This window comes from Mesorhizobium sp. B3-1-6 (genome assembly GCF_006439555.1).
Lineage (GTDB): Bacteria > Pseudomonadota > Alphaproteobacteria > Rhizobiales > Rhizobiaceae > Mesorhizobium.
Map to the genome: position 1 here is coordinate 57672 of NZ_VFTM01000008.1, position 57671 is coordinate 115342.

Consider the following 57671-nt stretch of genomic DNA (forward strand, 5'->3'; position numbering starts at 1 on the left):
GTTCCGCGAGACTGCAGGGGAATGATTGCTGGCTGTTGCCGGGCTGCAGCCGTGGCCATGCTCAGAAACGCGATGATTTCGCCCTTCCGGTTACGCAACTGGTCGGAAGACTCGGCAGTCAGTGCGCCAACTGGGGCGTTGCAGCGCAGCCGGTCGCCCTCTACCCAGACCTTGATGTCCTTGACCGCGAGGTCTGCGAGAAGCTCCGGGATCTGCATCAAGTCCGCCGACATAAGGCCTCTCGAGTTGGTTGACCTCCTCGCTTATCCGCAGTGCATCGTAAGTGAATGATGGCATCGCCGACATTTCAATTCCGGACTACCACTCAATTCCGGACTGCCACGGTCCCGATGTACCCGGGTTTCGGTACGAACCTATGGACAGCCCAATCCCTTTCCTCCCAAGAAAGGGGCTGTCCTAAACCGCATCCCAAGGCCTTGGAGATAGCCTCCAGCCGGGTCCAGCGCCGGAGGAAGCCTTCCAGCCGGTCTTGCGGAGCAAGGGCGGTGTAGGACCCGTATTCGGAGGCGGAAAAGCAGAGCGCTGCGATCTCGTCCGCTTCGGGCACCGGCAGAACTGCCTCGATGTCCACCCCGACCTCCTTCCTGGTCGAGAGGGCGACGACCGCGACATCTCCGGATCGTGAGACGCTGAAGCACAAATCGCGAGCAGGCATGCGGTGCGAGAGGTGGGGTTTGCCCAGGCGTCCATATTCCAGTTCGATTTCGGACGGCGAGATTCCCAGTTTGGAGGCGAGGAGCCGTCGCAGCAGCCCACGGGTAGCTTCAAAGCGGCGGCGGTCCCGCTCCAGTCTCAACCCCTCGGCGCGCCGACGTTCCTCTTCGTTGAGGCAAACGCCTATCTCGCGGATGACGTCCTGCTCAGCATCGAGCATGAATGCCAAGACCTCCAAACCATCTTTGTCGAGAACCGGCATTATGATCCCGGGTCTCAGCCCGACTTTATCCAACGAGTTTGAGGGGGGCGGTGCCGGCTCCACAAGAGGCTGACTGACGCCGACTCTGGGTCGAATTAATCGACGTCCCGGCCGAGCCGAGACAGCGTGAAAATTCCAGCTCGCGCCAAATGCGCCATGGCGATCGTCCCCGCCCGCGCCGGAAAATTGGATAAAGTCGAGCACGGGGCAGCACTCAGAAGTCATACGTGGATCCCGATCGCTGGGAACGCTCGTTCATGCGGGTTCCCGATGAAACAATCACGTAAGAGCGAAAGCAAGGAGCAGCTGGTGGATATTTTGATGTATGAATGTGCTATAAAGACCCAGACATGCGGCTGCTCGCGAGGGGTCTTTCGGAGGCGAAACGGCCGAACTTATCTTGACATCTATCTTGACGATGAACTCGCGCCCCATTGCTCTCCTGCTCTGACGAGTAAGGCTGCTGGCCAAAGAGCAGTTTACTTGGATGCGGAATGTGTCAGATCAAAGCAATCTCCGCTTCGCTTGCGATGCCACCGTCAGTTAAGGTCCAATTCGGATTACCTCTTCTGACTGATTGATCGGCCATGGTGGCTACGTGGCCACTTGGAATCTATGGCTCCAGCGGTAGGAGTCGAACCTACAAGCCTTCCGGCGTCGCATCAACAGTGCGGTGCGTCTACCAATTCCGCCACGCTGAAACATAGATTAGACAAAATCCAACCTCTCCTTTGTCCTCGCCTGCCGAACCTGCCGATCGATGGTCCAAGAGCCTGCCTCAAAAACTTGATACAAAGTGGCAACTCCTATTTTGCTCGACACTTCAAGCCGCGGCCTGTCTCATGCGAGTGGCAATGGCCCCTAGCACCCGCTTGGCACTGCGCAGCTTTGCCTCGATGCGGCGCTCTGGACTGTCTCTGCCTATTGCGATCCACGTCAAAGGATGCTCGGCATTGGCCAGGTGTGACTTGTGCCCGGCGGCGCCTGCCAGAAAATCGTAGCCGCGCTCCCCGCGTCCGAAGCTGTCCTCAATGGCCAGCACATGGCTGACAAGCCCGGGTTTGAGCCGGCCGTCGCGCTCAAACAGAAAGCCGCTTTGATAGTTGAGAACACGGTCGTCATGCACGAAATTGTACAAGACTCCAATTGTCTGGTCCCCAGCCAGCGTCCGTGAGATGCGGACGGTCCCCGTGGGAACTCCGCGCGCAATGAGATCCTCGTGAAAACGACGGAAGCTCGGATTGGCAAAGGATCCCTTGTGTTTCCACCGCGCCTGATGAAGCTCGGCGAGCAAATCAAACGCGGCGAGCGCCTCCGATGTCGCTTCCAGCGTCCGGAACTCAATGGGGCCGCGTTCCGCATATAACCGCATGGCACGGCTTACCGCTTGGCGAGTATTGCGGCCCAATGTGGCGCGGTAATTTCCGCCTTTCTGCCGGACTTTGGCGAAATCAATCCACCGTGCCGTATCTTCCGCTTTGACCTCGGTAAGGAACCCAGCCCGACCCGCGGTGCGACAAGCGGCCAACTCGAAGTCCCGATCAATTCCGGAGAGCACCAACTGGTCGGAGTAGCGCAAGTGACATGCCAAAGCGTCGAGGCATGCCACTCTGGTGGCATTGGCCAAGGATCGCTCCGCAAGAATATTGTTGTACTCGATGAACAATCGATCGAAATGAACGTCTCCGGTTTCATTGAGCAGCCAACGCGCTCGTGCATGCGGCCCGAAACTCCACGCCCTCCGCCGGCAAATAATCGCCAGGCCGACGATCTTGCTTGACGTCCGTGCGACTAAAACGTGGGGTTGCGCCCCCGCCGGGAGATGCCGCAGCCAAGTTCCGATCCAAAGCCAGGACAGATAGAATGAGTGAGTTGCTCGCGCTTCGAGCTCCTTCCAATCGGTCTCAAGTTTTGCGATGTTCTGCAAAATCTCCACGCTAACGTCGATGACCGTATCCTGAGGCATGGCAGGTTCGTCTGAAGCAACACGATAGCGCTTCGCATCGACAACCGAGATGTCGCCAGATCCTGACATGCCCCCATCTTTCAAATACTTTGCCAATAGAATAGTTTCAGGCCAAAACATCGAAGCAAGGCCAAAAAACAAACGACTAAGGCCGTCGCTAGAGAGGGCAGCTTCGGTCTTCGACGCCGTGCCATTGGCTAAATACTTCGCCAACGCCCCACGTTATGATTCCAGCGGGATGCGCCCTGGATTACTAGCGTTGCGGCCGCCGGAGGCGAATTGCCATGTCCAGGGCAAAATCCTTCGCCAGGCATCAATTCGGACTAATCACCTGATCCGCCAGCACGCGGCCAGGCCCTACGTCGTTGAGAGTGCTCGCGGCCGGCAAGCTGTCGCCGGTCGGCGACGAGGTTGGGACCGGCGAACCGGCTGGCTCTCCTGGCTGGCTTTCGCCCACGATGATGTTGACGAGGTCACCTGGCCGCAACAGGGTCATCCCGGCGGACTCGATGCTGACCGGCCCGGCTGTCGATTGCCGCACGATTTGATAGGTCACCCTGTTCGCGTTCGTCGCGAACTGGGCCGCAAACTGGGCGCGGGTCACCGGCAACGTGTACAGGATGCCTTCGCTGGCGTTCAAATCGCGTACATTGGCCGCGATCTGGCTCTCCGTCGTCTCAAGCTCGACCTCCAGATCGTTCCTGAGGTCGGCACGGGTTTGCAACACCTCAGCCTCCAGCGAAGCGACGCGCTGCTTGGCGCTCGCGTACTGGTTGCGGGCGTCCCGCCGACGCTGTTCCGCGTCGGACAACTCGCTCTGGGCCTGGTCCATCATCGTCACGTTGAGAACTTTGCGGTCCACGAGCGTGCGCATACTGTTGACGCGCTCCTGGCGCAGCTTGACGAGTTCGTCGAGCGATTCCATGTGTCCATACGCGACGACATCCTGCTTGGCCGCCTCCAGCGCAGTCAGGGTCGCGCGTTCGCGATACTTGCGGGCCATGGCGAGGGCACTACGACGGTCGCTCTGCTCATTGACGAGGTTGGCGGCTTCGACCGCGCCGGCCAATTCCAGCAACTGGGACGGGATCTTGGGCGCCGTACCGTCGCGCTCGGCCTCTAGGACCGCCCCGCGCGCGAGCAGTTTCACCATGGCATCGATCGCCCCGCTCCGCTTCTGGGTTTCACGCACGGCTTCGATCTTCTGCCACGGCTCGCTCTGGCCCTGGTTCAGTCCGCCGGCGAGCGCGATCGCGTGTAGGATCGTCATGCCGGGCGCGTACTTGAACGAGCCTGGATTCTTGACCGGCCCCAGCACGTAAATGGGCGAGCGCTCCAGCGACACGATGTTGACCAGCCCCTTGCGGCCAAGCAGTTGTTCGAAGGTTTCCACCAAGTCGGCCTGTACTTGTTGCGCCGACCGGTTGGCGACCGCAACGGAGCCAAGCAAGGGCACGGAAATCGTGCCGTCCTCCTGGACAGTATATTCGCCGCTCAGTTCCGGACGCTGCAGGATGCCGCCCAGCGCCGAGCCCGAGGACGCGCCCGCCCACTTGTCTTCCTCGACGTCGACTCGCTCGTAGAACGCGACCTTGAGGCGATCGCCGACGCCGAACAGGCCTCCCGTTGGCACGTCTGGCGCCATGCCGAGCGTTCTGGAGCGCTCGGAATTGGTGGCGACGGCAGGGGCGGCGCTCCTTTCGATCAACGCTGCGGTAGACGCATCCGGTCCCGTGCTGAGAGTTTTGGAGCGCTCGGTACTGAGGACGGTAGGCGCGGCGCTCGGTTCGATCAGAGCGGCGGCCAACGGCACGATCGCGCGGGAGGGTTCGGCCGTGGCTTGGGCCGGTTGATCTTGCCAGCTGTCGATAGCAGCAGACACCTTCTGTGCCAGAATTCCGGAGACCTCCTCGACCTTCTGTGCCAAGGTTCCGGAGACCTCCTCGACCTTCAGCATCACGGGTCCGGAGACATCCTCGACCTTCTGCATCACGGGTCCGGAGACATCCTCGATGGCCTTCCAGTTTTTGATCGCGCCCGCTCCCAGGGCGGCGACGCCAGAGAGCCCCATGACAAACAGGACGCCTTTCATGCCGCTCCGGGCCAAATGCGACGAGGAGGAAGTGACGGGTTCGGAGTTGTATTTTGTATCCATGGCCATGGCGTGTGTCTTTCGCTTTTTCAATGGTGGCCATCCCGTCCCGAACTGGTCGAGCCGAGCAAGGCTCTGCCTTATCGTGACCCTTCACCGCCAGCGGCACAACTATCCCTTTGTGGGCACTCCTTCGGGATAAACACCGCCTTGCACGAACTCGTTCAATGAGCAGATTACCGCGCCGCAGGAGAACCTCTTTGACGGGCAAACAAGACAAGGCGATCGAACGCAGCGAAGAACCGGAAATATTGGTCTATCGACGGAGCGTCTCGAACCGCCTGCGGCCCCAACATGCAATCGCAGGACGGCTGGGCCATCTCCAATTTCATCGTCCAAGCCTTGGAGAACGGGCCGATCACCACCCACGGCTCCTGGCCGCAAACCCGATCGAGGGTCTCGGGTTTGAGAATCCGGATAGATCTCGACGATGCTGCCCTAAGCCTAAAGAGGGTATTTTGGCGCCTAAAGAGGGTATCTTGGCATGGGGGTTTCGTAGCGTAAGGTAATATAGGCTGAAAAGAAACCATGGCGGTTGGCGCGTGGAGTGCCGGGTTCGTACATCAAACGGGCCATAGGAGAGGTCGAGCGCCACAGATCAGAGGAAGGCTGCGATGACAAGACAATCTTTTATAACAGTGCTTGTGGGAACAAGCGAGTTACTACGAGAGGGTCTTATTCGAATCCTGGATGCAGAAAAGTTTCGTATTCTTTCCTCTGCGGACTGTGTTCACGATCTTCTGCAGAAGCCACTACCCCAGAACCGATCCATCTTGCTCATCATGGATGTCGGCGGTACTGATGCCAACGCTGGATTCGCACAAATTGCAGACTTTAAAGCAATTTACCCGAGCAGTCATGTCGTTGCGCTAGCCGATAACTGTCGATCGAACGATATAGTTTCAGCCTTTCGTGCGGGAGCTGACGCGTATTTGACAAAAGCCGCTGCTCGCGAAACCTTCATCAAAACCATCGAATTGGTTATGCTTGGGCAGACGGTGCTACCTGCAGAAACGTCGATGTTTATTCAAGATATTTGGCCTAGCAAGAAATATGATGCGGCACATGATTTGGCAAAAGTGGCTATTAAAACGGAGGATGAGGAGAGAGAGCTGTCGGCTTTGTCAAATCGTGAAAAGAATATTCTTCATTTTTTAATCGAAGGGGAGTCTAACAAAATCATCGCGCGCAAGATTAACATCGCCGAAGCTACGGTGAAGGTACACGTCAAGGCCATCCTTCGAAAGATACGGGTCCGCAACCGTACTCAGGCTGCAGTTTGGGCGATGAATCATGGCTTGCTCACTCCCTCCGCCGGCAATGGCCTGTCAGGGAATGAAAAGATCGCAATTCAACCCTCTCATGATCCGCAAGAGCTAATTGAAGCGCAAAAGGGGTACCGCTTTCTCGAGAGCACTCATCCGATGTGATCGCCTCCAGGTTGCGGGAACCCGAGTATTTCGCCATGGCTCTCAACTCGGGCAGGCCAAATTCTTTGGCAGTTAAATTCTCTCGCGAAAAACTAACGGTGGATCATGAGCGAAAGCGCTTGAACTCGCCCGACGATCTGCTAACAAAAATTTGTATGTCTCGTCGGGCGAGACATTTTACAGCGAAGACATACGGAAGCAGCCCATTCAAAGCTAACAGATTTCACTATCCTTCTTTGAAGTTGAGGGGATGCATTAAAGTGGGCAACGCAAAAATTGCTCCTGGATTTTCGCTCAACGAAGCCCGAATTGGAACGGTCGAGGGCGGAGAATCTGGGCTCCTGGTCTGGAAATTCGACCAACTGGTTGCAGTCCTTACTCGGATCGACGAGGAAGCCTACTCCACAAAGGGCAAATGGTTCCTTGAGACAGGCTTCGGGTTGCTGAGCGGTCAGCACAAGAATTTCGATACGATCGAGGAAGCCGTAAGCTGGGTGGGCAGACATACCTTCCCCTAATGCCCTTGATTGATCAGCGGATTTCCGTAACCCGGCGCGCGGTTAGCTTCCGGTGGCCGAATTTGGCAAGCGCGGCCTGAAGGTCGACCATGCACGCCGCACAAAAAAGGCGCTGACTGCAGCTGAGCAGGATCGTGCGGACGCGGCGCGCCGGCGGGCGCGGTAGGTCCAACATCAAGAACGGGTTGATCCCGCCCGCCTGGTGACCGGAGGCAATTTCACTCCGCTCCAATCACTGCAACGAGGTCCCTCGACTTGGGATCGTCACTTCCGCATAGTTCCTTCCGTGAAGAGATCGTTGACCTTGTAGGCGACTTCCGTGCGGTTGGTCGCCTTCAGTTTCTTCATGATGTTTCGTATATGCACCTTCACGGTGCTTTCACGCAGGTTCAGCTCATAGGCGATGATCTTGTTCGCTTTCCCGCGACGGAGCGCTTGGGCGACCTCGGTTTGCCTTAGAGTGAACATTCTCGACAAAGGCTGCGTGTCGCGGCTGTCTGACTCGATCAGATGCCGCATGGAGAGAACGCTGCTTGCAGGGACAAAGATACCTCCGGCTGCAGCAAGGTTGATCGCTTCGACACACACATCGATACCGACTGAGGTCGGAATGTAGCCTCGTGCGCCACATTCCAGAGCTGCCAATATCTGTGCAAGGTCCTCATTGTCCGCCAGGACAACTACGGGGATCGATTTGAACTCAGACGATATGCGCCTGATCTCGTCTGCCGTGGCATGATCGGCGGCCTTCCGACCGCCAAGGTTGAAGAGTATGGCGACCAGGGGAGGGGCTGAGCCCTTCTTCATGCGCCATTCTTCGATTGAACCCATGGCGGCGACCGCCATGCCGAGTTCGTGGTCTACGAGGGCCGATGCAAGGCATTCTCGGTCCAAGGCCCTTCCATCCAGTATGAGAAGGCATTGCTCATGACGAGCATTTTCGGTTCCGTTGCTCGAAACCGTTGGTTGATTCATAGAGTTGTAATTAACCAGTCCAGCTGAGGAGTTCATACTACCAGCCCTTTTGCACACCAGCCGCCTCAAGCGGCCGACTACCCCTTATTCTAGAATTTGGAAAAGCAATCCCACCCGTCCAGTTTAAGGCTGGATCGCTTCATTCTGACCACACAGCAGTTCCCGCCTACCCAGCGAAGAACTGCTAACGTTACTCTAGGGTGAGATTATTAGCGGTCGCTAACCTAGGTTAATTTTTAGTAAAATTCCAAATAAGCGAAGCCGACCAGGCCTTGAAGACGCTGCGCCGCTGGTTCCCAGGCACGCCGTTGTGCCTGCTGCTTGAACCGAGGAGGCAATCGCGGGAGCATGCTGGATCCGCCAGGAGATCTAGCTGAGATACTCTTTCTCAAATCCGGCCGATTTTACGAGGTTCTTGCGGTTAAGAATCTCGACATGGCCAGCCTTGAATGAGACGAGACCGGCACTGCGGAGCTCCCTCAATGTCCGGTTCACGTGAACGGGGGTCATTCCGAGGATGTCCGCCAGCTCATTCTGAGTGAGCGGGCAGTCATACTTCCCGTGGGCCGACAGGCCAACGTTGGAGAGCCTTTCCTCCAATTCGAGCAGGAAATGGGCGGTTCGGCTCATTGCGTTGCGCCGCCCGACATTCACCAGGTGCTCGGCTAGAATGGCGTTCATCCGTGCCAGGGAGTGGGCAATCCTGCTGCCGAAGCTAGCTTCGGACAAGATTCCCTCGACCAGGGCCTTCCTTGGTATTGGATAAACGGTCACATCGGTTATGGAGGCTAGCGAAGCGAACCGGGGCCCGTCCACGGAGCGGAAGCCGACAATGTCTCCCCAAAGGGGAGTGTCGATGATCTGCCGTTCTCCGTCCGGCAACCCGCGGTAGAGCAAGGTCCAGCCTGACTTTACAATGAATATCGTATCGTCGTCGTCATCCTGGCGACATACGATCGAATGGGGTTTGTAGGCTCTGGCGGCAACACCGAGAAAATCGTTGTTGGCCCACTCAGTCTTCGACCATGTCCCCCCAACCGGACGTGGGCCTATGAATTGCGACAGCGTCTGCATGGAGACCCCCAGTTTCTCCAACTCTACCACAACCTACAATAGATAAATCTTGAAAGCCAGATGTGAGCGACTTCACAGTGAGCTGGGTATGGTTGCAATGTCCGATGGAAAAGAACTCTTCTCCGACGTCTGCAACGCCGCTGCGACTTCGAAGTTCCGTATCAGCCCCCCACGGTGGAGAAATCGAAGGCCGATGTCTTCGCCGGCGATAGTGCGGCCTTCAGGCGAGGCGGCATTGACATCCGCTTGGCTTGCGCATTTCGCGTCCAAACGCGCATTTGGCCGTTTGCAGAAAGTTGCAATTGGGAATTTGCCCGCCGAGCCTCGAAAATGTGAGGTCGGGAGGCCAGCTACTGGGCCGCCGCAGCCGCTGTCTTCGAATGCATGATAACGTTTTGGTCTTCAGGCGTTCCCCTTGGGGGCGGCCTTGCTCAGCCATTGAGGATCGAGAGCCGTATCGTCGGGATGGGTGGGGGCTTCGAAGGCATCGATCAGCGTTTTTGCTGCCCTGCCTGCAAGGTGGGATTCTGCGTACCTGGCTTGGACGGCCCGGGCGCGATCGTAAACTTCTTTGAGCTGCCGGACCTCCTTGGCTCCCAACGTCTCACGCATAATCTGCCTGGCCATACCGTTTCCCCTTCTTGCGTTGGAACGCCAAGCAAATCGCCGTCTTCGGCTATCAGCACCGGCCTGCGCGCCCGAAGAGATGGCCAACTTTGGCAGCAACCTGTGATCACCGGCAAAACCAACGCGCCCGGTCTCGTCAGCCAGTTCCTCGCGACTTTTGGCAAGCATCTTTTCGCGCCTAGCGCCCAGACGGCCGATCCGAGTGAGAATAGAGTTTACATGGTGGCGAAGTCTCCGGGCATCCGCCCTGGCTAAGCTTTAATGCTTACCGCCGGGCCTGCCGTACACAGGTTCCTTCGGAAGGAGTATCTGCGGCCATCCTTCTGCAGCGGGATGTCCAGCTACGTCCTTTGGCTCCCGGCGGCGCGGCGGAAAGAAGCAGGGAAGCGAGGAGAGCCGACATCGCATGACCATGTCACTGTATAGCGGCGGCTCCGACCACTCACCTTGGGTTGATGCGCTACAATAATCTCGGCAACGCGATCGAGCGCACGCTCGACAAGCAGACAGCATGCCTGCACCCCTTGAGGATGCAGAAGCGGGATCCCTCAAGCCATGTCTCGCCGATAGATCATCAGCTGGTTCTCGCCTTCCTGTATGATCCCACCCCACTGATTGCGAACGACGAAACGCAGGCGAAGGACTGCGCGGGCCGGATTGCGCGTGGTCCGCTTGTCCGCGACCGTTACCTCCGCTTTGATGGTGTCGCCGGCGAACACCGGGCCTGAAAACCGCCACGTCCAGCCGAGCGACGCTACCGCCCTGAACCGGGCGACGGCATTGTTCTTCAGTCCATCGACAAGAGACAGCACGAGCAAGCCATGAGCTACACGGGCCGGGAAGCCGTGCCGCCGCGCCGCCACGTCGCTCATATGGATTTCGAACCGGTCACCGGTCATTTCCGCGAATGCCTCGATGACAGTTGCCGTTACTTCTCGGGAAGGCGTTTCGAAATGGTCGCCGATCTCCACGTCTTCGTCGCTCAACCCGAAGCCTGTGAGCGATTTTCCCTTGGGCTCGACACTCATGCCGGCACCGGAGCATCCTCTCGCAACAGTCCCTTCTTCTTCAGGTCCTTCCAGAAATCGCCCGGGATAGAGTAGCTGAACCAGGAGAGATTCTGCTCGAGTTGCTGGACGGTGCGGGTGCCAGCGCAGAAGGAGGGGATGGCCGGATGCGCTACCACGAACTGCAAGGCGGCGGCCGGCAGCGGCACGCCGTGTGCGCGGCAGACCTCTTCGATTTTCGCGACTTTTTCAACGATGTGGCTTGGCGCTGGTGAGTAGTTGTACTTGGCGCCGGGAACGGCACCCGTGGCCAGGATGCCGGAATTGAATCCCCCGCCGACGAGCACCGCCGCGCCACGTTCGACGCAAAGTGGAAGAAAAGCGTCCAGGGCCTGCTGTTCGAGAAGCGTATAGCGACCTGCCAGCAGGAAGCAGTCGAAGTCGCGCTGCTTCAGAGCTTCGTGGCAGACCTCCCATTCGTTAACGCCAACGCCGATCGCCTTCACAAGGCCTTCCGAACGCAGCCTCTCCAGCGCCTTCCAGCAGCCATCCATCGCCTGCCGGAAGACCTCCGGCTGCTCGTTCCCGCGGGTGAACCGATCGATGTCGTGGATAAAAAGCATGTCGATGTGTTCGAGGGCCAAGCGCTGCAGCGAATCTTCGAACGACCGCATGGTGCCGTCGTAGGAGTAGTCGAAATTCATGGTGTTCGGCGCGGCGTTCGACCACGGCGCGAAGTCGATCTGCGAGCGCTTTGCCGGTTTCAGCATCCGGCCCACCTTGCTGGCGAGGACGAACTCGTCGCGCTTCTTCCACCGAAGCGAATGCCCGGTTCGCAGTTCCGAGAGGCCGTGGCCGTACATCGGCGCGGTGTCATAGAAGCGCACGCCCGCATCCCATGCGGTCTGGATCATGGCATCCGCGGTCTGCTCCTCTATGGGCTGAAGGAAATTTCCGATCGGAGCAGTTCCGAATGCGAAGGCCGTAACCTCGAGCCCGGACCGGCCGAATACACGCTTGCCAGACGGCTTCATGACATCCTCAATTAGTAACCATCTGGTTATTTATATTTAAGTTCACGCGGCGCCGCAAGCACTTGATAGCGGCAACGCCTCGCGATGCAAAAGTCCGCCGCTTGACGTCGGCGGCGATTCCGGCATAGTAGTAACTAGATAGTTACATACGGAGGTCGACCGTGCCGCTGAGCGAAACGCAGCAGCAGGTGCGCGAGATGGCGCGCCAATTTGCCGAGGATGTCATTCGTCCGGTTGCCGAGGCGCTCGATCGGGATGAGCGCTTTCCCGGCGAGATATATGAGCAGATGGGTGAGCTCGGTCTCTTCGGGATAGGCGTCCCGGAGGCCATGGGCGGCCCCGGCTTCGACACGCTTACCTATGCGCTGGTGATGGAGGAACTGTCGCGCGGCTATGCGTCCGTCGCCGATCAATGCGGCCTCGTCGAACTGATCAGCACCTTGCTTGTTCAGCATGGCACCGAGGCGCAGCGGCAGCAGTGGCTGGGGCCTGCGATGCGCGCCGAGAAGAAGGCGGCCTACTGCATCACCGAGCCTGAAGCCGGCACCGATGTTTCCGGGATACGCACCACCGCAAGGCGCGACGGGGACGGGTGGCGACTGAACGGCGGCAAGATCTGGATCCACAACGCACCGGTCGCGGACGTCGGTTTCGTGCTGGCGCGCACCGACAAGCATGCGGGCCATCGCGGCATGTCGATCTTCATCGTCGATCTGCATGCCAACGGAATAGAGCGCGGGCCGAAGGAACATAAGATGGGTCAGCGGGCCAGCCAGGTCGGCGCGCTCAATTTCAACGACGTCGTTCTGGGTCCTGAAGCGCTGCTGGGAGAAGAAGGCCGCGGCTTCCACATGATGATGAGCGTGCTCGACAAGGGGCGTGTGGGCATAGCCTCGCTGGCCGTCGGCATTGCGCAGGCCGGGCTCGAGGCCGCGGTCGACTATGCCCAGCAACGGCGTCAGTTCGGCAAGCCGATTGCCGACTTCCAGGGCGTGCAATGGCTGCTTGCCGACATGGCAAAGGACATCGAGGCGGCTCGTCTGCTTGTGCGCAGCGCCGCCGAGAAGATCGATGCGGGGGAAAATGCAACCAAGGCCTGCTCGATCGCCAAATGTTTCGCGGGAGACATAGCCGTGGCGCGCACCGCCGATGCCGTGCAGGTCTTCGGCGGTTCCGGCTACATACGCGGCTTCGAGGTCGAGCGCCTCTATCGGGACGCCAAGATCACGCAGATCTATGAAGGCACCAACCAGATCCAGCGCATGATCATCGCCCGCGAGCTCCTCAAGCATGGAGCCCGGGCGTGAGTGCCGGATCGCGTCATGCGGCTTTCGTCACGGGATCGAGCCGCGGCATCGGGCTTGCGGCGGCATTGCAGCTCGCACGGCGCGGATTCGGCGTGGCGCTCAATGGCCCGGCCGACGACGAGGAATTGAAATCCGCCGAAGCCGCGGTCGCCGCGCTCGGCGTTCCGGTCGCGCGCATCGCGGCCGATGTCGCCGATCTGAGTGCGCACGAAAGCATGCTTGACGCCGTCGAGGCCGCCATCGGGCCGCTGTCGACGCTGATCAACAATGCCGGCGTGTCGGTCATCTCGCGTGGCGACCCGCTCGACGTGACGGAAGAGAGCTATGACCGCTGTCAGGCAATCAACACGAAGGCGCAGTTCTTCCTGTCGCAACGCTGGGCCAGGCGGCTTGTCGCCCGCAGGCGCGATGACGGCCGCTTCTACAGCCTGATCAACGTCTCCTCTTCCAATGCCACGGCGGTGGCCGAGCCCCGGGCCGAATATTGTGTATCGAAGGCGGGATCTGCCATGGTCAGCCAAGTCTTCGCGGTCCGCCTTGGCCGCGAGAACATCGCCGTCTACGACATCAGGCCTGGCCTGATCGAGACGGCGATGACCAGGGCGGTCAGCGAAACCTACCGACGCCGCGTCGACGAGGAGGGGCTGACATTGATCCGCCGCCTCGGCAAGCCGGAAGATGTCGGCCGCGTCATGGCGACGCTCGCCACAGGCGAGCTGCCATATACGACCGGCCATGTCATTGCCGTCGATGCGGGTATGTTGGTGCCGCGGTTCTGACTGCGCAGCGCCAGGGAGAACGCCATGATCATCCAACTGCCGGACACCACAGGCAGACTTTCCGATTATCGGCTGCAGGGCAAAGCGATTCCGGCCACGCGGTTGCCCCCCGATGCGCCACGCACCGTGCTGTCGGCGGCCCATGTTGTGGCGGATCCTTTCGGCGTGAGCGATCCCGGCGGCCCCGCCGCCATCGATTGGAAGACCACGATGGCATTCAGGCGCCACCTCGACGCGCATGGCCTCGGCATCGCCGAAGCAATGGACACCGCGCAACGCGGGATGGGTCTCGACTGGCCTTCGGCTTTGCAGCTCATCCGCAGGACCAAGGAGGAGCTGCCGGACGCGCTCGTCTTCAACGGCGCCGGCACCGATCAGCTCGGACCGGCCGATGCACGCTCGCTCGACGATGTCCGCCGAGCCTATTTCGAACAGATCGAGGTCATACAGAAGGTCGGCGGCAGGTTGATAGTCATGGCCAGCCGGGCGCTGGCGGCCGTGGCGCGTTCGCCGGACGACTACATATCGGTGTATCGCGACGTGCTTGCGCGCTGTGACCGCCCGGTGATCCTGCACTGGCTCGGAGAGATGTTCGATCCGGCCCTCAAGGGCTATTGGGGGGCTGACCGCTTCGAGAATGCGCTCGAGACGGTGTTGGCGATCATCGGGGACAACATCGCCAGGATCGACGGCATCAAGATATCGCTTCTCGACAAGGAGAAGGAAATCGCGATGCGCCGCCGTCTGCCTGCCGGCGTTAAGATGTATACCGGTGACGACTTCAATTATCCGGAACTGATCGCGGGCGACGAGAAGGGGTTCTCGCATGCCCTTCTTGGTATCTTCGATCCTTTGGCGCCGGCCGCCGCCTACGCCATCGACCGGCTCGGTCTGGGCGATACCCAAGGGTTCCACGCCACGCTGGATCCGACCGTACCGCTCGCGCGGCTGATTTTCCGCGCGCCCACACAATACTACAAGACCGGGGTCGTTTTCCTTGCCTGGTTGAACGGCTTCCAGGACCATTTCATCATGCTCGGAGGCGCTCAGTCGATGCGGCCGCTGCCCTATTTCGTGGAGGTGTTCAAGCTGGCCGACGGATGCGGTCTTCTTGGAGATCCCGAGCTCGCAGCTGGGCGCATGCGCAAGCTGCTTGCCCTTTACGGTCTCTGATCGGCGCCATGCGCGATTTTGCGAAGGATCATTCCGCATTGGCGCTGAATACGGCAACGCTTGGCCACAACCTCGACGGGTACGGTGCGGGCTGGTCGATCGAGCGTGTGCTCGATGCATGCGCCGAACGCGGTTTCGGCGGCATCGTCTTCTGGCGCCGCGAACTCGGCGACCGCGCCATTCAGATAGGTGAACAGGTTCGCGCCGCCGGTCTGAGGGTGGTCGGGCTGTGCCGCGCGCCATATCTCACCGGCCCCCTGGCGCTGCCCGACCGCGAGGCGGTAATGGATGACTTCCGGGATGCGATCGATATGGCTGCCGGCCTCGGCGCGCCTGTTCTGACCATCGTCGCCGGCGGGGTAGAGCCGGGAACAAAAGGCATCGGCGAAAGCCTCAAGCTGGTTGCGGATCGTGTTGCCGAAGCGGCGCCCTATGCGGCTGTCAGAAACATTCGCCTCGCCATCGAGCCGCTGCATCCGGTTTATGGCGGCGACCGATCCTGCCTGGTGACGATGCGCGACGCGGTCGACCTTTGCGTCGCCGTCGGTGCACCCAATGTGGGCGTTGCGGTCGACGTCTACCACGTCTGGTGGGATCGTACGCTGGCCGACGAATTGCTGCGGGTCGGGCCGAGGCGCATTTTCGGCTATCACCTTTGCGATTGGCTGGCGCAGACCCGCGACGTGCTGCTCGACCGCGGCATGATGGGAGACGGCGTGGCCGACCTGAAGGCGATCCGCGCGGCGGTGGAAGCGGCTGGCTATGACGGGCCGTGCGAGGTGGAGGTGTTCTCGGCGCAAGACTGGTGGAAGCGTGATCCCGGGGACGTCCTGGACGCATGCGTGGAGCGCTTCCGCTCCGTCTGTTGAAGACGAAGGTTTGACAGCGCTCGCAACCCCGCCCTGGGCAAGGGGGACTGTTGCGTGGTCAGCCGCCGCCTGCGAAACAGCCTTCTGCCGCGCTCAGATCGGTCCCGAGATTAATGCATGTCGCGCAAAAGTGTGCAGCGGTTTTGCGATAACGACATGCATGAAAATAAAGCCTTAAAGCGCGTCGCCTGAATCCTCTTCAGCGCGGCGCGCTTTAGTCTTTCGGCCGCTGGCTCTTCTGTCGGAAGGCCGCCAGGCCGTGCCGAAGATCCTCGCTGCCGGCGGCGATACGTCCGGCAAGGGCGTCCAGCACGCGCTCGCGCTCCTCGCCTTCAACGGCATTGATGAGCATCTTGGTCAGTTCGACCGCGGTAGCGGACCTGCCTGCAACGACCGCGGCAAGGTCCTCGGCCGCTGCCAGGCCGCGCCCCTTGTCGACGACCTTGTCGACAAGCGACAGTCTCAACGCCTCGTCGGCGGAATAGACTTCACCGAAGATCGACATGCGCCGGATAAGCTGCGGGCCGAAACGGCGGGCCGCGCGCTGAGTTCCTGACCAACCGGGTATGATTCCGAGGCTGGTCTCGGGCAGGCCGATACGGGCGTGGCCTTCCGCGATCCGATAGTCGGCGCAGGCCGCCAGCTCCAGGCCTCCGCCGAGGCAGTGTCCGTTCAGGACGGCAATGACCGGCTGCGAAAGCCTGGCGAGAGCGTCGAAGCCGGCGTGGCCGTCGCGGATCCAGTGGCGTGCGAACTCCGCTGGACCGAGGGCGCTCCAGGCGGCGACATCGCCGCCCGCGCAGAATGACTTGTCGCCTTCGCCGATCAGGATCAGAACCTTGGCTGCGGAACGCTCCACTGACCTGCACAGCGGGACGAGCGCATCGACCATCGCCGCGTCAAGCGCGTTCAGCTTTTCAGGCCTGCGGATGGTCAACCGTGCGACGGGTCCGTCAACGCTCAGGTCGAGACGGGGGTCGCTCACAACCGCAGCCCTATCGGCTGGTCAAGAAACAGTGCCTCGTCCATCACCTTCAGTTGGGGGGAGACCGAGAGCGGTGTGGCTGCCTGCTGCAGGACGTCACGTTCGAGGTCGAGCCCCGGCGCTATTTCGGTGACGACCAAGCCGTCGGCCGCCAGCCGGATGACGCATCTTTCGGTCACATAGGTGACGTCCTGGCCCTGGCTGCGGGCGCGGGCCCCCGAGAAGCTGACCTGATCCACCTTCGGCACGAACTTGGCGACCTTGCCTTCCTTGTCGATGACCAGATTTCCGTTTTCCAGCCGCATCTTCGCGCCTGCATTGAAATTGCCCGAGAACACGATCTTACGCGCCCGCGAGGTGATGTCCACGAAGCCTCCGGCGCCGGCGGTGCGGTGCGGCGTCGACGAAAGCCGCGAGACATTCACAGATCCGTCGGATCCGATTTCGAGGAACGACAGCAGGGAACAGTCAAAGCTGCCGGCCTGGAAGTATGTGAAAAGGTGCGGGGAAGCGACGAAGGCCTCTGCGTTGGAGGCGCAGCCGAATTTGAAATCGAGCAGCGGCACGCCGCCCACCGGGCCTTGTTCTATCACCCATGTGACGGCGCCGTGCAGGCCCTCCTCGATCAGGATGCGAGGCACGTTGGCGGAGATGCCGAAGCCGATGTTGACGGCCCAGCCCGCTCGAAGCTCCTGCGCGACCCGGCGTGCGATGACCTTGGAGACATTGTATTCAGGCGTACGGAATGTGCGCAGGGGCCGGAACAGTTCGCCCGATATGGCTGGATCGTATGCGGTTCCCGTGGTCTGCAGTTGATCCGGAGCTTCGACAATGAAGTCCACCAGGATTCCGGGGACCCGCACCTCATGCGGCCGCAGCGTGCCTTGAGCCGCGACGCGCTTGACCTGGGCGATGACGATGCCGCCGCAATTGCGCGCCGCAAGCGCCATCTCCATCGCACCGAGGGTTGCCCCTTCCTGCTCGAAGGTAAGGTTTCCCTTCTCGTCCGCCGTCGTCGCCCGAATGATCGCCACGTCCGGCTTGAGGGGTGGGAAGTGGAGCCATGTCTCGCCGTTGAACTCCACGCGCTGCACGATCGGTGACTTCCGTGCCGCGTCGTTCATGGCCCCGCCTTCGAGCGCCGGATCGACAAAGGTGTCCATGCCTACCTTGGTCAACACACCCGGTCGGTGCGCCGCGCCCTCGCGCAGCATGTCGAACACGACGCCTGAGGGGAAATTCCAGGCCGCCACGTCGCCAGCGAGAATGCGCTGCCAGATCAGCGGCGGCTCGGCATTGGTAGGCCCCGATGGATATGAGCCGCCGATGATGCGGCTGATCAATCCCGGCAAGGCGATGTGGTCGACGCCCTTGGTGCCGAACATGTCGCCCGCGGCGATCGGATGGATGGTGGTGATGTTACGGGGTGCCCCTTGGACTGTGAAACGTTTGCCGAGCGCTTCAAGCACGGCGTCCGGACACAGCAGACCGGACGACGAATTGACGGCTACCACCGCTCCGTCGCGAATCTGGGTGACGGCCTCCGCTGCGGACCTGACCTTGCTCACGTTTCCTCTCCACAAAGCTTGAATAAGTAACTAAACAGTTATATCGTTGGTATAACCGCCCGCGGCTTTCAAGGCAAGCTCCGGGCTGACCACAATGAGTGGGAGGATTTCGATGAATATCATGTTCCAGAAGGCGAACCAGAGAGTGTTCGGGACCTTCCCCCTCAAGGGCGATGCGCTGCGCAACGCGATTGCGGCGGCAATCGACACCGGATACCGCGCCTTCGACACGGCCCAGGCCTATGGCAATGAAGCCGACACTGGTGCCGCCTTGGCCGAGAGCGGCATACCTCGGGACGAGCTCTGCATTACGACAAAGGTCACCGTGGAGAACTTCTCGCAACAGCGGTTCATGTCATCCGTCGAACAGTCCTTGCGGGATCTGAAGTTGGATCGTGTCGACATTCTGCTTCTTCACTGGCCGACGCCAGGAGGCGACATCAAGCTCTCGCTTGAACTGCTTCAGGAGGCGCAGGAACGGGGTTTCGCCAGCACCATCGGAATTTCGAACTACACAGCGGCGATGATGCGGCAGGCGAGGCAGATCACCGGCGTGCCGCTCGTAACAAATCAGGTGGAATTCCATCCGCTTCTTGACCAGCGCAAACTGCTGGCGGCCGCGAGTGAGACGGGCATCCCTCTATCGTCCTACTGCTCGGTCGCGCGCGGCGAGGTTTTCAAGCATCCGCTTTTCGCCGATATCGGCGCCACATACGGCAAGTCGGCCGCCCAGGTCGTGTTGCGCTGGATCCTGCAGAAGGGTTTGCCGATCAACACGATGTCCACCAAGCCTGGCAACATCCGCTCGAATTTCGACGTGATGGACTTCACCTTGTCGAGCATCGACATGGGCCGCATCGACGCCATGAATGCCGTCGGTTTCCGCGTTGTTGGGAAGCGGCTGATCCCTTATGCACCGGATTTCGACGCCTGAGCGCGCGAACAGGGAGAGCGAGCAGATCCGAGGCGACTGGCAAATGCTAGCGGTTGCCTCGGATCAGGTCCGACGCATGCTCGCCGATCATGATTGTCGCTGCATTGGTGTTTGAGCCGACCAAGGACGGCATTGCCGAGCTATCGCAGATGCGGATGCCATCCAACCCGTGCACTCGCAGGAGAGGGTCGACCACGGACATCGCATCCTTCCCCATCTTACACGTGCAAGTCGGGTGATACGAGGTCCGACCGTAGCGTCGCGCATAGGCTTCATGGTCTGACTGCGAGCGCACGCTTGTGTCAGGGAAACGGAGCTCCTTGATGAATTTGCGCAGCGAAGGCTGATTGAAGATCTCCCGGCTGATCTTGATGCCTTCGACCGATATTCTGAGGTCGTCGGGCTCCGCGAGGAAATTGGGGTCGACGATTGGATTGTCGCGCGGATCCGGCGAGCGGAGCGTCACGCTTCCGCGCGATTTCGGGCGCAGCGTATAGCTGTTCAACGTGATGCCTGACGATCCTTTCGGAACCGACGGCACGCCTGCCTCCGCGCCGGCTCCCGCCAGGAAATGGAACTGCAGATCGGGAACCGAACCCATATGGTTCCCCGAGGAATGCCAGAAGGCGCCGCCCTCGACCACGTTTGACGTTATCGGCCCGGTCCTGAACAGCGTGTACTGGATACCGGCCCACAGCATCCAGTGCGTCTTGTTGTATTTGTCGAGTGAATCGTGGCCTTTCAGCTGGGCCACGATGTCGATGCCAAAATGATCCTGAAGGTTTTGCCCGACACCCGGAAGATCCTGGATCGCTTCGATGCCATGGTGACGAAGGTGATCGGCAGGGCCGACGCCTGACAGCATCATCAGCTTCGGCGTGCCTATCGCCCCGGAGGTGACCAGCACTTCGCTGTCGGCGTTTATGACCTTCAGTGAGCCGCCGACCGAGCATTCGACGCCAACGGCCCGGCGGCCCTTGAAGACGATGCGATGGACCAGCGACCCTGTGATCAGCGTCAGGTTCGGACGTCCCAGGGCAGGCTTGAGGTAGCCCACGGCAGCCGAGCAGCGGCGGTTGTCGCGCGTTGTGATCTGGTAGATGCCGGCGCCTTCCTGCTTCGCGCCGTTGAAGTCCGGATTATAGGGCAGCCCGTATTCCTGGCAGCTCTGGACGAATGCGCGCGAGACGACGTTCGGATCTGGTATGTTCGATACGCCGAGCGGTCCGTTGGTGCCGTGCAGCTTGCCGGAGAGTATGCTGTTGCCCTCGGAACGGAGGAAATATTTCCGGACGTCTTTGAAAGCCCAGCCGTCCGCGCCTTCCTCGTTCGCCCAGCGGTCGTAATCGGTCTCGTGTCCGCGGGTATAGACCTCGGCATTGATGGACGAACCGCCGCCGAGAACCTTCGCCTGGGCATAAAGAATTTCGCGGTTGTCAGCGTGCTTCTGCGGCGCCGTCACCAGCCCCCAGGTGAGCGGCCCCGTGGTCATCTTGGCGAAGCCGACCGGCATATGGATGTAGGGATGGCTGTCCTTGCCGCCGGCCTCGATGATACAGACCCTTACAGCCGGATTCTCGGACAGGCGCGCGGCAAGCACGCAACCCGAAGAGCCTGCGCCGACGATCACATAGTCGAAACCTGTCGTCATCATTTGATCCAGTGCGCACGCTTGCCGATCTCGATGTGGACGGACTTCACCTGTGTGTATTCCTCCACGCCGTACATTCCGGCCTCTCTTCCCCATCCGGACTGCTTGAACCCGCCGAGCGGCATCTCCGGCCCTCCGGCCATGATCGTGTTCACCCAGAACCGGCCGGCGCGCACGCGCCGCGTCACCACCAGCGCCTTGTCTATGTTCTTTGTCCACACGCTGGCAGCCAGGCCATACACCGTATCATTCGCCAGACTGATGGCCTCCTCGACCGTGTCGAAATGGAAGGACGACAGGACGGGCCCGAAGATTTCGTCGCGAGCAATCGACATCCCGGGTGTGACCCCTGAAAACAACGTTGGCGCGATATACTGGCCGCCGCCAAGATCCAGGGCCTTCCCGCCGGCGACAAGAGTCGCCCCTTCGGCCTTGCCCTTGTCGATATAGCTCAGGATGGTTGAATTCTGCGCATCGGTGGTGATGGCTCCGACCTGCGTCTTCGTCTGCAGCGGATCGCCAACGACTATCTTGGCCATCTTGGCGGCAAGGATTTCCTCAAACTCGCGAGCGACCGAGCGCTCCACGATGACGCGGCTCGACGACACGCAGCACTGGCCCGTGTTGAAGCTTATGCCGAAAGCCGCGCCGTCCGCCGCATCCTCGAGGTCGCTGTCCGCAAAGACGATGATCGGATTCTTGCCGCCCAGCTCCAGGCCGAGCTTCTTGAAGTTCGAGTCGGCTGCGGCATGGACGCATGAGCGTCCGACGGATGTCGATCCGGTAAAAGACAGCATGTCGACATCGGGATGCTCGCTCAAAGCCTGACCAATCGTCCGGCCCGATCCGGTGACGACGTTATAGACGCCGTCCGGCGCGCCGGCTTCGGAAAGGATTTCGCCAAGCAAAAGTGTCGTCGCGGACGTGACCTCGGAAGGTTTGACGACCATGGTGCAGCCGCTGGCGAGGATGAACGGAACGCGTTCGCAAAGGATCAGGAACGGGAAGTTCCATGGTGTGATGAGCCCGACCACGCCGACTGGCTCGCGCAGCACCATGCCGAAAAGGCCGTCGCCGAGACTGTTGAAACTGTCGCCGTGCAACAGCCTTGCGGCGCCCGCGCCGACCTCGAAACAGGCGATGCAGTGATCGATCTCGCCGCGCGCCTGGGAGATCGGCTTGCCGTTCTCGAGGACTTCCCAATAGGCGATTTCATCACGGCGGCGGCGCAGAATGTCGGCCGTCCTCAGCAGCACGCCGGCCCGGTCGGCCCCTGGCAGTCCGGCCCACCGGCGGTCCTCGAATGCGCGGCGCGCCGCGGCGACGGCGGCATTGAGGTCGTCCACCGTGCATCTGGGCGTAAGCGTCACCGGCACGCCGTGGCCCGGCGACCGGCGCTCGAACATGGCGCCGCCTTTGCGCCAGCATCCGTCCGACCAGAAACCAAATTCGCGCGGTGCATCCGGGAGGGCTGCGCGGTCAGTGAAATCGAGCATGGAATGCCTCCGTTCTGGCTGTGCGCCGGCCGTCCGCGATCCGTTGCGGGCGGAACGCGCCGGCGCCTAGTTCAATACGATTTGCGTCTTGAGATCCTGGGGCCGCTCGGCCAGGGTCTCGAAGGCGCGCTGGATGTCATCGAGCGGGAAAGTCGCGCGTGTGAACGCCTCGGTCCGAAAGCGGCCGTGCGACAAAAGTGTCAGCGCGTCGTGCATGTCTTCTCCCATGCCGGCCACCGAGCCCTTCAGACTGTTCTCCTCGAGGATGGTGCGCAGGATATCGACCGGCACCGTGTCGTGCGGCCCGGTAAGGCCGAAGAAAGCGACATGGCCGCCCTTGCGGATGAGCTCGAAGGCGAGCGCATAGAGCCGTGCGGAGCCGACGCTCTCGATCACCAGGTCCGCCCCCCGTCCACCGGTCCTTTTCAAGACCTCTGCCTTAAGCAGGGCAGGATTGGCAACGGCTGCATCCGCACCGGCTTCAAGGGCAAGGCGGCAACGGTCTTCCGACAGGTCCGCGACAATGATTGGGGCGGCGCCGCACAAGCGCATCATCTGGACATGCAGATTGCCGATCGGTCCTGCTCCGAGGATCACGACTGACTGGCCGAAACTCGCGCGCGCCTTGCGCGCGGCGCGCACCACGCAGGACACCGGCTCGGTCAGGGCAAGCACCTGAACCGGCACATCGTCCGGCGCCTCTATGACGAGCCGCGCCGGCACGCAGACATATTCGGCGAACGCGCCGTCGCGCCCGATGCCCACCTGCGTCATCGAGGGGCAGTTGAGGACCTCGTTGCGGCGGCACCAATAGCACTCGCCACAGCCAATATTGACGTCCGCGACGCAGGTCGTGCCTGGCTTGATATGTTTCACACGCTCGCCCGTCGCGGCGACGGTCCCGGCAAACTCGTGGCCAGGCACGAGCGGCAGCCGGTCGGCGGCATAGTGACCGTTGAACATATGGATGTCGGTGCCGCATATGCCGGTCCGCGAGACGCGGATCAAGGCGTCGTCGGGGCCAACCTCCGGTACGGCGACCTCAAGCAGATCGAAACGGTGCGGAGCTGTCAGAACGGCCGCGCGCATTGTTGCCATGGCGTGTCTCACTTCACGGTGCGAAGTTTGGAGCGGTCGATGGTCAAAGCGATCGCGACGATCAGCACTAGACCAAAGACCATTTGCTGCTGCGTCGCGGCGATGCCGAAGTAGAGCATCGAGGCGCGGATGACCGCCACGATCAGCGTGCCGATCGCGGTGTTGAGCACACCGCCGACGCCGCCCGTCAGCGGCGTCCCGCCGACAAGCACCGCGACGATGGCCGGCAGAAGGAAGCCGTTGGCAATCGTCGGCGCGCCGCCCGACAGCTTGACGGAAAAGAGTAGCCCGGCCACTGCGGCCAGCGCTCCCGATATGGCAAAGGCGAGGATCTTGTAGCGGGCGACGTTGAGGCCGGACGCGGCTGCGGCCAGTTCGCCGGCGCCCACGGCCTTCAGCGCCCTGCCGAGGATGGTGCGCCGTTCTATGATCAGGCAGATTGCTAGCAGGCCGAGCGCGATGAAGAGCTCGTGCGGCACGATGCCGGTTCGACCGATCATCCAGCCGAAGGTTTCGTTGCGCTGTGTTGCGTCCATGTTCAGGGCTCGATTGCCAGACAGCCATTGCGCCACCGAGAAGCACACGCCGCCGACGGCCAGCGTCGAGATGAAGGAGGGAACGTACATGCGGGTGGTCAGGTAGCCGGAGAGGGTGCCCAGCGCGAAGCCGGCAAGGATGCACAGCGCGGCAACCCATATGCCCAGCGACGCCAGATAGACCGAGGCAACCACGGTGATCATGTTCGCCATCGACTGTGCCGACAGGTCGATGCCGCCGATATAGATCGCGAAGGTCAGTCCCAGCGCCATGATGAACAGCGGCACGATGTCGCCTGCAAGGCTCAGCAGATTGGCCGGCTTCAGGAAGCTCGGATCGGCGATGCCGACGATCGTCACCAGGACCAGAAGGGTGATCCAGGGGAAGTGTGGCTTGAGGCGTTGGATGTCCATGAGGCCTCTCAGATCATGTAGTGCAGAAGGTCGTAGAGCGTCGGCTTGGAGCCGGGAACGCAGTCGAAGCGCTTCTGGATCTCACCGTCCTTTATGACGACGATGGTGTGGGAAAGGCCGATCGCCTCCTCGAGCGTGTCGGCGACGAGGATGACGCCGACCCCATCGTCGCACATCTCCCTGATCATATCGTACACATCCTCTTTGGCGCCGATATCCAGGCCTCGGGTCGGATGGTCGAGAAGCATGATATCGGAGCCGCCCGACCGCCATTTGGCGAGCACGACCTTCTGCTGGTTGCCTCCGGAGAGGTTGCCGCAATCGGCGTATTCTGAACTTGCCTTGATGGAGAGCTTGCTGATCCACGTCCTGGCAAGGGCACGCTCGTCAGCCACGTCGAGCCAACCCATCCGAGCGTAGCGCGGCATTTGCGAGAGCGTCATATTCTCGTAGACATTCATGCCGGCCACGATCCCTTCGACCTTGCGCTCGCGCGGTACATAGCCGACGCCCCGTTCCACCGCGCCGCGAGCCGTCAGCCCGGGGATGATCTCGCCTTTGACCTTCAGAGTGCCCTTGATGGGCGCGCGCATGCCGTAAATGGTTCGAAGGATCGCTTCGCGGCCGGAACCCTCGGTGCCGACCAGGCACAGCACCTCGCCGGCATGCAGCGTCAGCGAGATGTCGCGGACCCGTCCGGGCAGGCTGACATCCGACAGCTCGACCAGAGGCTTCGTTGCGTCGTAGGGCTTTTGCCGTTGCTCACGATAATATTCCTTGTCGACGTGGCGGCCGACCATCTTGTGCTGAATCGCCTCCGGCGTCGCCGCGCCGCGCGAGACGACGTCGACCACCTGACCGTCCTTCATCACGTAGATGCGGTCCGAGAGCTCCATCACCTCGTCCATGCGATGGGACACGAAGATGAATGAAGCGCGCGCCGTCAGCTCCCGCACGAGCTTGAACAACAGCTTTACCTCTTCCTCCGCCAGCACCGAGGTCGGCTCGTCGAGCAGGACGACCAGATGACCCTGCACCCGTTCCTCCAGGGTCAGCACCTTGGCCAGTTCCACAAGCTGGCGCTGCGCGAAGGAAAGACTTGAGGTGACCGCGCGCGGGTCGATGTCGAGCTTGACCTTGGCGAGCTGCTTCCTGGCGGCTTTGGCCATTGCCTTCCAGTTGACCACGCCCAAGCGCGAAAACTGGTCCTCATAGCCCAGGAAGATGTTTTCCATCACCGACAGGTTGGTGACCAGCGATTGCTCCTGGAACACCATGCCGATGCCCCTTTCCATCGCATCGCGGGGGCCGCTGAACCGCACAGGCTTGCCATCGATGAGGATTTCGCCGCCATCGGGCTGATAGGCGCCGTAAATCACCTTCATGAGCGTGGATTTGCCGGCGCCATTTTCGCCCACCAGCCCGACGATCTCACCGCGACTGATGGAGAAGTCGACGGATTTCAGCGCCCTGACGCCGGGAAACTTCTTTTCGACGGCTCTCAATTCATACATGGCGCCCTCACTTGACGAACGCGACCGAGCGCCGGTCCGTCGACAGGATGACCGCGATGATGACGAGCAGTCCAAGAACGGCGGCCTGCAGGAAGTCGGGCAGGCCGATGACCACCATGCCGTTGTTGATCACCGCGACAATAAGGACGCCGACGAGCGTGTTCCACACTCCACCTACGCCGCCCCATAGCGCCACGCCGCCAACCACGACCGAAGTGATGGACATGAACATGAAATTGGATCCGGTGACCGACTCGGCCTGGCCGAGCTTCGCCACCTGCAGGATCGCGGCTATCGCATAGAAGAAGCCGGCAAGCGAAAACCCCGCCATCCTCACCTGCCGCGCCCGCACGCCCGAGGCGTGAGCGAGTTCCTCGCCGCCGCCGACCGCGTAGAAATAGCGTCCAAGGCGGGTATGGGCCTGGATGAACCAGGCAAGAACGAGGCACAGGCCCGCGACATAAACCATCAGCGGGAAACCGAGAATGCGCCAGGTCAGCAGGGCGCGGAACGTCGGATCGTTGAATTTGACGATGTCGCCGCCAGTCAGCAGGATCGCGGCGCCCGTGCCGACGAATCCAAGCGCGAGGCTCGCCATGAAGGATGGTATTTTCAGCTTGACGTGAATGAGGCCGTTGACCAGGCCGACCGCGGCCCCGACGGCAAGAATGACCGGGATTGCGATCCAGCCGCCCGACGCGAGCGTTCCGCCGAGCGCCAGCATCAGGAAGCAGAACAGGACCGCCGTCAGGGAAACGACACCCTCCATGGAGAGGTCGATGGAACCCATTACGATGATGAAGGTCACGCCGACCGCTACCATGAGCGCGGGCGTAGCCGCGATCGCGATGCGCGCGAAGTTGCGCTGCGACAGGAACGAAGGGTTTATCGCCGTAAACAGCACTATGAGCGCGAGAAGCACCAGCAAAGGTGCCCAGCGGATCGCGTTCTCCCGCGTGAGGATGCGTGGCAACTTCGGCCTCCCGTCCAGGCGTGCCGTTGTGGAAGGGAGCGGCCCTGAAAAAGGGCCGCCCGATCGAGCTTCGTGTTACTTGTACTTGATCTGCCCGTTACCCGGACCCCAGAAGTCCTTCCAGTTGTAGGACGGAACGGTATCGAGATATTTGGCCTTGAAGTCCGCGGCATCCTTGTTGGAGATCAGGATCGTCGGGCCGTAGAATTCGCGGTGCTCCTTCGGCTCTTCGGAGGGTTTGAAGGCGCCGGTCGCTGCATAGTAAGCGAGCGCCGCCGTGATGCCGCCGCCCCAGTGCGGATTGGTGAAGACGGTTGCCAGGAGCTTGCCGTCCATGACGAGCTTTACCGCCTCCGGATTTCCGTCATAGGCCACTATCGGCATACCCTCGATGCCTTCGGCGCGCAGGGCCTCGATCACGCCATACGCGATATTGTCATTTGCGCAGTGAACGCCGGTGATCTTGTCGCCGAAACGGGTCAGGAAAGACGCCATCAACTCCGTACCCTTGGTCGTGTCCCAATCGGCGGGCTGGGCATCGAGAAGCTCGATGTTGGGAAAATCTTTCAACGCGTTCTTCAAGCCATTGAGGCGTTCGATGGCCGGATTGTTGGCAGCAATGCCGCCCAGATGCACGACGCCACCCTTGCCTCCCATGGCCTCGAACAGGATACGCGCCGTCTGCTCGGCCGGCTTCTCGTCCGACCAAGTCATATGCGAGACGTAATTGTCGCCGATGTCCCAAGGATGCAGGTCGTCGGTCTTGTTCCAGATAGTGGAAATGTAGGCGCCGGCATCCCGCACCGCCTCGACCACGGGACGTGCGTTCGGGCTGTCGTTGGCGTCGCAGGCGATTGCGCATTTGCCGTTGGTTTTGGCAAGAAACGCCTTGATGTCGGCCAGCGATTTTTCGGAGGAGCCCTCGTTGATCAGCGAGACGAGGGAATCCTTCGGTTTGCCGAGCGATTCCACGAAAGCCTCTCCACCCGACACGATCGAGTTCCAGTAAGCCGAGGCGCGGTCGCGGTAGGACCAGGCGACCGCCGGGTCAGTGAGAGCCGCCTGAGCGGCGCCGCCGCCCAAGCCGAATGGCACGGCCATGGCTCCCATGCCCGCAGCCGTGGCGAGCAGGAAATTGCGCCGGTTGATGGTCTCGCGCTCGATGAAATCCTTGATGAAAGTCGACATGCTACCTCCCATTTGGCAACGACCCGCAGGCGCGGGCACCTATTGAGCAACGTCGAGAGTCTGGCCGTCCAAACCGCTCCCCTGGTCGCTTAATGCACCATCTAGTTACTTCCTTAACAGGCGAGAGTCAAGCGCCGGCGCAATGCGCGGCCTGTTGACTTCTCGAACAATTGAAATGACTTTCAGCGTATGATGGATCGTCGCCTACACGCTGGAACTGGAATCAAGGGAGCGACCAAAGTGGACGCAACGTCCGACAAATCAGGCAATGTCGCCAAGAAGAAGCGGCTTCGAGATGCCGAGGCGACCAAGCTTCGCATCCTGGAAGCGGCAAAGAGCGATTTCGCCAAGAACGGGCTCGGCGGCGCCCGCGTCGATGTCATTGCGGCAAAGGCCAATGCCAACAAGCGCATGATCTATCATTATTTCGGCAGCAAGGACGGTCTCTTTCAGACGGTTGTGGAAAACGCCTATATGGACATCCGCACAGCCGAGCAGAAACTTCATCTTGACGACCTCGAACCCAGGGATGCCCTTGAACGCCTCGTGCGGTTTACATGGCAATATTATCTGAAGAATCCCGAGTTTATCACCTTGGTCAACAGCGAGAACCTTCACCGCGCAAAGCATGTGAAGAAGTCCGAGCTGATCAAGACCGCCAGCCGCAAGTTCGTCGCCATGGTGTCAAGCATCCTTGAGAGGGGCGTGAGCAGCGGGGATTTTCGTGCGGGGATCGATCCCGTGCAGCTGAATATTACGATCGCCGCCATCGGATACTATTATCTGACGAACCGCTTCACGGGCTCAATTATTTTCGAGCGCGATCTGATGGACAAGGGCGCCCTAGATCAGCGCTTGGAGTTTAATATCGATACCATTATGCGGCTTGTGCGCGCGTGACACTGCCTGTGGACGCTGACGGCGTCGAGATGTTCCGCCCTCCAGCTTGACGATGAAAGAGGCGGCATGAGGCTGATCGGGCCAGTGCGTGCGAAGGCTAAGCGCAGTCGGGCATTCACGATTTTCGGCGTTGATTGAGTTCGGCAACCAGATCGTCGGATAAGCGACGCACGGACATGTTTCTTGTCAGCAGAACCAGCTTTGCGGTCTCCTCAAGCTCTTCGGCCGCGAAAACCGCATCGCGAAAACTGCGGCCCGAGACAACCGGGCCGTGATTGGCCAAAAGAACTGCGGCATGGCCGGGCGCGCGTGCTCGTACCAAGGCACCGGTGTCTGCCGATCCAGGATGTGTGTAGGGTATGAGAGGCACACGCCCCACCCGCATCACGACATAGGGGGTTATGGGCGGGATCGTATCCTCGGGATCGGTGTCCTCGAGGCAAGATAGCGCTGTGGCATAGGTCGAGTGCAGGTGCACGACGCCGGCGGCCTGTGATCGCGACTCATAGAATGCCATATGCAGCGGAATTTCCTTGGTCGGCGCGTCCCCCGAAACGGCGACACCATTCCAATCGAGTTTTGTGAGCTTGGAAGCTTCAAGATATCCCAGGCAGGAATTGGTCGGCGTCACAAGAAAACCGTCGGAGAGCCTCGCCGACAGATTGCCTGAGGAACCGGCGGTATAGCCGCGCTTGAAGAGCGACCCGCCCCAGCGGCAGATTTCGTCGCGAAGCTGCTGTTCTTCCAGTGTCATCAGCTGCTGCCTTTCAGCATGTTCAGGGCGCGTTGAAAGAAATCATCGGCGCCGAAATTGCCCGACTTCAACGCCAGCGCGAGACGCGGCGGCCCGTCGAGAACCAGCACGGGCACGCCGATGTCGATCTCGGAGCCGATGCGCATCGGTCCTTGCCCCAGCGCTGAGGCAACCGCGCCGGACGTCTCCCCGCCAGCCACGATCATGCGGCGAAAGCCGGCTGCTGCCGCTTGCGTGGCCAGCGAGGCGAAAAAATACTCGAACCGACCAGCAAGCTCCGAGCCGCCATATCGAGCCTGCGCCGCCGACACAACCGCCGGATCCGCGGAGGAGAAGACCAGCGGAGCAACGTCCTTGTGCTTTTCGATGAAAGCAAACGCCTGCTTTGCGACCGCGTCGCCGTCGTTGCTCAAAGCCTCGGCGCTCAGTTCCATGGACGGATGCGTTTGCCGGTAGAGCGAAACCTGGCGTCGTGTCGCCGCCGAGCAACTGCCGGACAGAACCAGCGCCGGACCATGCGCGCCCTGGAAGCCCTTGGAGGCGCGGCTGGCGCGAATGCCGAAATTTCCCGGTAGCGCGAGAGCGATGCCTGATCCACCAGTGACCAGCTTGTGACCGGCGGCGGCGCGGCCGAGCTTGACAAGGTCGTCGTTGAGGATCGTGTCGGCGACAACCAGCCGCTCGCCGGCGGCTTCGGCGTCGGTAAGCGCCTTGCCCAGCATCTGTGATCGGACGGCGTGCAACGGAAGATGTCCAACCTTCAGGTTTGTCTGGCGCGCCAGCCAGCGCCGGATATCGGCGTCCGTCATTGGCGTCAGCGGATGGCTTTCCATGCCGGACTCACTAAGCAGCTTGTCCCAGACGAAGAGATGGCCCTGATAGACCGTGCGCCCATTCGCCGGAAAGGCGGGGCAGACGAGTGCCAGCGGCGCCTCCAGTTCATCGAGCAGCGCCGCAGCGACCGGCCCGATATTGCCTTGCGGAGTCGAATCGAATGTCGAGCAGTATTTGAAAACGATCTGCTCGGCGCCATTTGCAACGAGCCAACGGCAAGCGGCGATGGATTGCGCGACCGCCTCGTCGACAGCGATCGAGCGGGTCTTCAGCGAGATGACGGCCGCATCGATGTCCGGTTGTGCCGGATGTGCGGGCGTGCCGATATACTGCAGCGTCCGTGCCCCGGCCTTGGCCAGCGTATTCGCGATATCGCCCGAGCCGGTGAAGTCATCACCGATGACGCCGATCCGCATGGCCGTCAGTCGTGCGTGCGCTGCTGCCAGAAGGTCATGGCAAGCTGCTCCAGATGCGTGCGCATGGCTTGCTCGGCGCGGTCGGGGTCGCGCGCGGCGATGCCTTCATAGATCGCCTTGTGCGCCTCGAAAGCCGTCTTTTCCTGCCCCTTGGCAGCAAGCGTGACGGTGCGCTGTTCCTTCAGCCATTCCGAAATCTGGTCGTGCAGCGCGATGAAGACTGGATTGCGCGCCATCTTCGCCAGTTCGAAATGGAAGGCGATGTCGGTCGAGGTAAACCGCTCGCGGTTGCCTATTGCTTTGCGATTGGCTTCGAGCGCAGCCGCCAGCGCCTCAAGGTCCATGGCCGTCGCGTGGCGGGCTGCCTCGCGCGCCAACCCGACTTCGAAGAACAGGCGAGCGCCCTGGAAGTAGCGATGCCCCTCCTCGGTCGAGAGCATCTGGCGCACCGCCGGGGCCATGCCGGTGAAGATATGCGAGGCGGTCGGCATCAGTACCTTGGCGCGCGCGCCGTTGGTGAGTTCGACGAGCCCGGCTTTCTGCAGCGAGATCAGAGCCTCGCGGATTGCCGGCCGGCCGACGCCGAAGCGCATCTGCAGGTCGCGCTCGGGCGGCAGTTGATCGCCGGGCTTCAGTTTGCCGGACAGGATTTGCGCCTCGAGATGCGAGGCTACGTGCTCGAAGAGCTTCTTGCGTTCTATGACGAGAGGGTCGACCATAGACCTTTCATACCATCATACTTGACAACCATGCAACTGCTTGCAAGGATGACGGCAAGATAAACCAAAACAAGGCCGGATCGGCGAACGGCTTCGTTCGCCGAAAGCGCGTTTCCGACAGCGATCGGAAGCGATGGCACGGCCTTGCCAAAACACCCCGTGGCGGGTCAGGGAGCGAGAAGACATGCGGATCGCCATTTTGGGCGGCGGCGGCGCGATGGGCGGCATTTTTGGCGGATACCTAGCCCGCGCCGGCAATGACGTCACGCTGATCGATGTGTCGAAGCCTGCCGTGGCGGCAATCAACGACAACGGCCTGACGATCGAGGAGAAGGACGGCACTCAGCCGATCATCCGCGTTCCCGCAAGCACGGAGCCTTCCAAGGTCGGGCCCGTCGACCTCATCATCAATTTCGTTAAATGCTACCACACCGATGCCGCGGTCCGCGCCGCGGCGCCGATGATCTCGGGCGATACCGCGGTGCTCAGCCTGCAAAATGGCTGGGGAAACGCACCGCGCATCGCCGGCATTGTCGGCGAAGACAAGGTGCTTGTCGGCCTGACCTATCACGGCGGCACGCTGCTTGGTCCCGGCAGGGTGAAGCATCCTGGTGTGGGGATGACCTATATCGGCGAGCTGAGCGGCAAGACGACGCCGCGTCTGGACAAGGTGATCGAAACCTTCCGCGCCGCGCAGATCGAAACCACGAAATCGGAACGCATCCTGGACGAGGTCTGGAAGAAACTTGCCTTGAACGCCTGCACGCTGCCGGTCGCCGGCCTGCTGCATTTCATGTCGCACGAACTGGTCGCTTTTGACGGGACCAAGTCGCTGATGGCCGCGATCCTCAAGGAGGTCGTGGCCGTTGCCAATGCGCAAGGCATTTCGCTCGATTACGACGAACGTTGGGCGGCCATCACCGGATTGCTCGAGAAGGCGGTTGGCGGCAAGGCGTCGATGCTGCAGGACGTCGAGGCCAGGCGCCAGACGGAGATCGAGGTGATCAATGGCGCCATCGTCGATGCCGGCAAGCGCATCGGTGTGGCGACGCCGGTCAACGACACGATGGTCTGGATGATCCAGGCCAAACAAGCCCACTATCTTCAGGCAAAGGCATAACGATGCCGGCCTTGTCGTTCAGCGTTTGAGGCTTGAGATGGCGGCGCGCCTCGAAGTCTCGCAGCTCTCGAAATCGTTCCCCGGCGTGAGGGCGCTCGACGACGTATCGATGACGGTTGAGCCCGGCGAAATCCGGGCTCTGCTGGGCGAGAATGGCGCCGGAAAGTCGACGCTCGGCAGGATCGTCGCCGGTGTCTATGCCCGCACCAGCGGCGAGGTGCGCCTCGATGGCGTCGCTCTCGGCGAACTCGATGAGAAAGCGGCCGGCGAACTCGGCATCGGCATCGTCCATCAGGAAGGCTCGCTGGTGCCGCAGCTCTCGGTCGCGGAGAACATCTTTGCCGGCCGGCAGCCGACGAAATGGCTCGGCCAGGTCGATGTGAGACTGATGCGTGAACGAGCCCATGCTCTCATCGCCCAACTCGGCGTTGCCATCGATCCAGCGATGAAGGTGGCGTTCTTGTCGCCGGCCCAGGCGCAGATCGTCGAGATCGCCAAGGCGCTGTCGCGCGAGTTGAAGCTTTTGATCCTTGACGAGCCGACGGCGGCCCTGACCCTGACCGAAACCGAAAAGCTGTTCGAGATCGTGCGTCAGCTGGCCAGGGACGGCGTTTCGGTCATCTATGTATCCCACCGCCTCGCCGAAATCTTCTCGCTCTGCAATTCGGTCACTGTGCTGAAGGATGGGCGGCTGGCGGGCACCCGAAAGGTCGCCGAGACCACGACGGACGAATTGATCCGGCTCATGGTCGGGCGCGAGGTCCATCTCGCGCGCTCGGCTTCGCCACGGCAAGTGGGGCCGATCGTTCTTGAGGCCAATGAGATCTCCGCGCCGCCGCTTGTGCGATCGGCTTCGATCACCGTGCGTGCGGGCGAGGTCGTCTGCCTGGCCGGATTGATCGGCTCAGGGCGGAGCGAATTCTGCGAGGCCATCTTCGGTGCCAGGGCCCGCAGGGCCGGTGAAATCCGCATCGCAGGCGCGCCGATCAACCCGCAGGGACCATGGGACGCCAAGCACGCCGGCATCGGCATGGTGCCGGAAGATCGCAAGACCTCGGGCCTCTTCCTGGGAATGGATCTCGTCAACAACATCGCCGCAACGGTCCTGTCGAAGGTCTCGTCGGGCGCCAATTTCTCCAACATGAAGGCCGAGGCGCTGGCCGGCAACTTCATCAGCGAGCTGCGCATCTCGACGCCGAGCGTGCACAAGATCGTCGGCGAGCTCTCCGGGGGCAACCAGCAGAAGGTGCTGCTGGCAAAATGGCTAGCCATGGAGCCCCGCCTGCTCATCGTCGACGAGCCGACGCGCGGCGTCGATGTTGGCGCCCGCTCCGAAATCTATCGTCTCCTGCGCGGCCTCGCTGAGCGGGGCGTGGCGCTATTGGTCGTCTCTTCGGATCTGCCCGAGGTGCTCGCGCTCGCGGACCGCATCGTGGTGATGGCCGAAGGCCGAACAGTCGGAGAACTCGCCGGCGAAGGCGCGACCGAAGAGCAGGTTCTGCGGTTGGCGACCCGGTTCACATCGTCCGTGGCGGACGTACGCAAGGAAGCGGTTGGAGCATGAGCTTGGCACAGATTTCCCGCAACGAAGCGCAGGCGCCGGTGGAGCAGCGCGAGGCCTTGCCGCTGCGCATCGTGCGCCGGCTGGCCAATTCGCGCGAGCTGACATTGTTCGTTCTGGTCGTGCTGCTGGCGCTGGCGATGACCATCGTCTATCCGCACAATTTCCCGACCGGACCGAATATGCGGGCCGTGCTTTTGAACCTCGCGCCCGTCGGCATCCTCGTCTGCGGCATGATGCTCCTGATGATTGCGGGCACGTTCGATCTTTCGGTCGGCTCGACGCTGGCGCTGGCCGGCGTATGGGCCGGCGTTGTCGCGGGCTGGTGGGGCTGGCCCGCCGAGGCGGCTCTCCTCATCGGTGTCGTGGTCGGGGCTGTGGCGGGGCTGATAAACGGGCTGATCGTCACCCGCATCGGCATCAACGCGCTGATCGCGACGCTCGGCACGCTGACCATCTACCGCAGCCTCACCTATGTGACGGCCGGAACGGGCGTCACCCCGATCTCGGACAGCTTCGCCGAGTATGGCCGCGCCGCCGATCCGATCCTGCGCATCCAGTCGCCGTTCTGGGCAATGCTGGTTCTTGTCCTGATCGGCGGCTGGCTGATCGCCCGCACCCGCTTCTTCCGCCAGTTCTATTTCGTCGGCGGCAATCCTCGTGCGGCGCAATTGTCGGGCATCCGCGTCGACAGGCTGATTCTCATCGGCTTCGTGATCATGGGTGCGCTGGCGGGTATCGCCGGCGTGCTTGGGGCGGCGCGGCTGAACAGCGCGGTCGTCAATGCCGGCGTCGGCATCGAACTCAAGGTCATCACCGCGACAGTGCTCGGCGGCGCCAGCCTCAAGGGCGGCGAGGGCACGGTTCTGGGCGGCATTCTCGGCGTGCTTTTCATCGCCCTGATCGAGAACGCCATGATCATCAATGCGGTCGGCGTGTTCTGGCAGGGACTGGTCGTTGGTCTCGTCCTGCTGTTCGCCGTCTCGCTAGATCGCTTCAAGACCGCGGGCCGCGCCTGATCGGGCAGCAAGCGGGGGAAATCCGGCCAGAGCCGGGGGAACTGCAAAAACTGGGATCAGAACCCAATCAGGAGGAAACAGGAATGGACTCTATGCTGAAATCGACATTGATCGCCTTGGGCATGACGGCGCTTGCATCGGCCGTGACGGCACCTGCGCGCGCGCAGGAATCATCGTTTGGCCCCGCCGACGCCAAGGAGACCTACTACTGGATTTCCAACAAGGCCAACCTTCCGCTCTTCGTGCAGTACGACTATGTCGGCATGAAGAAGATCGCCGAGGAACTCGGCGTGAAAGTGGTCGTTGCCGGGCCGACCGATTTTGACCTGCCGGGCTTTATCGCCGCAGTCGACCAGGTCTGCGCGCAGAAGCCAAATGGCGTGTCCGTGGTGGGTGGCTGGGATCCGTCTCTGACGGAATCGGTCAAGAAGTGCCTGGAACAGGGTGTGCCCACCGTTGTCGACGACGGCGATCTGCCGGACTCGGGCCGCTTGGCTTACATCGGCACGAACTGGACACAGGTCGGCGTCGCGCAGGCCAAGAAGATAATGGAGAAGCTGCCCAGCGGCGGCAAGCTGGCCATGATGTCGATCATCAATGCCGGCAACATGCGTGAGGCGGTCGCTGGCTTCAAGGCCTATATCGAGGCCAATGGCGGCGGCAAGTACAACATCGTTTCCAACGAAGATGACGGCGGCGACGCGCAGAAGGCCGCGCAGGTGACGGCCGCGATCCTGGCCGCCAATCCGGACATCGCCGGCATCGCCGGCTTCGACTCGGAGTCCGGCGCCGGCATCGTCACCGCATTGCGCGAGGCCGGCAAGAATCCAGGCGACATCAAGGTGACCGCGATGGAGCAGACGCCCGACTTCTTCAAGACAGCCAAGCAAGGCTGGGTCGACGGCATCGTGGTGCAGAACCGCGAGCTTTTCATCTACTACGCCGTCAAGATCCTGCACGACTACAACCACAACGGTCTGAAGTCCGCCGGCCTTGGCGCCGCCGACGGCGGTCGTCCGGTCCCGGACACGCTCGACACCGGCGTGCTGCTCGTCACCAAGGACAATGTCGACAAGGTGACGGCCGCGCTCGGCGTCAAGTAGTCGATCTGCACGAGGGCTGTCGCCCCCTTCCTCCGGCGGTTCACCCCTGCCGCCGGAGGCACCTTTGAAGCGAACCAACCCGATCAAGTCGCGACCATGGCCGCAACAGTGACACCACAGACGATACCGGACGACGTGGACATCCACGATCCTGCGTTCGTCGCCGATCCATTCTCGGCCTTCGACAGGCTGCGGCGCGAATGTCCGGTGGCCCGGTCGAACAGGCACGGGGGTTTTTGGCTGCTGAGCCGCTATGACGACGTGCGGGCCGCGGCAATCAATTGGCGCGACTACACATCCAGCGTTCCCGGCGTGACGGCCATTCCCGTGATCACGCCGCGCACCGAACCCCAGTTGCCGATCGAAGTCGATCCGCCGCGGCACTCGCGCTACCGCGCGCTGGTCAATCCGGTCTTTGCCCCACATCGTGTCGCCGCCATCACGCCGCGCGTCAGGGCGCTGGCCCGGTCCCTCTTCGAGAAGATGGCTGCGAAGGGACAGGCCGAGATCGTTGCCGAATTCTGCGTGCCGGTTGCCGTCGCCTCGCTGGCGGCCTTCACCGACGTGCCGCTGGAAGATTCGGACAGGTGGATCGGCTGGATCACCAGCATGTTCAACATGAGCGACCCTGCAGCCGGCGCGGCTTCGAGCCGTGAACTCAACGCCTATATCGAGAAGCTGATCGCGGCGCGGCGCTCCAAGCCGACCGACGACTTCATCAGCATGCTGATTGCGGCCGAGATCGATGGCGAACGGCTGGACGACAATCAGATACGCTCATTCATGACCGTCGTCTTCGGCGCAGGTTTCGAGACCACGGCGGATGGTCTTTCGGTAATGCTGCACTGGCTCGCCGAACACCCGAAGGCCCTGGAGCGGCTTGCCGAGGAGCCAGCGCTCGTTCCCACCGCGGTGGAGGAGTTCCTGCGCTATTCCTCGCCGATCGAGATTTTCGGCCGCAACGCCTCGCGCGACCTGTGCCTGCACGGTCGCAATATACGCGAGGGCGATATTGTGGCGCTCGGTTTCGGCTCGGCCAACCGAGATCCATCGGTATTCGAAGCGCCGAACGAGCTGCGCCTCGATCGCAATCCGAACAAGCATCTCACTTTCGGGGCCGGCCCACATCTTTGCGCCGGTGCGGGTGTAGCGCGCATGGAAATGGCGGTGACACTTGAGACGCTGATCGAAGCCCGCTTGAGCCTTGCGCCTGACACGACGAAAGAGCTTCGCTGGAAGACACGCGGCGATCGGCACGGACTTTCCTGCCTGCCGCTCAAGATCGACACGAGAAAGACGAGTTGAACCGATGACGCTTCGACCCACGACCCGCATCCGCTTCCACGGCGTCGCCGCCTACGAGATTCTGACCGAGAACGGCATGCGCATATTGTGCGATCCCTTTCTCGATCAGAACCCCGGCGCCGCAACCAAATCCACCGAATTCGACCACGTGGATCTGGTGATCGTTAGCCATGCGGCCTTCGATCATCTGGGCGACACCGACAAAATCGCTGCCAAATATGGATGCCCGGTCGTCTGCGGCGGCGAGGTGAAGGCCTGGCTGATGGACCGCGGCATCCCCGCAAACCAGATTCGTGCAACCACCTGGGGCATCCGTGTCAAGGTGGCGGGCATCGAGATACAGCCGCTCGAATGTCACCACTGGTCGCAGATCAGGTTGAAGGACAATTCCTTCATATCAGGCGTGCCGATGGCCTTCATCGTCTATGCCGACGGGCTGCGTTTCTACCACTATGGCGACACAGCCATCTTCTCCGACCTGAAGCTGCAGGGCCAACTCTACAAGCCGAATGTCGGATGCATCGGCATCGCCAATCCGCAGGAGGTCCTGCATCTCAATCCGATGCCTGGCGAAATGCTGACGGGCGAGATGAGCCCCTATGAGGGGGTCCTTGCGACCCAATGGCTCGGGCTCGAGACCGTGCTGCCATGCCACTACATCACCCTCGACGGCGACAAGGATGTCGCCGACTACATGAAGCATCACGGCGCGGCGAGGGCGCGCGGCGAGCCTGTCGCCGACCCCTATCTGCTTCGGGCCGGCGACTGGATCGAATTCGACGCGGAAGGCAGGGTGGTGCGCCCCGCAAAGGCGGCATGATGCAGGCCGCCATTTTCGATCAGCCGCGGTCGATCCGCATCGCCGATGCGCCGAAGCCGCTCCCTGGACCGGGCGAGGTGCTGGTGCGCGTCAGGGCAGCGGGCCTGTGCGCCGGCGATCTCTACATCTACACCGGCAAAAATCCTTACGTGATCTACCCGCGCATCGGCTGTCACGAGATCGCCGGCACGGTCGAGGCTTACGGTCAAGGGACCGCCGGTCCGAAGGTCGGGACGCGTGTCGTCGTCGACCCGTTCATAGGCTGCGGCCATTGCTATCCTTGCCGGGTCGGCAAGCGCAATTGCTGCGCCAACCTCACCATTATCGGTGTACATCGCGAGGGCGGCTTCGCCGATTTCGTCACCGCGCCCGCGACCAATTTGAACCCTGTGCCGGACGGGCTGACCGATTTCGAGGCGGCATTCGCCGAGCCGGTAGCCATCGGCGTCCAGGGTTGCCGGCGTGGAATGGTCACCGCCGACGACACGGTCCTCGTTCTTGGCGCCGGTCCGATCGGTCTGGCGATCGTCGAGGTCGCGCGGGCGCTCGGCGCCAAAGTCTACGCAACCGACCTTTCGGCGGAGCGGCTGTCCACCGCCGCGGACATGGGCGCAACTCCGATCGCCGGCGGCGCGGGCCTGCTCGAGCGCGTGCTTGAGATCACGAACGGCGAGGGCATGCCGGTCGTCATGGAGGCGACGGGTGCGGCACCAGCGATGGAACAGACCATCGACCTCGTCGCCGCCGGCGGCCGCATCGTCATCCTCGGCCTCGTCAAGAAAGGGCAGGGCGTCACGTTTCCCGGCCTGGATTTCACCCGCAAGGAAGTCACGATCCTTGGGTCGCGCGCGTCCGTCGATTGCTTTCCCGAGGCGCTCGATCTGCTTGCGTCGGGCAAGATCCACTATCCCAAGATCGCCAGCAGCTTCTCGCTGTCCGAGGCTCCTACCGTTTTCAAAACACTCGCTGACAATCCGATGGCCTTGCACAAGGCTGTCTTCGTTTCGGAGGCCGTATGAAATTCGTGACTTTCTCCCATAAGAAGGCGGAGCATCACCACCACGCCGGCGTCCTCGACGGCGAGGAGGTGGTGTGCCTCACCGAAGCCGGGCTAGCGGCGTCGGTGCTCGACATCGTGCAGGGCGGCAAGTCGGCGCTCGACAAAATTCGCGGCGGACTTACCCAGGCGCCGCGCTATGCGCTTGTCGATGTCATGCTCGAAGCCCCCATCCGCCCCGGCAAGGTTCTTTGCTCCGGCATCAACTACAAAGGGCATGCCGAGGAAAATCCTAACGCCAAGATGCCAACCGAGCCGTTCTTCTTCGCAAAGCTGCCGTCATCGGTCGTCGGGCCGGACGTGGCGGTCGAGAAGCCGGTTCGAACCGAACAGATGGACTACGAGGTTGAATTCACCGCCGTGATCGGCAAGCGCCTGCACAAGGCCGCGGAGGCCGATGTGATGCCGGCGGTCTTCGGCTACACGCTGCTCAACGATATCTCGGCCCGCGACGTTCAATTCAAGGACAACCAGATTACCATCGGCAAGAATTTCGCCGGCTTCGCGCCGATCGGCCCCTGCATCGTCACTGCCGATGAACTGACCAGGCCGGATGATGTGGCGCTGAAGACCCGGCTCAACGGCAAGCTGCTGCAGAATGGCAGCACGTCCGACTGGCTCTTCTCGCTGCCGCGGCTGATATCCTTCCTCTCACACTATGTGCCGCTTGAGCCCGGCGATCTCGTCTCGACCGGAACGCCAGCTGGCGTAGGCGCCTTCCAGAAGCCGCAGATCTTCATGAAGGCGGGCGATATCGTCGAGATCGAGGCGACTGGCATCGGCGTGCTCAGAACGCCGATCGTGGCCGGATAGAGGTATGGCCCGCCCTTTGCGCATTGGTGTGATCGGCTGCGGCTTCTTCGCGCAGAACCATCTGCATTCCTGGCGCGACCTCGCCGAAACGGGAGCGCAACTCGCCGCCGTTTGCGATGTCGATGCCGGCAAGGCGCGCGCGGCTGGGGAGCAGTTCGGCGTGTCGTTTTACTCGGACGCCGAAAGCATGCTCGAGGCTGAGCGTCTCGACGTGGTCGACATCGTCACACGCCATGACACGCACAGGCTGTTGGCGGAGATCGCCATCGCGCATCGCGTTGCCGCGATCGTCCAGAAGCCGTTCGCGTCGACCTGGCAAGACTGTGTTGCGATCGTCGAATCGGCCCGCAAGGCAAATGTATGGCTTGCAGTGCACGAGAACTTCCGGTTCCAGGCGCCGATGCGCGTGGTCCGCAAGGTGATCGACAGCGGCGCCATCGGAACGCCGAGTTGGGCGAGGATTCGCTTCAGGACCGGCTTCGATGTCTACAAGACCCAGCCCTATTTCTATGACGAGGAGCGGCTGGCGATTGCTGATGTCGGCATCCACATGCTGGACCTTGCGCGCTTCTTCCTCGGCGAGGTCGAGCACATATCCAGTGAAGCCCAGAAGCGCAATCCGCGCGTTCGCGCCGAGGATACGGCGACCATGCTGCTGCGCCATGCAAGTGGCGCGGTGTCGGTTGTGGAATGCACGTACGAGTCGCGACGTCTGCCCGATCATTTTCCTGAAACGCTGCTGGTCGTTGAAGGTCCCAAGGGCGCGATTTCGCTTGGAGCCGGCTGCAGGATAACGGTGACGAGCGATGGCAAGACCTGGACGCAAGATGCTGGCGCGCCGCTCCTGACCTGGACCGGTCATCCCTGGCATGTCGCCCAGCAAGGCGTGATCGGCGCATGCGGCCATTTTCTCGACTGTCTGCAGCGTGGCGTCCCAGCCGAAACCAGCGGTGAGGACAATCTCAAGACATACGCGCTGGTCGACGCCGCCTATCGCGCCGCGGACGAACGGCGCGCCATTCAACCCATGCAATGGAATCCCATTCACAACGGAGAGCCTGGATGAGCATGCTTTCCGAAGCGGCCTTTGCGCTGACCGTTGTTTTCGAGCTCGTCGAGGGGACCTTTCCCGAGTTCTACCGGCTCGTTTCGGAGAATGCGGCGTCATCTGTCGAGCTTGAGCCGGGATGCCTGCGCTTCGATGTGCTGACACCGCTGGGACCCCAGAAACCGTCGCAGATCTTCCTCTACGAGATCTATTGTGATCGCGCAGCCTTCGACCTGCATCTTGCTTCCGAGCACTATCGCAGCTTCGATGCCAGCACGCGCGACATGGTGAGCAGCAAGACGGTCGTGACATACAAAGTCGATGAGAACTTCAAGCAGGCGAAGCTGTGACAGCCGATCCGGATCCTGTGGCGCTCTACGGCACCGACGAGCCCCTGCCGGAACGACGGCTTCTGACTGCCGGATCGCTGACCGCTATCCTTGAGGACGGCAATCTGCGGACGATTTCCTTTGCCGGCGTCGAGGTGGTTCGAGCGATAAACTATCTCGCGCGCGATTCATCCTGGGGGACTTACAAGGCCGAGCTCTCCAATGTCTCTGTGGCGACGGAAGGGGACTCCTTCAAAGTAGGCTACGATGGACTCTGCAGCGGTCCGCAAGGCCGCTTTGCTTATCGAATGACGATTACCGGCGACGCTTCGGGCGAACTCAGCCTGGAGGCCGAAGGTGTTGCACTCACCGATTTTCCGACAAACCGCACAGGCTTCGTCGTGCTTCACCCTGCCGAGGCAGCGGGCGGAAAGCTTTCCATCCGGCACAGCAACGGAATGATCGAAGATACGATTTTTCCCTCTCAGATCAGTCCGGATCAGCCTGCATTCGACATTTCGGCGCTGACGCATTGCCCGGCACCCGGCATGACCTGCACCGTCGCCATGGAAGGCGATGCCTTCGAGATGGAGGACCAGCGCAACTGGACGGACGCCTCTTTCAAGACCTATATCCGGCCACTTTCAAAACCCCGTCCATATATCATTCGCAAGAATACGCAGGACCGTCAGTGCATCACTGTTTCCGTGCGCGCCGATGCGTCGGCAACCCAAAGGACAACCGGCGGCGTTGTAACTCTGACGCTTGGCGGACCTGCTGGACGCATGCCATCTATTGCTTTGTTCCTCGATCCAGACGATTTGCCTGACGCGACGGCCAGCGCATCTTTGCTTGGGCCGGTTCCGGAGATCATTGTTCGCTTCGACAGCGCGCGCGGGCATGACGCTCGGATGCTGCGCAAATCAGCCGACCTTGCGGGTGCGCTCGGCGCCCGATTGGCCGTCGAGGCGGTTGTTGAAACGGTCGATCCCTCAGCAGAAGCAGCGGCCATCGCCGATGCGATTCGTTTGTCCAAAGTCGAACCTAGCGCGCTGCTGGTTTCGCCCCGGCGCGAATTCAAGACGCGGCCCTCGAACCATTTGCCTACAGGCGAGCGGCCCGTCGGCGAACTGGTCGATGCGCTCAAGGCAAATGGCATCGATTGCCTGATAGGCGCGGGAACTCCCTCCCTGTTCACCGAATTCAACCGCAATCCGCCGAGCGGAGATGCGGATTTTGTCTTCTTCGGCAACAGCGCGATCGTACATGCCGCCGACGAGCAGTCGGTCATGGAAACCCTGACGGTCTATTCAGCCGTGATGGAGACGGCGCGGCATTTATGTCCTGGCAAGTCGATCTGGCTGGGACCGTGCACGATCGGTATGCGACATAATCCTTACGGACAGTCAGTTGCGGCCAATCCTGACCTTATCCGGATACCTGCCGCCCGCATCGACCCGCGCCAGCAAGCATTGTTCGGTGCCGCCTTTGCCGTCGGCGTGGCGACCCAGGCAGCCGCGACAGCCGCCGATCGATTGATATTGGCAGCACCGACCGGACCGTTCGGGCTTTTGAATGAGGATGGCACCCCGCGATCGTTACAGGCCATCCATGCCCAACTCGTGGCTGCAGCAGGAACCCAGCGCTACGACGTCTCGGTCAATCATTCGGCAGTGGCGGCCGTCGCTTTTCAGCTCGCCGACGAAATCCGCATCCTGGCGGCAAATCTAACGCCGGCGCCGATCGAGATTGCGTTGGCCCCGACGGCAAAACTTCAAGGCGTCACTTGCGACGATCCGGAACTGGTGAATTCTCATCGGGCCAGCCACTCAGTAGGACCATACCGCTCTGTCGCTTTTCAGGTTGCCCGACACGGGAGACGAGGTAGGGGGCCTTGACGAGCCCTACAAATTCGGCCCGGCGACCGATATCGTCGAGCTTCCCGTCACCTGGGGGCTGGACGATTATCCGGCCTTCGAGGTCGTTGCCGGCTGGAACCAGGGCTATTCGAATCCGCGCGACATCGAGGAAATCGGGTGGGATGACTTCCGGTATGCGCTCGAGAACTGCAAGGGCGGCATCTACACGCTCACCATGCATCCCGAATTCATCGGCCGCGGCCATCGCATCATGATGCTCGACCGGCTGATCCAGCGCATGAAAGCCTGCGCGGGCGTGCATTTCACCACGCTCGGCCCTTATGCCGCCGAATGGAATCGCAGAACCCGCTCGAAAAATGGAAGTCGGAAAACCCGATGCGCACCGGCGTCAACAGCTTCCCATCGCTCTGACCGGCCGTGGGTGGCTACGGCAACAGAACGAGCGCCCCGCTGGTCTTGCGGGTTTCCAGGTCTCGATGGGCGTCCGCGGCTTTGGCCAGCTCGTAGGACGCTGGCTGCCCGATCCTGACGGCGCGCTGGCGAAATGCCGTAAAGAAGCGGCCGACATGTGGCGCGAGCTTCTCGGGGGTGTCGGTGTAATGAGCATAATTGGGCCGCGAAACGGTGATCGACTTCGAGGCCAGGCGGTCGATGTCCCAGGCGCCGACCGGCCCCGATGCCTGGCCGAAGCTGACGAGATGACCGCGTGTGGCAAGGGCCGCGAGCGAGCCGGCGAAAGTATCGACACCGACGGCATCGTAAATGACGTTGGCGCCTGCGCCGGCGGTCAGCCGCATCACCGCCTCGCTGAAATCCTCCCGGGAATAGACGATGACATGGTGCGCGCCAAGACGCTCGACGATGCGCGCCTTGTCATCGCTCGACACGGTTGCGATCACGGTTGCGCCGAGATGGCGTGCCCATTGCACCAGCAACTGGCCGATGCCACCGGCGGCGGCGTGGATGAGCACGACCTCGCCTGGCCGAACGGCATGGACGTCGTGCAGGAGAAAACTGGCTGCCACGCCCTTGAGCAGGCTCGCGGCGGCGACCTCGTCAGAAATGTCGTCCGACAGCCGCACCAACAGGTCGGCCGTCATGTTGCGGCGCTCTGCATAGGCGCCGACCGGCGGGCAGGCATAGGCCACCCGATCGCCGACCGACAGGCCGGATATTGCCGCGCCGACAGCCTCGATGACACCTGCCGCTTCCATGCCGGGAACGCCCGGCGGCCGCAGCAGATCGAAGAAGCCAGTGCGGCAATAGACGTCGATGAAGTTGACGCCGATCGCCATGTGGCGGATCCGCACCTCGCTGGGCGCCGGCGGCGGCAATGCGATTTCCTTCAGCTCCAGCACGTCCGGTCCGCCATAGCGCTCGACAAGGATCGCGCGCGTCGTTTCTCGTGTGTCCCGGGGCGGTGCGAGGATCGACGGCGCGGGGATCGAACGGGGTGCCACGCCTGTCGGCGTCGACGGCATGGTTGCCGGCGACGGCCTTGCCTCGGCCGGCATGGCGGCGTCGCGACGTCCGAGGAGATTGCGGATCGCGGCAAAGCCGGCACGATAGATATCTTCGGCGACCAGCTTCACCAGTTCGTCGCGGCGATGCGCTGGCGGGTGGAATTCGGAGCGCCATTCCCAGAAGGTGGCGTTGCCGTCGGTCACCGGCTTCAGCCGTATCGACGCGACATAGCCCATCAACGGCAGCGGCGCCTCGAGCAGGCAGTAGCTCAGCCGGCGCTCCTTGTCGGACAACGCCAGAAGCTGCTCGCGCAGTTCGCCGCCGTCGGCCAGACGGAAATGGCGCACGGCGCCGACCGCGTCGGCCGGCTCGCCGCCATCGATCTCGCTCGACGCGATGGCCGGGTGCCAGCGGTCGTGGCCGTTGAAATCGCGCAGGATGGCCCAGACCTCCTCGATCGGGGCATTGATGATCGTGCTCTGGCGGACCTGGACCATTCGCGGCGGTCAGCGTCCGAAGCGCTGCTTCAGCGCGGTAAGCGCGGCCTGGAACACGCCGCTGCCTATCTGTTGCGTCAGCGCTGCCTCGCGCTCGGGGGCGCAATCGAACTCGGCCTGCCATTCGGCCAACGTCAAATTGCCGTCGGTTATCGGCGTCAGCGACAAGGTGGCGACATAGTTCTCCACCTGCATCGGACTCTCCAGGATCGCGTAACTGCAGGAGAGGTCGTAGTCCGACAACGCCAGCAGTCGTTCGCGGATCCGTCCGCCGTCCTTGAGCGTGAAACTGCGGATGCAGCCGATCCGGTCGGCATGCGCATTCTGCTCGATGCGGCTCTCGGCCACGAAAGGCGCCCAGTCCGGCAAGCCGTTGAAGTCGCGCACGACCTTCCAGACGTCCGCGGCCGGGGCCGGGATGACCGAGGAGACATAGACCTTGGTCATGCTTGCGAGCCGGCCGTGGGCATGGCGGTCCGAGCATTTATTGTCTTGCGCTGCGCCAGATCGACCCCCACTCCGTCGAGCTTCGCTCGACACCTCTCCCCCGATCGACGGGGGAGAGGAAAGGCGCGAGGCGATTCCAACTGGCTCCTTTCCTCTCTCTCCGGAGGGGGGAGAGGTGGCGCTGCGAAGCAGCGACGGAGTGGGGGAACCACTTGGCAAGAAAACACCGCCGTCACCTCAATGGTCGCGGTCGTCATCATCGTCCTTGGCGGCCTTGCCCTTGCCCTTTTTATCGCGGGCGAGGTTGGAAATGTCCTTGGCGTCGCGCAGCACGTCGGTCATCCGTCCGAGCGAGCCGCCTTCGATGCCGATCTCCTTCATCAGATTGTCGATCATCGGCGCCTGCACCCGGTAACGCAGCGCCGAATCGATCACCTCGTCGGTGACGTTGCGGTTGCCGCCGGATCCGCCGTTGATACCGTCGACATGCAGGATCTTGATGCCGTCGATCTTCTCCATCGGCTTGACGCTCTCGCGGATGATGCCTTCCATGTGATCCAGCAATTTACCGCGCAGGCGCCCGGCGCGCGCCTCGCTGGAGAGAAGGTTCTCCGCTTCGTTGATCTGCCGATGGCCGGTCGCGTCGACCTCGTAGCGCTGGGCGGCGGCAAGGGCGTGGATCTTTTCCGATTCCGCGGCGGCGACGGCCGCGATCTTCTGCGCCTCCGCCAGGCTCTTTGCGGCCTTCATCTCGGCGTCGGCGGCGGCCGTCACGCGAAGGGCCTCGCGCTCCGCCTCTCGGCTGGCGGCGATCAGGTCGGTCAGCTTGCGGCGCTCGGCGATCTCGCGCTCGCGGGCGGTCAGGGCCTGTTCCTCGGCCTGGATGGCCTTGGCGCGAACGGCTTCCGACGCGGCGATCGCCGAGGAGCGTTCCTGCGTCTTCTTGGCGATGTCGATAGCCTTCTGGATCTCGGCGATCTCGATCTTCTGGTCGCGGTCGACGCTGAGCTGCCGCAGGTCCCGTTCCTTGATGAGGCGCGCCTCCTCGATGCCGCGCTCGGTGGTGATGCGGGCTCGCTCGACCTCTTCTCCAGCCGAGATCTCGGCTTCCTCGAAGGCCTGGCGCTTGGCGATCTGCAAGGCTTCGAGATGGCGTTCCCTGGCGATCCGCACCTCGTCGACGGCACGTTCCTGCTCGATCCGCGCGGTCTCGGTTGCCTGGTTCTCGACGATCTCGGCGCGGCGCTTCTCCGCCTCCGCCTTGGTTACTTCGAGCGCCTTTTCCGCTAGCGCGATCTGGCGTTCGAGCTCGGCTATTTCGAGCGACTTCTTGCGTTCGATCTCGAGCCCGCTCTGCGCGCCTTCGCGCTCGATGCGCGCCTTCTCCAGCGCAAGCCCGAGAGCGATCTGTTCGCGCTCGGTCAATTCGCGCATCTTCATCTCGGCCTCGTCGAGCGCGCGGCGGCGCGCGATCTCGCGGCGCTGCGTGTCCTCCTCGCTGCGGATGCGTTCCTCGGTGATGCTGCGCTCCTGGGCGAGGCGCGATTTCTCCACCGCCTCGCGCGCGGAAAGTTGCGCCTGTTCGGCTTCCTGGTCGCGTACGGCCCGTTCCCTGGCGAGCTCGGAGCGCTGCGCCGCGCGGCGGATCTCGACTTCGCGCTCCTGTTCAAGGCGCGCATATTCTGTGTCGCGCTCGATCTCCAGCACCTTGCGCTGGGTGTCGAGGTTCTGGTTGCGGATGTCGACCAAAGTGCGCTGCTCGATCTCGTTGCGCATGCGGCGCCTGGTCTCGATGGACTCCGTCAGCTGCGTCAGGCCTTCGGCATCGAAGGCGTTGGACGGATCGAAATATTCGAGGCTGGTCTGGTCGAGGTCGACGATGGCGACGCTTTCCAGTTCCAGCCCGTTGGCGGTCAGCGAATCCGAAGCAAGCGCGCGGACCTTGTCGGCGTAGTCGCCGCGCAGCTCATGCATCTCTTCCAGCGTCATCTGCGCGGCGACGGTGCGCATGGCGCCGGCGAACTTGCCTTCCAGCAGTTCGCGCAGGCTCTCGGGCTGCAGCGTGCGGCGGCCGAGCGTCTGCGCCGCCGCGGCAACAAATTCCCGGCTCGCGCCGACGCGGACGAAGAACTCTGCGATGAGGTCGACGCGCATGCGGTTCCTGGTGATCAGCGCCAGCGCGTCCTCGCGGCGAACCTCGATGCGCAGCACACCCATGTTGACCGGGGTGATCTCGTGCAGCACCGGAATGACGAAGGCGCCGCCATTGACCACCACCTTCTCGCCCAGGAAGCCGGTGCGCACGAACGCCGTCTCCTTGGTCGAGCGGCGATAGAGCCATCGCAAGATGTAGACGGCGATCACCACGACGACCGCGGCAACGATCAGCCACAACAGGAAAGCGCCAAAGCTCTGCGCGTCCATGATTTATTCTCCCCTACACAATCCGGTCAGTGCCAGGCGCCCGGCACCAATTTCGAAGATCCGTCCGCCGTCCGGTAAAGTCCAACTGTTCATGCCCGCCTCTGCAGCTTTGGGCCGATCGCGTGGAAAGCGCTGATCACCGCATCGACAAAGGGCGTGTCGTTGATGTTGGCGCGCACCCGCTCGACATGGCGTTGCGGCGTCCTGCGAACGGTCCGTTCGATCGCTTCGAACAGAGCGTTGTCGGCTTCCGGATCGTGAAAGGGCTGGCCAGGCGCATCGAGCAGCGACACGCCGCCCTCGGGCAGCAGGAAGCGCACCGGTCCGTCCATGGCGTTGAGCCGCCCGCCGATCCATTCGCCGAAGGCCCGGTTCTCGTCGCGGGTCGTGCGCATCAGCGTGACATTTGGATTGTGAATGACGAATTTGCGGCCGCGGAACTTTTCCGGCACGGTCTCGCGCGGCCCGAAATTGACCATGTCGAGCGCGCCGGCCGAGCCGACATAGGGCAGCCTTGTGCGGATCGCCGCTCCGAAACGATCCTCGGTCGCCGGGAAGACGCCGCCGACGATCATGTCGGCCACTTCGGTCGTGGTGAGATCGAGGAAGGCCGATAGCAGCCGGGAGTCGGCGAGATTCTCCATGGCGCGCCCGCCGATGCCGGTGGCGTGGAAGACGAGGCAGTCATAGTCGGCTTCGAGCCGTTTCGTCACCGCCTGCACCGCCGGCGTGGTGACACCGAACATGGTGATGCCGAGGGCAGGGCGCGCCAGCTTGCGCCTGGCGTCCCACGCCTCGGCATTGGGCAGTTGCGCGACCATGCCGGCCATGGCGTGGGCGGCGTTGGACAGCACCTGCTCGGTGATCGAGTTCAGCCCCTGAACATCGGCGACCGAATGGAACATCATGATGTCGGCGCCGCCGACATATTTGGCGACGTCGCCCGCAGCCACCGTCGAGACCATCAGCTTGGGGATGCCGACCGGCAAGACCCGCATGCCGGACGTCGCCAGCGTCGTGCCGCCGGAGCCGCCCGCCGAGATGATGCCGCCGATGCGCGGTTCCCGCTCGATCCAGCGCGCGAAAGCCTCCGCCATGGCGCCGACCGAGCCGCCGCGATCGTCGGTGAAGACGGCCGAGGATCCGCGCGGGTGCATGCCGGCCACCTGCATGGCGGGCACGTCCGCGCTCGACGGCTTTCCCGACGTCGACAGGTCGACGGTGCGCACAGGCAGTCCGAGCGACTTCAGCCGGTCGGCGACGAAGCGCAATTCCTTGCCCTTGGTGTCGAACGTGCCGACGACCAGCACGGTTTTGCCGATGCGCTCGGCAAAGGGGATGGCGAAGACCTTCCTCGGGTCGTCCTGGGGCGCCGTCTTGTCGACGGCCGCCTGCCTCAGTTCGGTGACCGGCACGTTCCAGCGGTTGGGCAATTGGGTGACGGGCCGATAGACGCCGTCGCCCCCCGCCGGCTCGAGCGATCCGGCGGACGCGCGGTCGACGCGATAGACGGCCGCCAGTTGCTCCTTTGCCTGTGCCGCTTCCGTCGGCGTGACAGGCGCTTCCTCGGCATGGCGTCCGACGCCGAGCAGCCGCTGCTGCAGGTCGCGGTCGACGGCGAGCGCGGCCGCGTCCATCAGCCGGTTGATCCGGCCATTGACCATGATCGCGACCTGGCTGGAGACAGCGGTGGCGACGCCGATGTTCTGCTCGATCACGAGCACCGCCATCTCGCCTTCGGCGGCAAGGTCGACCAGCATCTTTTCGACCTGGTCGACGATGATCGGCGCCAGCCCCTCGGTCGGCTCATCCATCACCAGAAGCTTCGGGTCGCTGAGGAGCGCGCGCGAGATGGCGAGCATCTGCTGCTCGCCCCCCGACAGCTGCGATCCGCCATTGTGCCGGCGCTCCGCCAGGCGCGGAAAGGTCTGGTAGACACGCTCGACCGTCCAACTCGCGTCACGCCGATTGCCGCCGGCAAGGCGCAGATGCTCGTCGACCGTCAGGCTTGGCCAGACGCGCCGCCCCTGCGGCACATAGCCGACGCCAAGGCGGTGGATCTCGTGCGGTTCGAGCGCGGTGGTCTCGCGGCCGTCGAAGCGGATCGAGCCGGAGCGCGCGCGCTTCAGTCCGACGATGGTATTGCACAGCGTCGACTTGCCCATGCCGTTGCGGCCGACCACGGAAAGCACGCCGCTCTCCAGCGTCAGCGAAATCCCCTGCAAGGCATGGCTCTCGCCGTAGAAGACCTGCAGGTCTTCTATCTTCAGCACCGCCCTGGGGCTTTTGCCGGCGGGGCGTTCAGCCATGCTTGCCTCCGAGATAGATCTGTTGGACCTCCAGATCGGCCTCGATTTCCTGCGGCGTGCCTTCCTTGAACAGGTGCCCATTGTGCATCATCGACACGTAGTCCGCCACGCGCAGGGCGACGTCGAGATCATGCTCGATGATGATGAAACCGATATGCTTCGGCAGCGCGTTGAGGATGGCGACGAGGTCGCGCCGCTCGGTCGGCGAAAGACCCGCCGCCGGTTCGTCGAACAGGATGAAGCGCGGCGCGCCGGCGAGCGCCAGCGCGATTTCCAACTGGCGTTGCTGGCCGTGGCTCAGCGTCGCCACCAGTGCGTCGCGATGGGCTTCGAGATGAACCGCCTCGAGGATCGATCGCGCCTGCACCATGTTGACGTCGGCGGCGGTGGGCCTCAGCAGCGAAAACCGCTGGCGCGAGACGCCTCGGCAGGCGAGAAAGATGGAATCGAGGACCGACAGCCCCTTGAGCAGCTGCGAGATCTGATAGGTGCGGCGCAGGCCGCGGCGGATGCGCTCGTGCGGCGGCAGGTCGGTGATGTCCTCACCGAAGAAGCGGATGCGTCCGGCCGTCGGCAGGAAGTCGCCGGTCACGGCGTTGAACAGGGTGGTCTTGCCGGCGCCGTTGGAGCCGAGGACCGCGCGCCGCTCGCCGGCCGCGATCCTCATATCGATGCCCGAGAGCGCCACCAGCGCTCCGAAATGCCGCGCCACGCCATCGAGCTCCAGCGCGTAGGCACTGGTGCTTTGCAGACGGTTCGCGGCCAGGTTTTCGGTCACTGACGATGCTCTTGGCGCGTGCCGTTAGGGGCAGCTCGGATTGTCGCGGTTGACCGCCCCGAGCTTCATGAACTCGTCCTCGGGGATGCCCAGCGTCTGGTTGACCTGCGGCACGACCTTGACCAGCTTGTTGAGAAGAGTGCCGTCCGAGCCTTCGGTAACCTCGGTCAAGAAGATGTCGGCGACGGCGTTGCGGTTCTTGTCGAGCGACACTTTGCCGGTCGGCGTGTCGAAGGAAAGCTTCGACAAGGCCTCGCGCAACTTCTTGCCGCCGTCGGAGACGTCGCCGCCAACCTGGTCGAGCGCCAGCAGCGTCGCCTTCATGTTCACATAGTAGCCATGGGCGAAGAGCGACGGCGAGGGGAAGGCTCCCGGCTGCTTCTCGTAGGCGTCGACAAACGCCTTCCAGGCCGGCGCGTCATTGGTGTCGGCGGTCGGTCCGGCAGACGGCGTGCCTTTCAGCACATCCTTCAGCTTGCCTTTCGAAGTCAGCACGGTCTGGTCGACGGTGATCGAGCCGCCGATGAGCGGAGCCGAGCCCCCGGCCTGCTGGTATTGGGTCAGGAAGTTGACGGCGTCGGCGCCGCCGAGCGCCACATAGATGGCATCGACATCCTCGGGGATCGCCGCGATGACGGAGGAGAAGTCCTTGTTGCCGATCGGCACCCAGGATTTCGACGGCACGTGCCCGCCGGCCTTGCAGAACTCGGCCATGAAGCCGAACACCTGCGTGTAGGGGAAGGAGTAATCCTCGGCGACGGTGGCGACCTTCTTGTAGCCCTTGTCGTTGAAGGCGTAGGTGCCGAGGCCGGCCATCCACTGCGCGCCGTCGGTGGAAAAGCGGAAGAAGTTCTCGGCCGGATTGCGCAGCGTGGTGTCCTGCGCTGCCGAGGTGCCGTTGATGAACGTCACGTCCGGCTTGGTCTTGGCATAGTCCTTGACGGCGAGGCCTTCATCGCCCGAAAGCGGGCCGACCAGCACCTTCACGCCGTCCTGCTCGACAAGCTTGCGCGCGGCGCGCACGGCGCTGTCGGGCGAGGCGTCGGACGAGCCTTTGACGATCTCGATCTTCTTGCCGGCGACGGTGCCGTTGGTCTCGGCGACCGCGGTCATGGCGCCGCGTTCGCCGTCCTCGCCGAGCACCGTGAACGGCCCCTCGAAAGTGGCGAGCAGGCCGATCTTGATCGTGTCGTCGGCGGCGAGCGCCATCGAAGGCGCGGTCAGCCCGGTGAACAGCGCCAGGGCCAGCAGTGTACGTCTGTGCATTTTCGGTTCCTCCCGTTTGATTGGTCAGCAGTGCTTCATCCGCGCCAGCCGCTAGGGGCCGGCGCGCAAGGATCCCTGGGCAAGATGTGGCTTGATCCTCCCCCACAACCCAAGAATTCCATCCGGTGAGACGAAGACGATCGCCAGGAACACCAGGCCGATCAGCGTGTTGAAACGCTCGGCACCGACGATGTCGATGGCGAAGGTCTGCATCAGTATGACGACGATCGCGCCGACGAACGGCCCGATCGGATGGCGCAGGCCGCCGATGACGGCGATGATCAGGATGTCGATCGCCACGTCGACACCGATAGTGCCGGGCGAGACGCGCCCGTTGAACCACACCAGAAGCACGCCCGCCAGCCCGGCGAGGATGCCTGCCAGGAACCAGGCGAAGACCTTGTGCGCGGTGACATGATAGCCCAGCGCCCGCATCCTTCGCGGATTGTCGCGGATCGCCTGCAAGGTCATGCCGAAGGTGGAGCGGGAGCCGTAGAGCACTGCCGCGTAGGACAGCGCCGCAAGGCCGAGACAGAGGTAATAGAAGGGTCTCGGATCCCGCCAGTCGATGCCCCAGAACACCGGCGCGTGAATGCCGGCGTAGCCGGAATGGCCGTTGAAGATCGCGTAGTTCTGCTGGGCGAAGTAGAAGGTCGCCGTCGCGATCGCCAGCGTGATCATGAGCGTGTAGATGCCTTCCGTGCGCACCGAGATCCAGCCGATCAGCGCCGACGACACCGCCGCCGCGGCAACCGCGAAGGGGACGACGATCCACCAGGGCCAGCCGAAGCCCAGCACGTTGGAATTGTTGCTGCCGAGGATGGCGACGGCGTAGGCGGCGATCCCGGCGACCGTGATCTGCGCCAGGCTGAGCATTCCGCCATAGCCGGCCAGCAGCATCAGCGACAACGCCAGCACGCCGAAGATCATCGAGTAGCCGGCGATCTGCGTCAGGAAGAAATCCGATGCCACCAGCGGATACAGAACGAGCGCGACGGCAAGGATGACATGACCCGCGCCGATCTTGTCCAGCCAGTTCTGTTGCGGCACCGCGCCGTCGGCGACCGTGGTCAGGCTCATCTCGCCTTCCCCATGATGCCTTGCGGCCGCACCGCCAGCGTCACCACCATGATGACGAAGGTGAGCACCACGCCGTAGGTCGGGAAATAGACCAGGCCGATCTGCTCGGCCAGCCCGATGAGCAGCGCTCCGATCGCCGCGCCGGTGATGGAGCCCATGCCGCCGACGATCACCACGACCAGCGAGGCAAGCAAATAGCGCACGTCCTCGCCGGGTGCGACCGAGAGGGCCGATCCGCCGACCACGCCGGCGAAACCGGCAAGCCCGGCGCCGACCGCAAAGACGATGGCGAACACCGCATGCACGTTGACGCCCGAGGCCGACAGCATGGCGCGGTCGTCGACGCCGGCGCGGATCATCATGCCGACGCGGGTCCTGTTGAGCATCAGCCAGAGCCCGACTCCGATGACGATCGCCGCCGCCAGCACGACCACGCGGTAGAGCGGATAGGTCAGGAAAACCGAAGCGCCGTTCGAGCGCACTGCTGTGATGACTGGCAGGGTCAAGGCGCCGTCGAGCCATTCCGGCGTGGCGATCTGGTAGGTGCCGCCGGCCCACACCGCCAGCATCAGGTCCGCGGCGACGATCGAGATGCCGATGGTGACCAGGGTCTGTCGGAGGTCGTCGCCCTCCAGGCGGCGGAAGACGAAAACCTGCATGGCGACGCCGATGATGGCCAGCACCGCAAAGCCGGCGGCGACGCCGAGCAGCCAGTAGCCGGTGCGGCTGGTGACCTCGTAGCCGATATAGGCGCCGAGCAGGTAAAGCGAGCCGTGCGCCAGGTTGATGTTGCGCATCAGGCCGAAGATCAGGGTGAATCCGCTGGCGACCAGGAAATAGAGGCCGGCGAGCGTCAGGCCGTTGAGGATGGCGCTGACGAAGGCCTTCTTGGAGATCAGGATCGCGTTCAGCCAGGCGGGCCAGACGGCGAAGACCAGCCAGGCGACGATCGCCGCGGCCAGCAGGCCGACCAGGCCCCAGGCCTGGCGGCGTGTCATGCCGCCGCCCGACAGCTGCGAGGACGATGGCTGGTCGAGTATGCTCATGCGGTCAGCCGCCGGCGCTGCTCGTTCATGCGCGGCGCCTTGTGGAACTTACCGTCTTTCATGATGGCGAGGATGCGGTTCTTGTCCTGCAGGATGCGCACGTCCGAAATCGGGTCGCCGTCGATCAGCAGGATATCGGCGAGGTAGCCTTCCTTGATCAGGCCAAGCTCGTCGCCCATGCCCATGATCTGGCCGCCATATTTGGTGCCGGCCTGGATCGCCTCCATCGGCGAGAAGCCGAGCATCTCGACGAAGGTCTGGATGTCCTTGGCGTTGGTGCCTTGCGGCGTCCAGGCAAAGCCGTAGTCGCCGCCGATGCACACGCGAATGCCGCGCCGGTGCATCTTCTTCATCGTGTCGACGCACATTTCAAGCTCTCGCTCATATTCGAGCGACAGCGGCGAGCCGGGCTTGATGCCCCATTGCTCGGCGTACCGCGCGGTGTTGATCAGCCATGCGATGCCCGGCGCCACGAAATGCTTGTCCTTGACCGCCTCGAGCATGTCGAGCGCTTCCTCGTCGGCGAAGGAGGCGTGGTAGATGTTCTGGATGCCGTGGCGCACGCACTGCTTGACCGAGCCGGAAGAGCGTGCGTGCGCCGACAGGACCTTGTTGCGGCAACGCGCCTCGGAGGCGGCCATGGCGACCTCCTCTTCCGACATCGGCGTCTCCTCGGCGCCCATGCCGGTGATGCTCTCGCCGGATAGGTTGAGCTTGATCGAATCGACGCCGTATTTGATCAGCTGGCGCACCGTGCGGCGGATTTCCTCCGGACCGGAGACGACGATGCCGAGATTGAGGCCCTCATGCGGAATATGCGAGGGCGCGGAATCGCCGAGGCCGCCGACCGTTGTGATCTCCGGTCCCGCCGCGAGGTAACGCGGTCCGGGAAACCGGCCCTGGTTGATGAACTTCTTAGCGACGACGTCGAGCCGCGGCTTGGCGGCGGCCGCGCCCCGGCCGGCGGTGAAGCCGGCATCGAGCACCAGCTTGGCCATCTCCATGGTGACCAGCATGTGCTCCTCGATTTCCATCATCTGGATGGGATCGATGCCGGGCGCGTTGTTCCAGGACAGATGCAGATGCGCGTCGATCATGCCGGGCATCAGCGTCGCGCCCATGCCGTCGATCACGGTGACGCCCCCTGGCGCGCCGCCATTGTAGGAAGACGACGCGGAGGAGCCGAAGCGGGACGAGCCCTTGGTGATCTGCTTGATGCGGTTGCCCTGCACCAGCACCTCGCCGGTGTAGGGATATTCACCTGATGCGTCGAGCACGCGCACATTGGTGAAGAGCGTGCTTCCCGACCCGTTTCCGGCCCAGTTTTCGTCTGCCATAACAAGCCTCCCAACTTGCCGAGCGCGTAAGTCTACGCCCGATCCGAAATCCTCACCTATCAACCCGTCTCAAAAAATCGGCGAGCTTCGAGCTGCTCTCGCGCGGACTTTCCACCGTGGCCCAGTGTCCGCACCGATCGAGCGAGGAGAATACGGCTCCCTTGATCTTGTCGGCAAGCGCCTGGGCGACGCCTGGCGGATTGACCGTGTCGGCATCGCCGGTGACGAGCAGGGTCGGCGCCGAAATCCGGCGCGCATCGACAGCTGTCGCCTTGGCCAGGGCCTCGCAGGTGCGGGCATAGGATTCGGGGTCCTGGCGGGTGATCGATTCCCGCACGAAGGCCGCTGCCGCGGGCGATGTCTCCCTGGTGTGCGCCGAGATCGCGTTGGCGACGATCTGATCGGCGATGTCGGCGATGCCGCCGGAGCGTGCCAGACGGGCTCGGTTGGCCAAGCCTTGCCGGGTCGCTTCCGCAGGTTCGGCCAAAGCGCCGAACAGCGCGAGCGAAGCTACCAAGGAGGGCTGTGTCGCCGCGATCTGCTGGCAGATGATGGTGCCCATCGAATGGCCGACGAGGTGCGCCGACGTTACGCCCATGCCGGCCATGGCGCGGATCACGGCTTCGCTCATCCCTTCGATGGTGAGCGGCTCGATCGGCTGCGGCGAACGGCCCGAGCCCGGCAGGTCGAGCCGGACGACGCGGTAGCCCGACAGCGCTCCCATCTGCGGCTGGAACATGTTCGAAGTGCCGCCGAGGCCGTGGATCATCACCACGGCCGCGCCTTCGCCTGTAACTTCCCCGACGACCTGGCCGACAGTCACGGTCGTCATTGCGGCCTCTCCACGAAGCGGTTCTCCAGCGTGCCGATGCCGTCGATCTCGATGCGCACGACATCGCCGGGCTTGAGATATCTGGGCGGGTCGAAGCCGATGCCGACGCCGACGGGCGTGCCGGTGGCGATGATGTCGCCGGGCTTGAGCGTGATACCTTGCGACAGCGTGGCGATGATGGTCGGGATATCGAAGATGAGCAGCGATATCCTGGAGTCCTGGCGCAGGTCCTCGTTGACGAAACAGCGGATGCCGGCGCTGGCGAGATCGAACTCGTCCCTGGTGACGGCCCATGGACCCATCGGACA

52 protein-coding genes, 1 tRNA gene and 1 pseudogene (2 of these 54 cut by a window edge) are annotated in these 57671 nt (G+C 62.6%); 21 read left to right on the top strand and 33 right to left on the bottom strand.

Features of this window, described 5'->3' with window-relative positions; all coding sequences use genetic code 11:
* From FJ414_RS09350 to FJ414_RS09370, 5 genes are all read right to left on the bottom strand, one after another.
* On the bottom strand, positions 1 to 218 hold the start of the coding sequence (locus FJ414_RS09350) for a thioesterase domain-containing protein (protein ID WP_246672349.1). Its footprint begins 796 nt before the window's first position; the window shows 218 of its 1014 coding nt (coding positions 1-218); the start codon lies at positions 216 to 218; its stop codon lies off the left edge, out of view.
* A 107-nt stretch (positions 219 to 325) separates the two neighbouring features.
* Complete coding sequence (locus FJ414_RS09355; RefSeq protein WP_246672350.1) at positions 326 to 937, bottom strand: 4'-phosphopantetheinyl transferase superfamily protein; 612 nt, start codon at positions 935 to 937, stop codon at positions 326 to 328.
* A 616-nt stretch (positions 938 to 1553) separates the two neighbouring features.
* A tRNA-Asn gene (locus FJ414_RS09360) sits at positions 1554 to 1638 on the bottom strand.
* Positions 1639 to 1760: 122 nt separating this feature from the next.
* A complete protein-coding gene (locus FJ414_RS09365) occupies positions 1761 to 3116 on the bottom strand; it encodes a GNAT family N-acetyltransferase (RefSeq protein ID WP_246672351.1) in 1356 nt (451 codons plus the stop codon).
* Positions 3117 to 3216: 100 nt separating this feature from the next.
* Positions 3217 to 5064: a polysaccharide biosynthesis/export family protein gene (locus tag FJ414_RS09370; protein WP_140643772.1), complete on the bottom strand. Its 1848-nt coding sequence runs from the start codon at positions 5062 to 5064 to the stop codon at positions 3217 to 3219.
* 276 nt (positions 5065 to 5340) lie between these two features.
* Here FJ414_RS09370 and FJ414_RS31745 point away from each other — a divergent pair.
* From FJ414_RS31745 to FJ414_RS09380, 3 genes and pseudogenes are all read left to right on the top strand, one after another.
* Positions 5341 to 5448, top strand: a pseudogene (locus FJ414_RS31745) (SDR family NAD-dependent epimerase/dehydratase); the annotation flags it as partial.
* A gap of 221 nt (positions 5449 to 5669) precedes the next feature.
* Entirely contained in the window at positions 5670 to 6485 is an 816-nt protein-coding gene (locus FJ414_RS09375; RefSeq protein ID WP_140643774.1) for a response regulator transcription factor, read from the top strand.
* Positions 6486 to 6745: 260 nt separating this feature from the next.
* Entirely contained in the window at positions 6746 to 7003 is a 258-nt protein-coding gene (locus FJ414_RS09380; protein WP_181167072.1) for a hypothetical protein, read from the top strand.
* A gap of 264 nt (positions 7004 to 7267) precedes the next feature.
* Here the strand turns inward: FJ414_RS09380 and FJ414_RS09385 are convergent, their stop codons facing one another.
* The 5 genes from FJ414_RS09385 to FJ414_RS09405 all read right to left on the bottom strand — a co-directional run bounded on the left by FJ414_RS09385 (position 7268) and on the right by FJ414_RS09405 (position 11720).
* A complete protein-coding gene (locus FJ414_RS09385) occupies positions 7268 to 7978 on the bottom strand; it encodes a response regulator transcription factor (protein ID WP_226891962.1) in 711 nt (236 codons plus the stop codon).
* Positions 7979 to 8347: 369 nt separating this feature from the next.
* The gene (locus FJ414_RS09390) at positions 8348 to 9052 is read right to left on the bottom strand and encodes a Crp/Fnr family transcriptional regulator (protein ID WP_140643778.1); all 705 of its coding nucleotides are present in this window, start codon (positions 9050 to 9052) and stop codon (positions 8348 to 8350) included.
* 402 nt (positions 9053 to 9454) lie between these two features.
* Complete coding sequence (locus FJ414_RS09395; RefSeq protein ID WP_140643780.1) at positions 9455 to 9847, bottom strand: hypothetical protein; 393 nt, start codon at positions 9845 to 9847, stop codon at positions 9455 to 9457.
* A gap of 380 nt (positions 9848 to 10227) precedes the next feature.
* Complete coding sequence (locus tag FJ414_RS09400) at positions 10228 to 10707, bottom strand: MaoC family dehydratase (RefSeq protein WP_140643782.1); 480 nt, start codon at positions 10705 to 10707, stop codon at positions 10228 to 10230.
* Complete coding sequence (locus FJ414_RS09405) at positions 10704 to 11720, bottom strand: aldo/keto reductase (protein WP_140643784.1); 1017 nt, start codon at positions 11718 to 11720, stop codon at positions 10704 to 10706. Before FJ414_RS09405 ends, FJ414_RS09400 begins: the two co-directional genes overlap by 4 nt.
* Before the next feature lie 161 nt (positions 11721 to 11881).
* On the opposite strand from FJ414_RS09405, the gene FJ414_RS09410 reads away from it, so the two are divergent.
* Genes FJ414_RS09410 through FJ414_RS09425 form a run of 4 tightly spaced genes read left to right on the top strand, consistent with a single transcriptional unit; the run spans position 11882 to position 15848 of the window.
* Positions 11882 to 13027, top strand: a complete 1146-nt coding sequence (locus tag FJ414_RS09410) for an acyl-CoA dehydrogenase family protein (protein WP_140643787.1) — start codon at positions 11882 to 11884, stop codon at positions 13025 to 13027.
* Positions 13024 to 13806, top strand: coding sequence for a 3-ketoacyl-ACP reductase (locus FJ414_RS09415; protein ID WP_140643789.1), 783 nt, complete (start codon positions 13024 to 13026; stop codon positions 13804 to 13806). The genes FJ414_RS09410 and FJ414_RS09415 overlap by 4 nt, the downstream gene beginning before the upstream one ends.
* Positions 13807 to 13830: 24 nt before the next feature.
* Entirely contained in the window at positions 13831 to 14979 is a 1149-nt protein-coding gene (locus tag FJ414_RS09420; RefSeq protein ID WP_140643791.1) for a dihydrodipicolinate synthase family protein, read from the top strand.
* Between the two features lie 38 nt (positions 14980 to 15017).
* Positions 15018 to 15848, top strand: a complete 831-nt coding sequence (locus FJ414_RS09425; protein ID WP_246672352.1) for a sugar phosphate isomerase/epimerase family protein — start codon at positions 15018 to 15020, stop codon at positions 15846 to 15848.
* 214 nt (positions 15849 to 16062) lie between these two features.
* Here FJ414_RS09425 and FJ414_RS09430 read toward each other — a convergent pair whose 3' ends face one another.
* Positions 16063 to 16833 (bottom strand): enoyl-CoA hydratase/isomerase family protein, encoded by a 771-nt coding sequence (locus FJ414_RS09430; RefSeq protein WP_140643795.1) that lies wholly within the window; start codon positions 16831 to 16833, stop codon positions 16063 to 16065.
* Positions 16830 to 18401 carry an acyl CoA:acetate/3-ketoacid CoA transferase gene (locus FJ414_RS09435; RefSeq protein WP_140643797.1) on the bottom strand — a complete coding sequence of 524 codons (1572 nt, stop codon included), beginning with the start codon at positions 18399 to 18401 and terminating at the stop codon, positions 16830 to 16832. Before FJ414_RS09435 ends, FJ414_RS09430 begins: the two co-directional genes overlap by 4 nt.
* A 121-nt stretch (positions 18402 to 18522) precedes the next feature.
* Between FJ414_RS09435 and FJ414_RS09440 the strand changes: the two genes are divergently transcribed.
* Positions 18523 to 19335: an aldo/keto reductase gene (locus FJ414_RS09440; RefSeq protein WP_246672353.1), complete on the top strand. Its 813-nt coding sequence runs from the start codon at positions 18523 to 18525 to the stop codon at positions 19333 to 19335.
* Positions 19336 to 19381: 46 nt separating this feature from the next.
* Here FJ414_RS09440 and FJ414_RS09445 read toward each other — a convergent pair whose 3' ends face one another.
* The 7 genes from FJ414_RS09445 to FJ414_RS09475 all read right to left on the bottom strand — a co-directional run bounded on the left by FJ414_RS09445 (position 19382) and on the right by FJ414_RS09475 (position 28205).
* The gene (locus FJ414_RS09445) at positions 19382 to 20986 is read right to left on the bottom strand and encodes a GMC family oxidoreductase N-terminal domain-containing protein (RefSeq protein WP_140643802.1); all 1605 of its coding nucleotides are present in this window, start codon (positions 20984 to 20986) and stop codon (positions 19382 to 19384) included.
* A complete protein-coding gene (locus tag FJ414_RS09450) occupies positions 20986 to 22482 on the bottom strand; it encodes an aldehyde dehydrogenase family protein (RefSeq protein WP_140643804.1) in 1497 nt (498 codons plus the stop codon). The genes FJ414_RS09445 and FJ414_RS09450 overlap by 1 nt, the downstream gene beginning before the upstream one ends.
* Before the next feature lie 66 nt (positions 22483 to 22548).
* Complete coding sequence (locus FJ414_RS09455) at positions 22549 to 23580, bottom strand: alcohol dehydrogenase catalytic domain-containing protein (protein WP_140643806.1); 1032 nt, start codon at positions 23578 to 23580, stop codon at positions 22549 to 22551.
* 8 nt (positions 23581 to 23588) lie between these two features.
* Entirely contained in the window at positions 23589 to 24530 is a 942-nt protein-coding gene (locus FJ414_RS09460) for an ABC transporter permease (RefSeq protein WP_140643808.1), read from the bottom strand.
* Between the two features lie 8 nt (positions 24531 to 24538).
* A complete protein-coding gene (locus tag FJ414_RS09465; protein ID WP_140643810.1) occupies positions 24539 to 26044 on the bottom strand; it encodes a sugar ABC transporter ATP-binding protein in 1506 nt (501 codons plus the stop codon).
* Between the two features lie 7 nt (positions 26045 to 26051).
* The gene (locus FJ414_RS09470) at positions 26052 to 27017 is read right to left on the bottom strand and encodes an ABC transporter permease (RefSeq protein WP_140643812.1); all 966 of its coding nucleotides are present in this window, start codon (positions 27015 to 27017) and stop codon (positions 26052 to 26054) included.
* Between the two features lie 75 nt (positions 27018 to 27092).
* Positions 27093 to 28205, bottom strand: a complete 1113-nt coding sequence (locus FJ414_RS09475) for a sugar ABC transporter substrate-binding protein (RefSeq protein ID WP_140643814.1) — start codon at positions 28203 to 28205, stop codon at positions 27093 to 27095.
* Between the two features lie 240 nt (positions 28206 to 28445).
* On the opposite strand from FJ414_RS09475, the gene FJ414_RS09480 reads away from it, so the two are divergent.
* On the top strand, positions 28446 to 29105 hold the full coding sequence (locus FJ414_RS09480; protein WP_226891960.1) for a TetR/AcrR family transcriptional regulator: 660 nt from the start codon (positions 28446 to 28448) through the stop codon (positions 29103 to 29105).
* Positions 29106 to 29220: 115 nt separating this feature from the next.
* Here FJ414_RS09480 and otnC read toward each other — a convergent pair whose 3' ends face one another.
* From otnC to FJ414_RS09495, 3 genes are read right to left on the bottom strand one after another with little or no spacing between them, the layout of a single operon-like run.
* Complete coding sequence (gene otnC, locus FJ414_RS09485) at positions 29221 to 29859, bottom strand: 3-oxo-tetronate 4-phosphate decarboxylase (RefSeq protein WP_140643816.1); 639 nt, start codon at positions 29857 to 29859, stop codon at positions 29221 to 29223.
* Positions 29859 to 31109, bottom strand: coding sequence for a 3-oxo-tetronate kinase (gene otnK, locus FJ414_RS09490; RefSeq protein WP_140643818.1), 1251 nt, complete (start codon positions 31107 to 31109; stop codon positions 29859 to 29861). Before otnK ends, otnC begins: the two co-directional genes overlap by 1 nt.
* A 5-nt stretch (positions 31110 to 31114) precedes the next feature.
* Positions 31115 to 31828, bottom strand: coding sequence for an FCD domain-containing protein (locus FJ414_RS09495; protein WP_140643820.1), 714 nt, complete (start codon positions 31826 to 31828; stop codon positions 31115 to 31117).
* Between the two features lie 184 nt (positions 31829 to 32012).
* Here FJ414_RS09495 and FJ414_RS09500 point away from each other — a divergent pair, with 184 nt between their 5' ends.
* The 12 genes from FJ414_RS09500 to FJ414_RS09555 all read left to right on the top strand — a co-directional run bounded on the left by FJ414_RS09500 (position 32013) and on the right by FJ414_RS09555 (position 44412).
* A complete protein-coding gene (locus FJ414_RS09500) occupies positions 32013 to 32948 on the top strand; it encodes a 2-dehydropantoate 2-reductase (RefSeq protein ID WP_140643824.1) in 936 nt (311 codons plus the stop codon).
* Positions 32949 to 32985: 37 nt separating this feature from the next.
* On the top strand, positions 32986 to 34512 hold the full coding sequence (locus FJ414_RS09505) for a sugar ABC transporter ATP-binding protein (protein WP_140643826.1): 1527 nt from the start codon (positions 32986 to 32988) through the stop codon (positions 34510 to 34512).
* Positions 34509 to 35528 (top strand): ABC transporter permease, encoded by a 1020-nt coding sequence (locus FJ414_RS09510; protein ID WP_140643828.1) that lies wholly within the window; start codon positions 34509 to 34511, stop codon positions 35526 to 35528. Before FJ414_RS09505 ends, FJ414_RS09510 begins: the two co-directional genes overlap by 4 nt.
* 83 nt (positions 35529 to 35611) lie before the next feature.
* Entirely contained in the window at positions 35612 to 36631 is a 1020-nt protein-coding gene (locus FJ414_RS09515; RefSeq protein ID WP_140643830.1) for a substrate-binding domain-containing protein, read from the top strand.
* Positions 36632 to 36727: 96 nt separating this feature from the next.
* Positions 36728 to 37936: a cytochrome P450 gene (locus FJ414_RS09520; RefSeq protein ID WP_140643832.1), complete on the top strand. Its 1209-nt coding sequence runs from the start codon at positions 36728 to 36730 to the stop codon at positions 37934 to 37936.
* A gap of 4 nt (positions 37937 to 37940) precedes the next feature.
* Complete coding sequence (locus FJ414_RS09525; RefSeq protein ID WP_140643835.1) at positions 37941 to 38756, top strand: MBL fold metallo-hydrolase; 816 nt, start codon at positions 37941 to 37943, stop codon at positions 38754 to 38756.
* On the top strand, positions 38756 to 39775 hold the full coding sequence (locus FJ414_RS09530) for a zinc-binding alcohol dehydrogenase family protein (RefSeq protein ID WP_140643996.1): 1020 nt from the start codon (positions 38756 to 38758) through the stop codon (positions 39773 to 39775). The genes FJ414_RS09525 and FJ414_RS09530 overlap by 1 nt, the downstream gene beginning before the upstream one ends.
* On the top strand, positions 39772 to 40626 hold the full coding sequence (locus FJ414_RS09535) for a fumarylacetoacetate hydrolase family protein (protein WP_140643837.1): 855 nt from the start codon (positions 39772 to 39774) through the stop codon (positions 40624 to 40626). The genes FJ414_RS09530 and FJ414_RS09535 overlap by 4 nt, the downstream gene beginning before the upstream one ends.
* A 4-nt stretch (positions 40627 to 40630) precedes the next feature.
* A complete protein-coding gene (locus FJ414_RS09540; protein WP_140643839.1) occupies positions 40631 to 41692 on the top strand; it encodes a Gfo/Idh/MocA family oxidoreductase in 1062 nt (353 codons plus the stop codon).
* Positions 41689 to 42024 carry an antibiotic biosynthesis monooxygenase gene (locus FJ414_RS09545; RefSeq protein ID WP_246672354.1) on the top strand — a complete coding sequence of 112 codons (336 nt, stop codon included), beginning with the start codon at positions 41689 to 41691 and terminating at the stop codon, positions 42022 to 42024. The genes FJ414_RS09540 and FJ414_RS09545 overlap by 4 nt, the downstream gene beginning before the upstream one ends.
* Positions 42021 to 43901 carry a hypothetical protein gene (locus tag FJ414_RS09550; protein WP_140643843.1) on the top strand — a complete coding sequence of 627 codons (1881 nt, stop codon included), beginning with the start codon at positions 42021 to 42023 and terminating at the stop codon, positions 43899 to 43901. Before FJ414_RS09545 ends, FJ414_RS09550 begins: the two co-directional genes overlap by 4 nt.
* Entirely contained in the window at positions 43867 to 44412 is a 546-nt protein-coding gene (locus tag FJ414_RS09555; protein WP_140643847.1) for a hypothetical protein, read from the top strand. Before FJ414_RS09550 ends, FJ414_RS09555 begins: the two co-directional genes overlap by 35 nt.
* On the opposite strand, the gene FJ414_RS09560 is transcribed toward FJ414_RS09555, so the two are convergent.
* From FJ414_RS09560 to FJ414_RS09610, 11 genes are all read right to left on the bottom strand, one after another.
* Positions 44309 to 45844: an SRPBCC family protein gene (locus FJ414_RS09560; protein ID WP_140643849.1), complete on the bottom strand. Its 1536-nt coding sequence runs from the start codon at positions 45842 to 45844 to the stop codon at positions 44309 to 44311. The genes FJ414_RS09555 and FJ414_RS09560 overlap by 104 nt on opposite strands.
* 9 nt (positions 45845 to 45853) lie before the next feature.
* Complete coding sequence (locus tag FJ414_RS09565) at positions 45854 to 46291, bottom strand: SRPBCC family protein (protein ID WP_140643851.1); 438 nt, start codon at positions 46289 to 46291, stop codon at positions 45854 to 45856.
* 237 nt (positions 46292 to 46528) lie between these two features.
* A complete protein-coding gene (locus tag FJ414_RS09570; protein WP_140643853.1) occupies positions 46529 to 48715 on the bottom strand; it encodes a flotillin family protein in 2187 nt (728 codons plus the stop codon).
* Between the two features lie 89 nt (positions 48716 to 48804).
* Positions 48805 to 51024 (bottom strand): ABC transporter permease, encoded by a 2220-nt coding sequence (locus FJ414_RS09575; RefSeq protein WP_140643855.1) that lies wholly within the window; start codon positions 51022 to 51024, stop codon positions 48805 to 48807.
* On the bottom strand, positions 51017 to 51802 hold the full coding sequence (locus FJ414_RS09580) for an ABC transporter ATP-binding protein (RefSeq protein WP_140643857.1): 786 nt from the start codon (positions 51800 to 51802) through the stop codon (positions 51017 to 51019). Before FJ414_RS09580 ends, FJ414_RS09575 begins: the two co-directional genes overlap by 8 nt.
* A gap of 24 nt (positions 51803 to 51826) precedes the next feature.
* Complete coding sequence (locus FJ414_RS09585; RefSeq protein WP_140643860.1) at positions 51827 to 53068, bottom strand: ABC transporter substrate-binding protein; 1242 nt, start codon at positions 53066 to 53068, stop codon at positions 51827 to 51829.
* Positions 53069 to 53119: 51 nt separating this feature from the next.
* Positions 53120 to 54148, bottom strand: a complete 1029-nt coding sequence (locus FJ414_RS09590) for a branched-chain amino acid ABC transporter permease (protein ID WP_140643863.1) — start codon at positions 54146 to 54148, stop codon at positions 53120 to 53122.
* Entirely contained in the window at positions 54145 to 55146 is a 1002-nt protein-coding gene (locus FJ414_RS09595) for a branched-chain amino acid ABC transporter permease (RefSeq protein ID WP_181181582.1), read from the bottom strand. The genes FJ414_RS09590 and FJ414_RS09595 overlap by 4 nt, the downstream gene beginning before the upstream one ends.
* A 44-nt stretch (positions 55147 to 55190) precedes the next feature.
* Positions 55191 to 56531 (bottom strand): amidohydrolase family protein, encoded by a 1341-nt coding sequence (locus FJ414_RS09600; RefSeq protein ID WP_140643868.1) that lies wholly within the window; start codon positions 56529 to 56531, stop codon positions 55191 to 55193.
* Positions 56532 to 56583: 52 nt separating this feature from the next.
* Complete coding sequence (locus tag FJ414_RS09605) at positions 56584 to 57363, bottom strand: alpha/beta fold hydrolase (RefSeq protein ID WP_140643870.1); 780 nt, start codon at positions 57361 to 57363, stop codon at positions 56584 to 56586.
* Positions 57360 to 57671, bottom strand: the final stretch of a protein-coding gene (locus FJ414_RS09610) for a fumarylacetoacetate hydrolase family protein (protein WP_140643872.1). The gene runs 567 nt beyond the window's last position; only the last 312 of its 879 coding nucleotides appear in the window; its start codon lies off the right edge, out of view — the gene reads right to left on this strand; it ends in the stop codon at positions 57360 to 57362. Before FJ414_RS09610 ends, FJ414_RS09605 begins: the two co-directional genes overlap by 4 nt.

Excerpts from the sequence above, each read along its gene's own strand:
- FJ414_RS09510 (WP_140643828.1), top strand. The coding sequence starts at position 34,509 with ATGAGCTTGGCACAGATTTCCCGCAACGAAGCGCAGGCGCCGGTGGAG.
- FJ414_RS09405 (WP_140643784.1), bottom strand. The coding sequence starts at position 11,720 with ATGAAGCCGTCTGGCAAGCGTGTATTCGGCCGGTCCGGGCTCGAGGTT.
- FJ414_RS09495 (WP_140643820.1), bottom strand. The coding sequence starts at position 31,828 with ATGGTCGACCCTCTCGTCATAGAACGCAAGAAGCTCTTCGAGCACGTA.
- FJ414_RS09545 (WP_246672354.1), top strand. The coding sequence starts at position 41,689 with ATGAGCATGCTTTCCGAAGCGGCCTTTGCGCTGACCGTTGTTTTCGAG.
- FJ414_RS09455 (WP_140643806.1), bottom strand. The coding sequence starts at position 23,580 with ATGGCAACAATGCGCGCGGCCGTTCTGACAGCTCCGCACCGTTTCGAT.
- FJ414_RS09605 (WP_140643870.1), bottom strand. The coding sequence starts at position 57,363 with ATGACGACCGTGACTGTCGGCCAGGTCGTCGGGGAAGTTACAGGCGAA.
- FJ414_RS09475 (WP_140643814.1), bottom strand. The coding sequence starts at position 28,205 with ATGTCGACTTTCATCAAGGATTTCATCGAGCGCGAGACCATCAACCGG.
- FJ414_RS09585 (WP_140643860.1), bottom strand. The coding sequence starts at position 53,068 with ATGCACAGACGTACACTGCTGGCCCTGGCGCTGTTCACCGGGCTGACC.
- FJ414_RS09460 (WP_140643808.1), bottom strand. The coding sequence starts at position 24,530 with ATGGACATCCAACGCCTCAAGCCACACTTCCCCTGGATCACCCTTCTG.
- FJ414_RS09530 (WP_140643996.1), top strand. The coding sequence starts at position 38,756 with ATGCAGGCCGCCATTTTCGATCAGCCGCGGTCGATCCGCATCGCCGAT.
- FJ414_RS09395 (WP_140643780.1), bottom strand. The coding sequence starts at position 9,847 with ATGCTTGCCAAAAGTCGCGAGGAACTGGCTGACGAGACCGGGCGCGTT.
- otnK (WP_140643818.1), bottom strand. The coding sequence starts at position 31,109 with ATGCGGATCGGCGTCATCGGTGATGACTTCACCGGCTCGGGCGATATC.
- FJ414_RS09565 (WP_140643851.1), bottom strand. The coding sequence starts at position 46,291 with ATGACCAAGGTCTATGTCTCCTCGGTCATCCCGGCCCCGGCCGCGGAC.
- FJ414_RS09515 (WP_140643830.1), top strand. The coding sequence starts at position 35,612 with ATGGACTCTATGCTGAAATCGACATTGATCGCCTTGGGCATGACGGCG.
- FJ414_RS09520 (WP_140643832.1), top strand. The coding sequence starts at position 36,728 with ATGGCCGCAACAGTGACACCACAGACGATACCGGACGACGTGGACATC.
- FJ414_RS09575 (WP_140643855.1), bottom strand. The coding sequence starts at position 51,024 with ATGGCTGAACGCCCCGCCGGCAAAAGCCCCAGGGCGGTGCTGAAGATA.
- FJ414_RS09445 (WP_140643802.1), bottom strand. The coding sequence starts at position 20,986 with ATGACGACAGGTTTCGACTATGTGATCGTCGGCGCAGGCTCTTCGGGT.
- FJ414_RS09420 (WP_140643791.1), top strand. The coding sequence starts at position 13,831 with ATGATCATCCAACTGCCGGACACCACAGGCAGACTTTCCGATTATCGG.
- FJ414_RS09390 (WP_140643778.1), bottom strand. The coding sequence starts at position 9,052 with ATGCAGACGCTGTCGCAATTCATAGGCCCACGTCCGGTTGGGGGGACA.
- FJ414_RS09370 (WP_140643772.1), bottom strand. The coding sequence starts at position 5,064 with ATGGCCATGGATACAAAATACAACTCCGAACCCGTCACTTCCTCCTCG.
- FJ414_RS09505 (WP_140643826.1), top strand. The coding sequence starts at position 32,986 with ATGGCGGCGCGCCTCGAAGTCTCGCAGCTCTCGAAATCGTTCCCCGGC.
- FJ414_RS09600 (WP_140643868.1), bottom strand. The coding sequence starts at position 56,531 with ATGGCAGACGAAAACTGGGCCGGAAACGGGTCGGGAAGCACGCTCTTC.
- FJ414_RS09465 (WP_140643810.1), bottom strand. The coding sequence starts at position 26,044 with ATGTATGAATTGAGAGCCGTCGAAAAGAAGTTTCCCGGCGTCAGGGCG.
- FJ414_RS09385 (WP_226891962.1), bottom strand. The coding sequence starts at position 7,978 with ATGAATCAACCAACGGTTTCGAGCAACGGAACCGAAAATGCTCGTCAT.
- otnC (WP_140643816.1), bottom strand. The coding sequence starts at position 29,859 with ATGACACTGGAAGAACAGCAGCTTCGCGACGAAATCTGCCGCTGGGGC.
- FJ414_RS09535 (WP_140643837.1), top strand. The coding sequence starts at position 39,772 with ATGAAATTCGTGACTTTCTCCCATAAGAAGGCGGAGCATCACCACCAC.
- FJ414_RS09570 (WP_140643853.1), bottom strand. The coding sequence starts at position 48,715 with ATGGACGCGCAGAGCTTTGGCGCTTTCCTGTTGTGGCTGATCGTTGCC.
- FJ414_RS09355 (WP_246672350.1), bottom strand. The coding sequence starts at position 937 with ATGCCGGTTCTCGACAAAGATGGTTTGGAGGTCTTGGCATTCATGCTC.
- FJ414_RS09450 (WP_140643804.1), bottom strand. The coding sequence starts at position 22,482 with ATGCTCGATTTCACTGACCGCGCAGCCCTCCCGGATGCACCGCGCGAA.
- FJ414_RS09560 (WP_140643849.1), bottom strand. The coding sequence starts at position 45,844 with ATGGTCCAGGTCCGCCAGAGCACGATCATCAATGCCCCGATCGAGGAG.
- FJ414_RS09500 (WP_140643824.1), top strand. The coding sequence starts at position 32,013 with ATGCGGATCGCCATTTTGGGCGGCGGCGGCGCGATGGGCGGCATTTTT.
- FJ414_RS09440 (WP_246672353.1), top strand. The coding sequence starts at position 18,523 with ATGTTCCAGAAGGCGAACCAGAGAGTGTTCGGGACCTTCCCCCTCAAG.
- FJ414_RS09540 (WP_140643839.1), top strand. The coding sequence starts at position 40,631 with ATGGCCCGCCCTTTGCGCATTGGTGTGATCGGCTGCGGCTTCTTCGCG.
- FJ414_RS09590 (WP_140643863.1), bottom strand. The coding sequence starts at position 54,148 with ATGAGCCTGACCACGGTCGCCGACGGCGCGGTGCCGCAACAGAACTGG.
- FJ414_RS09400 (WP_140643782.1), bottom strand. The coding sequence starts at position 10,707 with ATGAGTGTCGAGCCCAAGGGAAAATCGCTCACAGGCTTCGGGTTGAGC.
- FJ414_RS09595 (WP_181181582.1), bottom strand. The coding sequence starts at position 55,146 with ATGACACGCCGCCAGGCCTGGGGCCTGGTCGGCCTGCTGGCCGCGGCG.
- FJ414_RS09525 (WP_140643835.1), top strand. The coding sequence starts at position 37,941 with ATGACGCTTCGACCCACGACCCGCATCCGCTTCCACGGCGTCGCCGCC.
- FJ414_RS09375 (WP_140643774.1), top strand. The coding sequence starts at position 5,670 with ATGACAAGACAATCTTTTATAACAGTGCTTGTGGGAACAAGCGAGTTA.